This window comes from Streptomyces sp. NPDC058231 (assembly GCF_042882275.1).
GTDB lineage: Bacteria > Actinomycetota > Actinomycetes > Streptomycetales > Streptomycetaceae > Streptomyces.
In genome coordinates, this window is record NZ_JBHVWN010000022.1 from 1 (window position 1) to 57671 (window position 57671).

Below are 57671 nucleotides of genomic sequence, written 5' to 3' on the forward strand. Positions count from 1 at the left end.
ATCGTGCAGGTCGCTCTCGACCTGCTGGCCTGGATGCCGATGCTCGCCCTGACCGGCAAGGCCCGTCTCTGGGAGCCCCGCCGACTACGGCTCCGTCTGTTCACCGCGGCCGGACAGCTCGTGACCACCGGCCGTCGGCGAATCCTCCGCCTGGCCCGGCACTGGCCCTGGACCGGTCACATCACCGCAGCCCTCGACCGGCTCACTCAACTGCCCGACCCTGGCTGACCAGCGGATTCCCCGTCCCTACGACAGCACCTCAACACCCGGAGCAGTGGAACCCGGCGCCACCCCGAGGCGACACTCGGGCCCTCAGCCTGCACAGCCTCAGCCCACGGCACGAAAACGGTCCACCGACTCCGTCGGCGGACCGTCACGAAATTTCGAGGCTAGACCGCCGCGCGGACTCCTTTTACTTCACGGACACGTCGTGTCATAGGGGCGGAGGGTGCGTGCGGTGGGGTTGCCACCCTCCTGCTCGAATTCCTCGGCGACGCCAAAACGTATGTCGGTCGGATCATTCATCTGCCGGTGGCAGAGAACCGGTGGCAGAGAAGCTGTGAGGCACTGTGACGCGATGGCAGATTGGGTGGCTATGCCTGCGGAATTTATGGACGCCAAGACGACGGCGGAGTACCTGAACATATCGATCTCCTGGGTGTACCGCGACGCCCCCGCCCTCGGGCTCGTTCCATACAAGTTTGGGCGTGGCCGCAACGCCAAGATCCAGTTCAAGGTTTCCGAGGTAACGGCCTGGGTTCGGCAGCAGAAGCTGCAGTGATCAGGGGGAGGTTCTGAGGCGATGGCTGCCGTTCGCGCGTCGGCTTCGCGTGCGGAGTTGGTCCGTTGGCTCTGCTGTGACCGGGCAAGGTGAAGTGATACTGGGCCATTGGCTCAAAGGATTGGTCCTCAGTTGAACCATCAGCCCCCTTGATGCTGAGATGGGTCTGTCAATGGCGCTGCGGGTCCCCTCGGGATCTCTGCGGCGCCTTTCTCATGTCTGCGCTGGTCTATGTGCGAAAGGGGCGGGGCAACTTGCTGAAGAGCGCGTTCGTCGCACACGATCCGGGGCGAATCCGGCTGCGGTTCGCGTCCCGGGCTGTGCTCGGCATTGGGCTCGCCGTCGCGCTGTGCGGGGCGGCCGGGTACTCGCTGGCGGCGGCCATTGCTGGTGGCCTGGCCGCGCTGCTTGCGCTGTTCACGGTGACCGACCCGACGGTGCGTGGGCAGGCGATTACGACCGCGTTTCTCCCCGTCGTCGGTCTCCCGGTACTCACGCTCGCCGCCGTGCTGCACGATGTGCCCGTCGCGCGCGACCTGGCGTTCCTTGCCGTCGTGGGGGCGGGGGTGTACGCGCGGCGGTGGGGGCCTCGCGGGCACTCACTGGGCGTGTTCGGCTTTATGGCCTATTTCTCTGCCCAGTTCCTGCACACCGTGCCCGGCCGGCTGCCCGAGCTGTATGTGGCCGTGCTGCTGTCGCTCATTGCGTCGTCGGTGGTGCGGTTCGCGGTGTGGTGCTATGAGCGGCGGCTCGCGGCACCGGTAGCAGTCGCCCTCACTACCGGGGCGGCGGGGCTTGGGCGGATTACGACGCGGCAGGCCGTGCAAGCGACGTTTGGGGCGGGGTTCGCGCTCGCGGTGGGGCAGGTGCTCTCCGATCAGCGTTGGTACTGGGCGGTCGGCGCCACCTGGTGGGTGTTCGTGGCCACAACCTCGCGAGGCGAGACCGTCGTGCGCGGGTTCAGGCGATTCTTGGGGACGGTGCTCGGGATCGGGCTGGGCTTCGCCGTGGCTGTGCCGCTGCACCATGAGCCGGTCGTGGCCGCCGTGGTCGTGGCGATGAGCGTGTTCGGGATCTTCTACACCGCTGCTGTCTCCTACACCTGGATGATGCTGGCCGTGACCGTGATGGCGAGCATGCTGTACGGGCTGCTCGGCGTGCTAGACGCTGGTCTGCTCATACTGCGGGTGGCTGAGACGGCGGCCGGGGCGTTCGGCGCTGTATTGGCGGTGCTGTTCGTGCTGCCGGTAACCACGCACTCCGTGACCGAGGCGTGGGTGGAGCGGGCACTGCGGTGCGTGCAGACGTGCACGGCGGAGGCCGCCGCCCGGCTAGCCGGGAGCGAGGACGCTGCCCCAGCCCAGCGCATTGTCGAACTGGAGGCGATCCTCGGCCGGGTGCGCTTGTCGCTTGCGCCGCTGGTGCATCCGCTCAACCCGATGAAGGCGCGCAAGCGACGGGCGCGGCATGTGCTCGCGCTGCTCGATGACTGCGCACGCGAGGTGCGCGGCCTGGCCTCCGTTGCTGCCGACCCGGAGGCCTCGCACGACATCCGGCTCGCCGCAGCCTGCTGGCGGGTGGAGGCCGCCGTCGAGGCCCTCACTGACGCGCCGACCGTCGGAGGGCCCCTCCGACTCGGCAACGCGACGGCCACGGAGCCGACGGGCGCCGAACCAGTGCTCGCCCACCTCCATGCGCTGGAGCGGGCCCTGCTCGAACTTGCCGTGCCCCTGCGGAGGGCCAGCCAGATTCCGGCCGGCGCCTGAGCCTGCGCGCGCGATGAGGTTGTCGAGCATCACCCCGACCCAGCGCTCCTCCTCGGCCTCCGACACCCGGGTCAGGATCAGCATGATGGTGCGATCGCTCGCGCGGTACGGAGACCGGTCTGCTTCGCCGTGCCTGAAGACTTCGACCGCGCCGTACACGACGTTGTCGCACGCGCGAAACTCTTCGCCACCCGGCTCCTGCGCGGCAGTGCAGCGCGTGGATCAGATACCCGTGTCGAACAGCTTCGAGGCCCTGCCGATGGAGGACGGCATGAGATGGCGGTAGCTGCGATAGGTCACCTCGATGGACTTGTGGCCCATCCACTCCGCAACATCCGTGATCGGACATGGCCAGGCAATTGGAAGCGAAGAAGTGGCGCAGGCTGTACATGGTGTAGCCCGCAGTTATGCCAGCGGCACGCAAAACCTTTTGCCATTTGTGGTGGAACGCATTTCCGCTGTAGTACGGGCTGTCGCCGACATTGGCCATTCCGTAGACCGCAGCCCGACATCATCTCCATGACAAGGAGCAGGTCTTCGTCGTGTGCGTGGTGCCGGATGAGGTTGAGCTCCTCCAGCGTCGGGATCACGATGTCCTTGCGCTGATGGTCCGGTGGCATAGCGTCCATGAACGGGTCCAGCGTCAGGGCGCCGGCGCCTGGTGCTACGAGCGCCGTTTGCCCGCGACGGCCGTCCCCGTACTTCGCGGTGGCCGCGGTCTGGCCCGCGCGACGACGCGTCAGGCGGTCCAGGCGACGGCTGCCGGCGCCTTCGCGCTCGGTGTCGGCCAGCTGCTGTCCGCGGACCGCTGGTACTGGGCCGTCGGAACCGTCTGGTGGGTCTTCGTGAACACCGCCTCGCGCGGCGAGACGCTGGTCCGCGGCTTCCGCCGGATTCTCGGCACCGTGGCGCGGGCATCGCCGTCGGGCTGCTGGTCGCCGTGCCGCTGCACGGTGGCACGGCCCTCACCGCGGCCCCTCGTCGCCGTCTGCGTCTTCGGGATCTTCTATACCGCCGCCGTCTCGTACAGCTGGATGGTGTTCTTCGTGACCGTGATGGCCGGCCTGCTGTACGGGCTGCTCGGCGTCCTGAATCCGCAACTGCTCGTGCTGCGCCTCACGGAGACCGGGACGGGAGCTTTCGGCGCCGCGCTCGCCGTCGTCCTCGTGCTGCCTGTCACCCTCCACGCGACCACCGATGCCTGGATCCAGCGGGCGCTGCGCTGCGTGCACACCTGCACCGCCGAGGCCACCGCCCGCCTCGCGGGCTCCCCGGACGCCGACCCCGGCCCGCGCGTCGCCGAACTGGAAGCACTGCTCGGCCGGGTCAGGCTCTCGCTCGCCCCGCTGGTACACCCGCTCAACCCGCTACGGGCCCGCAAGGCGCGCGCCCGTCAGGTCCTCGGCCTGCTCGACCTGTGCGCCCGCGAGGTGCGGGGCCTCGCCACCGTCGCCGCCGACCCGGACGCCTCGCACGATGCCCGGCTCAGGGCCGCCTGCCGCCGCGTCGAATTCGCCGTACTGGCTCTCGCGCAGCAGGCACCGGGCGGTACGGAGCCGCTCGCCGCTCCCGCGCACACCCCGGACCACCACCCCGGCGCCGAGGCCGCGCTGGCGCATGTGCACGCCCTGGAGCGGGCCCTGGCGGAACTCGCCGCACCTCTGCGGACCTCGCCGCGCGCCCCGCTCGTCACCGCCTGACCAGCGGCCCGGGGGCAGGTGTGCGGCCGGCCGTCCTGGTCCAGACCACACCGGGCCCACTGCTACCGTCGCCCCGGGAAGGATCAGGACGGCCCGAACCGTCATGATCAGTCGGCGGAGAGGGGCAGCAGCGGTGAGCAGCAACCAGGCCGGGCGGGCATTCATAGGGTCGTTCACATCGGCGGGCGGGCAGGGTGTCACCGTCGCCGCGGTGGACCGGGAGACCGGGAAGCTGACCGTCATCGGCTCGACGGAGGCCGTGCCCGACCCCTCCTTCCTCGTCCTCGGTCCCGGCGCGGACGCCCTCTACGCGGTCAGTGAGGTCGCGGACGGGGCGGCCGCCGCATTCGACGTCACCGGTGATCTGCCGCAGCCGCTCGGCGGCACCCGGGCGGTGGGCGGCAGCAGCCCCACCCACCTGGCACTCGCCGACGGGTATCTGATCACCGCCAACTACGGCTCCGGCAGCGTCACCGCCCTCCCCGTGCGGGCCGATGGATCGCTGGGAGCAGCCACCTCCGTACTCCGGCACGAGGGCAGTGGACCGCACACCGCCCGTCAGCACGCCCCGCACGCCCATCAGGTGCTTCCCGACCCGTCGGGGAGCTGGGTGCTGAGCGTGGACCTCGGCACCGATTCCGTACGGATCTGCGCCCTCGACGCGAGCACCGGCACACTGCGGCTCCACGGCGAGACCGCGCTGCGGCCGGGAACCGGACCGCGCCACCTGGCGTTCCACCCGTCGGGCACCCACGCGTACGTCCTGAACGAACTCGAACCGACCGTCACCGTCTGCCGCTGGGACGCGGTGGCCGGCGTCCTGGAACCGGTCGGCGAGACGCTGGTCGTGCCCGAGGAGGTGGCTGCCGACCTGACGGCCGCCGTCTACCCGTCGGAAGTGGTCGTCTCGCGCGACGGAAGGTTCCTCTGGGCCGCCAGCCGGGGGCACGACAGCATCGCCGTCATCGCCCTCGACGGAACGGGCGAGAAGGCGTCCCTGGTCACGACGGTGAGCTGCGGTGGCCACTGGCCGCGCGATCTCACCCTCGACCCCACCGGGCGGTGGCTGTACGCGGCCAACGAGCGGTCCGGGAACGTCAGCTGGTTCGCCGTCGACCCCACGACCGGCATACCCCGCCACGAGGGCTCCCTGGACGTTCCTGCCGTCTCCTGCGTGATCTTCGGCTGACGCGCCGTCCCGCCGGGCCGCCGACGGCCGGGCGCACCGAAGACAGCGGGGCCCGTACCGGATCGTCCGACCGGTACGGGCCCCGCGCTGTTCCGTGCCGCCGGGTCAGTGGGCCTGGGCCCCCTGCGGCGCGGCGGGGGCGATGCCCAGCGAGGTCATGTACATCGACAGCACGAGCTTGCCGATCGCCGGGTACGCGCCGAGCGGCTCGGCCGCTGCGCAGCCCGCCTCCTTCACCGCGGCGTCCAGCAGCCCCTCGGTCACCTCGGGCCCCACCAGGTACGGCGCCACGGCCAGCTGCACCGAACCGGAGCCCTTCAGCTGATCGGCGATCGATGCGACCGAACCCTCGACATCGAGGGCGGCGGCCATCACCGGCACGGCGAGCCGGGCAGCCAGCAGCATGCCGGTGATCCCGGCGGCCTGTACCGCTTCCTCGCCGCCCACGGTGGCGAGCACGATGCCGTCCGCGGCGGTGGCCACGGTGAAGAGCCTGGCGCGGTCGGCGCGGGCCAGACCGGCCTCGGAGAGACGTACGTGCAGGGCCTCGGCGAGCAGCGGGTGCGGACCCAGCACATCGGTCAGCTCGGCCGGTGCACGGCTGTCCATGACCGCCTGGCGTATCCGCCGGATCAGGGCGCTGTCGGGCCCCGCGAGCAGCGGGACCACGACCGCGGCCGGGCCGTCGGGCGCCACGGCCTCGCGGCCGGCGGCCAATGCCTGCTCGAAGCGCGCGATGCGTTCGGCGGCGCAGTCCGCGAGTACGGAGGCCAGTGCCGGGTACTCGTCACCGTCACCGTCGACGTAACCGATCCGGGCATGGAGGCCGGGCAGCTCGGAACGGGCAATGCTGATCACCTCTTCGGCCAGGCTGCGCGTGGCCGAGGAAGGGGTACCGGGAACGGCAAGAACGAGCGCGGCAGCGCCCTCGGGCGCGACCACGGGCTCCGGGCGGCGGTGCCGTCCGGACTGGCGAGGTCTCGGCATTCGTACAGGCAGGCCGGAAGCGGGCCCAGTGGGGGTGCTCATGGCGCCGCATGCTACTGGTTTTGGGTACCCCACTGTTCAGGGAGGGCCCAGTCGGGCGTTATCTGTCCGCTTTTATCCGATGAATTGGCTTACTGGTCAACTGCCCCGCTCTGTCTGCCTCTACGGTCGCCCCTGGCCCGGCCGGTACGCGGGTACGCACAGCAGTGTCGGGTGGAGCGGCAGTCGCAGATCACCGGTGGCCAGCGCCTCGGCGATACGCAGCGAACCGGTCAGCGGATCACCCGAACCGGGGACCGTCCGGGCCTGCGGCAGTTGCCGGGCCAGCTCTTGGCGCAGCGGTACGAGGAGCGGATCGCCCATCCGGAACAAGCCACCCGTCAGGGCCACTTCGCACGGTTCGTCGTCCGTCCCCGGCGACGGGCACACCGCCGAGGCCGCCTCCGCGATATGTCCGGCGGCGTCCCGCAGAATGCCCGCGGCAACCGGATCGTCACCGGCGCACGCGGCGACCTCGGGCGCGAACGACGCCAGCAGCGCGGGACGGTCGGTGCGCGGGTAGAGCAGTCCGGGCAGGTCGGCCGGCGGACCGAACACCGCCTGCAGCCGGGCCAGCAGCGCGGCGGACCCGCCGCGCCGTCCGTCATGGGCGCGCATCGCCGCATCGAGGCCGGCCCGGCCGATCCAGGCGCCGCCGCCGCTGTCGCCCAGCAGGTGGCCCCAGCCGTCGGCCCGGCGCCAGCTCGTCAGATCCGTCCCCATCGCGATCATGCCGGTGCCGCCGGCGACGACCGCTCCCGGCCGCTGCCCGACCGCTCCCGCGTACGCGGTCACCGCATCCGCGGCCAGCGCCAGCAGCCGTACCCCCAGTGCCCTCTCCAGGGCCGCGGGCAGTTCCGCGCGCAGCTGTCCTCCGAGCGTCGCCATTCCGGCGGCGCCGATCGCCACGGCGGCAAGGGTGGCGCCGTCCGCCGCGCCCTCCCGCTCCCCGGCCTGCGCCAGCAAGTCGTCGACGGCGGGAAGCAGCTGCTCAAGGAGGTGCCCGGCGTCGATCCCGGCCGGACCGGTACGCACCGGCTCGGGGCAGACCGCCGTGGCCGTCGGCTTCTCGGCGCCGACGGCGCCGAGCGCCACCCGCAGCCCGGAACCTCCGGAGTCCACGCCGAGGACGTACCGTCCCGCGGCGGCCGTCACGGCAGCTGCCAGTCGACGGGCTGGGCTCCCTGGCGGGCCAGCAGTTCATTGGTCCGGCTGAAGGGGCGCGAGCCGAAGAAGCCGCGGTCCGCGGACATGGGGGAGGGGTGCGAGGATTCGATCGCCGGGAGCTCGCCCAGCAGCGGCCGCAGATTGCGGGCGTCGCGCCCCCACAGGACGGAGACCAGCGGTGTTCCCCGCGCCACCAGTGCGCGGATCGCCTGCTCGGTCACTTCCTCCCAGCCCTTGCCGCGATGCGCCGCGGGCCGGCGGGGAGCCGTGGTCAGCGCCCTGTTGAGCAGCAGCACTCCCTGCCGGGTCCAGGGCGTCAGGTCCCCGTTGGACGGCCGGGGCAGTCCCAGGTCCGTGTGCAGCTCCCGGTAGATGTTCTCCAGGCTGCCCGGCAGCGGGCGGACCTCGGGTGCGACCGCGAAACTCAGCCCCACCGCATGCCCTGGCGTGGGATAAGGGTCCTGACCGACGATCAGGACCCGTACCTCGTCGAACGGCTGCTGGAACGCCCGCAGCACATTCTGCCCCGCGGGCAGGTACGTGCGCCCCGCGGCGATCTCCGCGCGGAGGAAGTCGCCCATCGCGGCGACGCGTTCGGCCACGGGTTCCAGGGCCTGGGCCCATCCCGACTCGATGATCTCTTTCAATGGTCTTGCTGCCACGGGCCGCACTCTACTGCTGATACGACCGGTGAGATCAACTGCCGACGACCGCCGCCCGTACGCAGAGCACGTCCGGCAGGTGCGAGGCCAGCTGCTGCCAGCTGTCCCCGTCGTCCCCGCTCGCGTACACCTCGCCGTTGCGATTACCGAAGTAGACCCCGGCCGGATCCGCGTCGTCCGTACAGAGCGCGTCGCGCAGCACCGTGCCGTAATGCGTCTCCTCGGGGAGTCCGGCGGTCAGTGGTTCCCAGGTGCGGCCCGCGTCGCCGGTGCGGAACACCCGGCAGCGGTGCCCGGCCGGCACGCGGTCGGCATCCGCGTTGATCGGGAAGACGTACGCCGTGCCGGTCCGGTGCGGGTGCGTGGCCGCGGCGAAGCCGAAGTCCGAGGGCAGTCCCTCACCGATGTCCGTCCAGTTGTCCCCGGAGTCGTCGCTGTGGAAGACGCCCCAGTGGTTCTGCAGATAGAGCTGGTCGGGATCGACCGCGTCCCGGGCCACCTTGTGGACGCACTGGCCGAACTCCGGGTCCGGGTCCGGCAGGAAGACCGCCGACACCCCCTTGTTCGACGGGGCCCAGCTCGCACCGCCGTCCTTGCTGCGGAACACCCCGGCCGTGGAGACCGCGACGGTGATCGCCTGTGCGTCCCTCGGGTCGGTCAGGACCGTGTGCAGCCCCTCGCCGCCACCGCCCGGAACCCACTTCGAACGGGTGGGATGCTCCCACAGGGGGCGGACCAGCTCGAACGACTCCCCGCGGTCGTCCGAACGGAACAGCGCGGCAGGCTCCGTCCCCGCGTACACGACGTCGGGCGCCTCGGCCCCGGCCGGATGCAGCTGCCAGACCCGCTCCAGCGACGCATCGGTGAACTGCGGGAACTTCACGGCCGGTTGCTTCGGCTCGACCCACGTCCTGCCCAGGTCGTCGGAGTGGAAGACCGAGGGGCCCCAGTGCGCGCTGTCCCCGCCGGCCAGCAGCCGGGGGACGGGCCCGCGGGTGTCGATCGCGACCGAATAGATCGCCTGCGCGTTGAAATGCGGACCGCCGAACTCCCACGTACCGCCACGTCTGCGGCCGATGAAGAGTCCCTTGCGGGTTCCCACGGTGAGCAGTACGTCGGTCATCGCTGATACCTCCCGAAACGCCCTTGTCGCGGATGTGGGCCAGTCTGCACCAGGCCACTGACAGTGGCGCGCAGAGTCGGCGTCAGTGCAGGTCGGACGGCGACGGCAGACGACGGGACGGGTTCCGGGGCAGGGCCCCGATTCCCTTCGGGCCGCCTTGACCGCTGTCCGAAGGGGGCCGTAGCGTGCGTGGAAAGCGCTTGCGCGACCATCCATCCGGACGAGGAGCACCCGTGCCGGACCCACGCGTGCCGGGCCCCGGAGTTGCCGCGGCGACCTTCGACGGGCTGCCCGGTGCCGTCGCCGTGTCCCACCTCCGGGTCTACGAGTGGCCCGCCGAGGACGGGCTGCGCGGCGGCACACCCCACCTCCATCTCGCCTGTTCCGAGGGGTATGCGGTGGTCGGAGGGACCGGCTCGGTGCAGACCCTCACCACCTCCGGTTTCCGGCAGACGCCCCTGGTGGCCGGTTCGCTGGTCCGGTTCACCCCGGGGACGATCCACCGACTCGTCAACGACGACGCGCTCCGCATCGTGGTCCTCATGCAGAACAGCGGACTGCCGGAGGCCGGCGACGCCGTACTCACGCTGCCGCCGCGCTTCCTGGCGGACGCCGATCTCTATCGGGCGAGGGCCGCCCTCCCCGTCGACGTCCCCGAGCCGGAGCTGGAGGACGCCGCCCGCGCCCGCCGTGATCTCGCCGTCGAGGGTTTCCTCGCGCTGCGCCATGCCACGGAAGCCGGTGATCCCGAGCCGCTCGCCGCCTTCCAGCGGGCGGCCGTCGCACTCGTACGCCGTCGGACCCGGGAGTGGCGCAGGCGCTGGGAGAAGGGCGCAGCCGCGGCGTCCGCGGCAACCGGTGAACAGCTGGAACTCCTGGCGAAAGGAGACGGTGGCCATCTCGCCGAGGCCCGGGTGTACACCGAACAGCCTTCGGCGTACGGAAAGTTCGGGATGTGCGGCCGTCTCGACGTCTACAACGGCTGAGCGTTTGCGACCGCGGGCGGGTCCGGGACCGTGTCCCGGTCGTCCCGCACTCAGAGCCTCAGGGCGTCGTAGGGCCACTCGATTGCCGGCGCCCCGTTTCGGCCGGGCGTCTGTTCGGACCAGATGACCTTGCCCTCGGCGGTGTAGCGGGTGCCCCAGCGGTCGGCGAACTGGGAGACGAGGTACAGCCCGCGGCCGCCCTCGTCCGTCGTCGACGCATAGCGCAGATGGGGTGCGGTGCTGCCGGCGTCGGACACCTCGCAGATCAGAGTGCGGTCGTGCAGCATCCGGACCCGGATGGGGGCGCCGCCGTAGCGGATCGCGTTGGTGACCAGCTCGCTGAGGATCAGTTCGGTGGCGAAGGTCTCCTCCTCCAGCCCCCTGTCGAGGAGCCACTGGGAGACGTCCTTGCGGACCCCGGCGACGGCCGACGGGTCGGACTCGACGTCCCACTCCCCGACACGGGAGGGGGCGAGGATGCGTGTGGTGGCCACCAGGACGGCGGCGTCGTCACCCGGAGGGGCCGGCAGGAGAGCCGTGATCAGGTCGTCGCAGGTCTCCTCCGATGTCCGGTGCCGCCCGGCCAGTGTCTCGCGCATCATGCGGAGTCCGGTGTCGAAGTCCCGCTCGCGCGAGTGGACGAGACCGTCGGTGTAGAGCACCAGGCGGCTGCCCTCCGGCAGCGGCAACTCCACCGCTTCGAACGGCAGACCGCCGATGCCCAGCGGCAGGCCGGCGGGGACGGCGGGGAAGCGCACCGAGCCGTCGGGCAGCACCAGGGCGGGCCCGGGGTGGCCGGCCCGGGCGGCGGTGCAGGTGCCGTCCACCGGGTCGTAGACGGCGTACAGGCAGGTGGCTCCCGTGATCCCGGCAGGCCCGCCGTCGGTGTTCTCCTCCTGGGCGATGCGCGCCACCAGTTCGTCGATGCGAGCGAGGAGTTCGTCGGCCGGCAGATCCAGCGTGGAGAAATTGTGGACCGCGGTGCGCAGCCGGCCCATCGTCGCGGCCGCGTGCAGACCGTGCCCGACGACGTCACCGACGACCAGTGCGACGCGGGCGCCGGACAACGGAATGACATCGAACCAGTCTCCGCCCACTCCCGCCTGCGCCGGCAGATAGCGGTGAGCGACGTCGAGAGCGTCCTGCTCGGGCAGGCCGCGGGGGAGCAGGCTGCGCTGCAGCGCCACCGCCATCTCGTGCTCGCGGGTGTAACGCCGGGCGTTGTCGACACAGACAGCCGCCCGGGCCACGAGCTCCTCGGCGAAGGTCAGATCGTCCTCGTCGAAGGGGGCCCGATCGTCCGAGCGCCAGAAGTTCGCCATGCCCAGGACCACACCGCGGGCGTGCAGCGGAACGGAGATCAGCGAGTGCACGCCGTAGGCGAGGATCCGCTCCGCCCGTACCGGGTCGGTAGCGCGCCAGCCAGGCTCGGCGGACAGGTCCGGTACGAGCATGGTGTGTCCGTTGATCAGGCCCAGGGCCCCGGGGCTGGTGGGCACGAACCCGACGACCCCTCCGACCGGGTAGAAGGGGGGCTCGCCGCGCACGCCTGCCGCAGCGGTGCGCCGCATGTCCAGCACGGTGCCGAGCGGCACCGACGGTTCCTCGCCGCGCAGCACGGGCTGGGCGAGGTCGACCGAGGAGAAGTCGGCGAAACGGGGGACCACCACGTTCGCCAGCTCCTCCGCGGTCCGCGTCACATCGAGGGTCGAACCGATACGCGCGCCGGCCGCGTGCAGCAGCATCATCCGCTCCCGTACCTTCGTGGCCCGGCCGGCCAGGGCGGCGAGTTCCGTCGTGTCCCGCAGGGTCGCGACCGTTCCGGCGGGTCCGCCGTGCGCGTCGATGGGCCGCAGATTGACGGCCAGCAGCCGGTCGTCGGCCATGCTCACCTCGTCGGAGGCGATGCGGCCGGAGGTGAGCAGATCCGCGAGGGGGCCAGGCAGACCGACGTCTGCCAGCGGCCGCCCCTCGGCCCCGGCGGGCAGGCTCAGCAGCCGCCGGGCCTCGTCGTTGGCCAACAGCAGCCGCCCGTCGCCGTCGATGATGAGCACGCCTTCGCGTACGGAGTGCAGGACCGCGGCGTGGTGCTCGTACAGTCGCGTCATCTCGGCGGGGCCGAGGCCGTGCGTCTGCCGCCGCAGACGCCGGCTGATCAGCGCCGCGCCCCCGGAGGTCAGGGCGAACGCGGTCACCGCGGCGCCGATCAGCAACGGCAGGTTGCGGTCGGCCAGTTTGTTCACGTTCGTGACCGTGATGCCCACCGACACCAGGCCGGCGGTGGAGCCGTCGGCCCTCGGTACGGGCAGCACCGAGTTCACGGCGGGCCCCCGGCTCCCGGTGAAGGTCCGGGTGAAGCCCTTCCCGAGGACCGCCTGCTTGTACGGGCCGAGGATGTGCTTCCCGATCAGCGCGGGATCGGGATGGGTGTAACGGACACCGCTCGTGTTGGACACGACGACGTAGTCGACATGGGTGGCCTTCCGGACGTCCTCCGCCAGAGGCTGCAGCACTGCGGTGGGATTCCGGCTGTCCAGCGCCTGCACGATGCCCGGTGAGTGGGCGAACGCATCGGCGACCGCGTACGAACGGCTGCGGGCCTCCATGACGGCGGCGCGCCGGCCCTGCACCACGAGTGAGACCACCGCCGCGACGACGAGCAGCACCACGAGCGCCAGCTCCAGCAGCAGCACCTGCCCGGCCACGGAGCGTACGCCGAACAGGGTGCGGGACCGTCCAGGGTTCGATGGCCGGAGCCTTGCCATAGATCTGCCAAAGCCGCCCATAGGTCCTTTTTATCAGCAATGTCAGACAAAAAATCGAATGAGATATGAGCTGGTACGGATCACGGATCTGGTTCCCGGGACGGAGCCGTCACCGCGTCCCTCCGGCGGGCGACGGACCCGATGTCCCCCGTGCGCACCGGCGACCGACGACGGTGAGCGCGCCGCGACCGCGGGCCGGTCGGCGGTCGCCCCGCCGGCCCCGTCCGGGAGGCCGGCTGTGCCGTCGGCGGCCGGCTGCCCGCCCCGGACGGGCGGTCACCCGGCCGCGGCCGCTCCGGGGGCCGGTCGCAGGCCGGAAGGGAGGTCAGCGGCAGGGGCCGGCGGTGCTGCTGCGCACCACCAGGTTGGTCGCTAGATCGACCCGGGTGGTCGCGGGTTCCTGGCCCCGGCTGAGATCGAGGACCAGCCGGGCCGCCGTCTCGGCCATCTCGATGAGCGGCTGTCGCACCGTGGTGAGCGGCGGCCCGATCCATCGGGTGAGCGGCAGATCGTCGAAGCCGACGACACTGAGATCCTCCGGGATGCGCAGGCCCAGTTCGCGGGCGGCCTCGTAGACGCCGAGTGCCTGTAGGTCGTTGCCGGCGAAGATGGCGGTGGGCGGCTCGGGCAGCCGCAGGAGCTCCAGCCCCGCGGTGTAGCCGTCCTCGTGCGAGAACTCGCCCTCCCGGACCAGATCGGCATCGATGGGCAGACCCGCGGTCTCCATCGCGGCCCGGTAGCCGTCGACACGGGCGCGGCTGCACATCATGCGGGACGGTCCGCTGATGACACCGATCCGCCGGTGCCCCAGACCGGTCAGATGACGGGTGGCGGCCAGTCCCCCCTGCCAGTTCGTCGTCCCGACCGACGGCACGTCGTCACCCGGGTCACCTGCCGGGTCGACCACCGTGAACGGAATGTTGCGACTGGTGAGCTGGGCGCGCTGGGCCGCGGTCAGGTCCGAGAGCACCAGGATGACGCCGACCGGACGGCGGGCCAGCACGCCGTCCACCCAGGTCTGGCCAGGGCTCAGCCGGCCTGCGCTCTCCGAGAGCACCAGGCTCAGCCCCTCCTCCCGGGCGACGTTCTCGACGCCCCGGACGACCTCCATGGCCCAGCCGCTGTCGAGCTCGTGGAAGACCAGATCGATCAGCTGCGACTGCGCCGTCGAACCCCGCCTGCGGCGGTAGCCGTGGAGCAGCAGCAACTCCTCCACCTTGGTGCGCGTACCGGGGGCGACATCGGCTCGGCCGTTCAGCACTTTCGAAACTGTCGGAGCCGAGACTCCGGCCGCGCGAGCGATCTCCGCCAACGTGGCGGTGCTCTGCGACGGCACGTCGGCAGACGCCTTCTCCTGTGGGGACTGGACCTTTGCAGGGCTCATGCAGGGAATCGTAGCTTCAAGTCCGCTGGATCGGGGAAGGGGGCAGGGTTCGGAAAATCCTTCCCGCACCCTCTTGACGAGGCCGAAACACGACCGTACGGTTCCGGCAACATTCGAAAACGATGCCGAAACATTCGACAGAGGTGCGGTCATGCGGTCGGGCATTTTTACTCAGGGCACACGTACAGCCAGATGGACCGCGGCAGGCGCTGCCATGGTCATGGCCGGTCTGCTGGCCGGCTGCGGGTCCGACGGGGGCAGCGGCAGCGACGGCGGAACCATCACGGCATATGTCTACGGTGATGACGCGGTCAAGGTCCAGCAAGCTGCGGTAACGGAGTTCAACAAGACCTCCAAGGTCAAGGTCAAGCTGGTCTCCGTCCCCGGTACCGACTACGTGAACAAGCTCCGCAGCGCGATGGGCTCGCCGAGCGCCCCGGACGTCTTCTTCAACTGGGGCGGCGGTTCGATCAAGCCCTACGTCGACGCCAAGCAGCTGGTCGACCTCACGTCGACGGTCAACAGCACCCCTGAGCTCAAGGACGGATTCCTCCCGTCGATCATGACGGCGGGCGGTCTCGACGGAAAGATCTACGGGGTGCCCATGCGCGGCATGCAGCCCGTGATGCTCTTCTACAACAAGACCCTCTTCGCCGAGAACAAGCTGGAGGCCCCCAAGACCTGGGAGGACCTTCAGAAGGCCATCACCACCTTCAAGGCCAAGGGCATCACGCCCTTCGCGCTCGGCGGTGCCGACAAGTGGCCCGAGCTGATGTGGATGGAGTACCTGCTCGACCGGGTCGGCGGCCCCGAGGTCTTCAAGAAGATCCAGAACGGCGACAGCTCCGGCTGGGGCGACCCGGCGGTGCTCAAGGCGGCCCAGACCGTCAAGGAGCTCATCGACCAGGGCGCGTTCGGCAAGAACTTCAACTCCGTCGACTACGGCAACGGCGGTGCGCCCACGCTCCTCAACAAGGGCAAGGCCGCCATGCACCTCATGGGTTCGTGGGAGTACTCGACCCAGCTGGGCAAGGCCCCGGATTTCGCCAAGAAGGACCTTGGCTGGACCGCCTTCCCGACCGTGGCCGGCGGCGTCGGTGACGCGGCGGACGTGGTGGGCAACCCCACCAACTACTGGTCCATCAACGCGCGTACCAAGCACAAGGACGCTGCGATCGCCTTCCTGAAGACGATGGCCTCGCAGAAGTACGCCAAGGCCCTGGTCGACAACGGGGACATCCCCACCACCTCCAACGCGGCCACGATGCTCAGCACGTCGCCCAACCCGCAGTTCGCCAAGGACCAGTACACCCTGGTCCAGAAGGCGCCCAGCTTCACGCTCTCGTGGGACCAGGCACTGGAGTCCCAGTACGCCACCCCGCTGCTCACCGAGATCAGCAAGCTGTTCGCCGGCAAGTCCACCCCCGAGCAGTTCGTCGCAGCAATGAAGGCCGTAAAGTAAGAATGTCAGTACACACTCCGCATCTGAAGACGCGCGGAGGCAGGAAGACGGCCGTCGGAGACGTCGGCCGTCCACCCGTCAGCTGGGCCCTGCCCGGCCTCCTCTTCTTCGCCGTCTTCGCGATCGTCCCGCTGGCGATCGCCGTCTATCTCTCCTTCTGCCACTGGGACGGGCTCAACTCCCCGACCGTGACCGGCCTGGACAACTGGACCCGGCTCTTCAAGGACCCGGAATTCCGCCAGGCCGCCTGGCTGAGCCTGCTGCTGACCGCCATCAGCTGGGCCTTCCAGACCCCCGTGGCGCTGCTGCTCGGCGTCTGGGCGGCAGGCCGTCAGCGCAACAGGGCCGTGCTCTCCGCGATCTTCTTCATCCCGCTGTTGCTCTCCACCACCGCCATCGCGATGCTCTTCCACGCCCTGCTGGACCCGAACTTCGGCGTGATCAAGGAGATCGGTCCCTGGTTCGGTATCGACCCGAACGTCATGGGGTCGTCGACCGGCGCCCTGCTCACCGTGGCGTTCGTCGGCGGCTGGCAGTTCATGCCGTTCCACACCCTGATCTACCAGGGCGGTGCCCGGCAGGTCCCCGAGGTGCTCTACCAGGCCGCCGAGATGGACGGCGCCGGCATGTTCCGGCAGTTCTTCCACATCACGCTGCCGCAGCTGCGCCACACCATCACGACCTCGTCGGTCCTGATGATCGTCGGCTCGCTGACGTACTTCGACACCGTGCTGATCATGACCAAGGGCGGCCCCGGCACGGACACCACGGTTCTTCCGTACCTGATGTACCGGACCGGCTTCCAGACCTACGACCTCGGCTACGCCGCCGCGATCGCCACGGCCCTCGTCGTGGTGGCCACCGCCCTGTCACTGATCCTGGTCCGCTTCAGCGGCTTCGGGGACATGCGGTCAACCCGGGAAGGTATGTGACGAGATGTCAATCGACACCCGCCCCGCGGCGCCCACCGTGTCGCCCGTGCTCCGGAACCCTGCGACGGCATCCCGCCGCCGCAAGCGATGGGGCAACCCACTGGCCGGTCTGGGCTCCCTGATCTGGCTCGTCCTCGTGGTCGTACCGCTCTACACGCTGATCTCCTCGTCGTTGATGCATCAGGACGAGGCGCTCAACGGCGACCCGCTGGCCTTCCCGACCCACCCGACGCTCGACAACTACAACACCGTGCTGCACAGCGGCTTCGGCACGATGCTCGGCAACACGGCGATCGTCGCCGCGTCCACCGTCGCCATCGTGCTGGTGCTCGCGGTGCCCGTCGCCTATGTGGCGGTGCGCACCCGCAGCCGGCTCTCCTCGCTCGCCTTCAGGACCTTCCTGCTCGGCGTGGCGATCCCGGCGCAGGCGGTGATCGTGCCGCTGTACCTGCTCATCGGCAAGATGGGGCTCTACGACACCCTGCCCGCGATCATCCTGCCGACCGCCGCCTTCGCGATGCCGGTGGCGGTGCTGGTGCTCAGCGGCACCATGCGTGATGTCTCCGAGGAGATGTACGAGGCGATGTCGCTCGACGGAGCCTCGCCGCTGCGGATGCTCTGGCAGCTCGCCGTCCCCATGTCCAAGGCCGGCATCAGCACCGTGGCGATCTACACGGCGCTCCAGGCATGGAACGGCTTCCTCTTCCCGCTGATCCTGACGCAGTCGGAGGAGAACCGGGTACTGACCCTCGGCCTCTTCAACTTCATGACTCAGTTCGGAGTCAACATCCCGGCCGTCCTGGCCGCGATCGTCCTCTCCGTCGTACCGATCTTCGCCGTGTACCTCGTTGCACGGAAGGCACTGATCAACGGACTGATGGGGGTGGGCGGCAAGTAGTTCACCCACGCCGCCCCGCGCCACCGCACTCATGAGAGGAACTCCTGCCCCCATGGCAATCCACCCTGTCCCGCACGCACTCCGAGCCGGTCCGGTCCCCGCCGTCGACGGCCCATGGCGCGACCCGTCCCTCACCCCGGAGGTGCGGGTGGCCGACCTCGTCGCCCGGATGACCCTGGAGGAGAAGGCCGCGCAGCTGTACGGAGTCTGGGTGGGCGCCGACGCCGATGGCGACGGGGTCGCACCGCACCAGAACGACATGGTCGACCCGGTCGACTGGGACGAGCTCACCACCCGCGGACTCGGCCAGCTGACCCGGCCGTTCGGTACCGCCCCCGTCGACCCGGGTGTCGGAGCGGTCTCGCTGGCCCGCGCCCAGACCCGGATCGTCGAGGCCGGCCGGTTCGGCATTCCGGCACTCGCACACGAGGAGTGCCTGGCGGGCTTCACCGCATGGGGCGCCACCGCCTACCCCGTGCCGCTGTCCTGGGGAGCAGCCTGGAACCCGGATCTGGTGACCGAGATGGCTCACCGGATCGGCCGCGACATGCGGTCGGTCGGCGTCCACCAGGGACTGGCGCCCGTCCTCGACGTGGTGCGCGACCTGCGCTGGGGCCGTGTCGAGGAGACCATTGGTGAGGACCCCTACCTCGTGGGCACCATCGCCACCGCGTACGTCCGTGGCCTGGAGTCCGCCGGAATCGTCGCCACCCTCAAGCACTTCGCCGGGTACGCCGCGTCGGCGGGGGCCCGTAACCTCGCACCGGTCAGGGCCGGCGCGCGGGAGATGGCGGACGTGACCCTCCCGCCGTTCGAGATGGCGGTACGGGAAGGGGGTGCCCGTTCGGTCATGCACTCGTACGCCGAGATCGACGGTGTGCCCGCGGCCGCCGACCCCACCCTGCTCACCGAACTGCTCCGGGACACCTGGGGCTTCACCGGCACCGTCGTCGCCGACTACTTCGGCATCGGCTTCCTGGAGACCCTGCACAAGGTCGCCGCCGACCGTGCCGACGCCGCCCGCCTTGCGCTGGCGGCCGGGGTCGACGTGGAACTGCCGACCGTCCGCAGTTACGGCGACGTGCTCGTCGGCGCGGTCCGCGACGGCATCGTGGCCGAGGAGCTGGTCGACAGGGCGCTGCACCGGGTGCTGCTGCAGAAGTGCGAACTCGGACTCCTCGACCCCGAGTGGTCGCCGCTGCCGGCCGTGCTCACCGGGACGGATCCCGACCAGGCACGTGCCACGGTGAACCTCGACCCGCCGGAGAACCGGGCACTCGCCCGGCAGCTGGCGGAGCAGGCCGTCGTGCTGCTCGCCAACTCCGACGGGGCACTGCCCCTCGGCGGCGCCGGCCGGATCGCCGTCGTCGGGCCGCGCGCCGACGACGCGCTGGCGATGCTCGGCTGCTACTCCTTCCCCAGTCACGTCGGCGTCTCGCACCCCGAGGTGCCGATGGGGGTCGACATCCCGACCGTCCTCGAATCGCTGCGCGCGGAGTTCCCGGACGCGGACATCAGCTCCGCGGCCGGCTGCGACGTGGACGGCACGGACACCTCCGGCATCGCGGCGGCGGCCGAGATCGCAGGCCACGCCGATGTGTGCGTCGCCGTGCTCGGCGACCGGGCCGGACTGTTCGGGCGCGGCACATCCGGTGAGGGCTGCGACGCCGCGGACCTCTCCCTGCCCGGTGTCCAGGGCGAGCTGCTCGACGCACTGCTGGCCACCGGAACTCCGGTGGTCCTGGTGCTGCTGACGGGCCGTCCGTACGCGCTGGGCCGCTGGGCTAACCGGACGGCCGCCACCGTGCAGGCGTTCTTCCCCGGCGAGGAGGGCGGTCCGGCACTGGCCGGTGTGCTCTCCGGCCGGGTGAACCCCTCCGGCCGGCTCCCGATCGGTGTGCCGCAGGGCCCCGGCGGCCAGCCATGGACGTATCTGCAGCCGCCGCTGGGACTTGCGAACGGGGTCAGCAACCTGGACCCGACGCCGCTCCACCCGTTCGGACACGGTCTGTCGTACACCTCCTTCGCGTGGGAGTCCGGAGACCCGGTCCCGGCCGAACTCCCCACCGACGGCTCCGTCGACATCGAACTCACCGTCCGCAACACCGGCGACCGCGCCGGCGCCGAGGTGGTGCAGCTGTACGTGCACGACCCGGTCGCCCAGACCACCCGCCCCGACGTACGGCTGATCGGGTACGCCCGGGTGGAGCTCGCCGCAGGAGAGGCCAGGCGGGTCCGGTTCGGCTTCCACGCCGACCTGGTGTCGTTCACCGGCATCGGCGGCCGCCGGATCGTCGAGCCCGGCGATCTGGAGCTGCGGCTCGCGGCATCCAGCGCGCCCGCGGACATCCGGCAGACCGTACGGCTCCGGCTCACCGGACCCGAGCGCAGGGTCGATCACCGGCGCAGGCTCGTCTGCGACACGACGGTCGAACCGGCCTGACCCTGCCCGAGGAACGGGAGCGGTCCCACCCGGCCCTGATCGCTCCCGTTCCCCGGCCCCCTGTACCTGAACGTCGTCTCCGCTCCTGAATCTCTCTGTTCCGAAGCTCGGCCTCCCCGGCACATGTGCGGGGAGGGTTCCGAAACTTTCGATTCCGCCAACTGAGAAGGATCTGTCATGCGCAAGGCAACTCAGGCCACCGTGATCGGCACCGCCGCCGCGGCCCTCCTGGTCTCCACGTTCACTCTCTCCGCCAACGCCTCGCCCGAGCACAACGGCCACCACGCCAAGCCGAAGAGCGAGTTCGCCGCCAACAGCCTCGCCGGTCTCGGCGAGCGCGCCGGCGTGCGGATCGGTACGGCGGTCGACATGGCGGCACTCGCCGCCGACGCGCCCTACCGGGCCAAGGCCGCAGGCGAGTTCTCCTCCGTCACCCCGGAGAACGTCATGAAGTGGGAGGTCGTCGAGCCGCAGCGCGGCACGTACGACTGGGCCGCCGCGGACGACCTCGTCGACTTCGCCAAGGACAACGGACAGCTGGTCCGCGGGCACACCCTGGTCTGGCACAACCAGCTGCCCTCCTGGCTCACCGGCGGTGACTTCACGGCCGCTCAGCTGCGGGAGATCCTGCACAAGCACATCACCGACGAGGTCACCCACTTCAAGGGAAAGATCTGGCAGTGGGACGTCGTCAACGAGGCGTTCAACGACGACGGCACGATGCGGGACAGCATCTGGCTGCAGAAGCTCGGCCCCGGTTACATCGCCGACGCCTTCCGCTGGGCCCACGAGGCCGACCCCAAGGCCAAGCTCTTCATCAACGACTACAACATCGAGGGCGTCAACGCGAAGAGCACCGCGCTCTACAACCTCGTCACCCAGCTTCGCAAGGAGCACGTGCCGGTCCACGGTGTGGGTATCCAGGGCCACTTGGACGTCCAGTACAACGCCCCGCACGACATCGCCGACAACATGAAGCGCTTCGACGACCTCGGTCTGGAGACCGCGATCACCGAGGCCGACGTCCGCATCCCGATGCCGGTCGACAGCACCAAGCTGGAGGCGCAGGCCGAGGCCTACGACGTGCTGCTGCGCGGCTGCCTGCTCACCGAGCACTGCACCGACTTCACGGTGTGGGGCTTCACCGACAAGTACTCCTGGGTTCCCACCACCTTCACCGGTGAGGGCGCTGCGAACATCCTCGACGAGAACTACAAGGTCAAGTCCGCCTACAAGGCCATGAGCCAGGACCTCGCGCTCGCCGCGGGCCGGAACTGAACCGTACCCATGGCAACCGGCACGGAGGCGGTACCGGAATGACGAACAGCCTCCGGATCCACGCTGTGAGGATCACCCCGGTCGCCTTCCGTGACCCGGCGCTGCTCAACGCGGTGGGTGTGCACGAACCGTACGCACTGCGCGCGATCGTCGAGGTCGACACCGGTGAAGGACTCGTCGGCCTCGGCGAGTCCTACGCGGACGAGGGGCATCTGCGACGGCTGCGGGCGGCCGCGGACGCGATCACCGGTATGGACGTGTACGCGCTCGGTGCCATGCACCGCAGAGTGGCCGAAGTCCTGGCCGGTGACAGCGGAACCGGCGGCTCGGGGCTGACGGGGATGATCACCACCAGCAGCGCCGTGGACCGGGTGTTCTCCCCGTTCGAGGTGGCCTGCCTCGACCTGCAGGGCAAGGCGGCGGGCCGGCCGGTGAGCGACCTGCTCGGGGGCGCGGTACGGGACTCCGTACCGTTCAGTGCCTACCTCTTCTACAAGTGGGCGGCGCATCCCGGGCAGGAGCCGGACGGCTGGGGCACGGCACTGGATCCGGAGTCGATCGTCGCGCAGGCCCGCCGCATGATCTCCGAGTACGGCTTCACCGCGATCAAGCTCAAGGGCGGCGTCCGGTCGCCCGCGGAGGAGATCGATGCGGTGCTGGCCCTGCGTGACGCCTTCCCCGGCGTTCCGCTGCGGCTCGACCCCAACGCGGCTTGGAGCGTCGGGACCTCGATCGAGGTGGCCCGACGGCTGGAGGGTGTCCTCGAGTACCTGGAGGACCCGACCCCGGAGCTGGACGGCATGGCGCAGGTCGCCAGGGAGACGCCGATCCCCCTGGCCACCAATATGTGCGTCGTCGCCTTCGAGCACCTGGCTCCCGCTGTCGAGCAGGGCTCGGTACAGGTGGTGCTCTCCGATCACCACTACTGGGGCGGTCTGCACCGTTCCAGGCTGCTGTCGGGGATCTGCGACAACTTCTCCATGGGGCTGTCCATGCACTCCAACTCGCACCTGGGCATCAGTCTGGCCGCGATGACCCATCTGGCGGCCGCGACGCCCAACCTCACCTACGCCTGTGACACCCACTGGCCGTGGAAGACCGAGGAGGTCGTGGAGCCGGGTGCGCTCACCTTCGCCGACGGTGCCGTGCGCGTTCCGCGGGGTCCGGGGCTCGGGGTCGAACTCGACCGCGACGCCCTCGCCCGCCTGCACGAGCAGTACCTCACGTGCGGACTGCGCAACAGGGACGACACCGGTTACATGCAGCGGATCGATCCGTCCTACGTGAAGAAGACGCCCCGCTGGTGATGTGTGGCGGCCGGCAGCCTCCCGCTGTCGTCCGCCACACGCCCCGGAGCCGTCCCCGGCCCCGGTCCCCCTCTGCGCAGTAAGGCAATTCAAGGCACATCAAGGAGCTTTCATGGCTTGGCTCGACTGGGTCGCCCTCGGCGGCTACTTCCTGGTGATGCTTCTCATCGGTCTCTGGTCGCACGGACGCGTCGGCGATGTGAGCGACTACTTCACCGGTGGCGGCCGGATGCCCTGGTGGCTCTCCGGCATCTCCCACCACATGTCCGGGTACAGCGCCGCGGTGTTCGTCGCCTACGCGGCCATCGCGTACAGCTACGGCATCACCGTCTACGTCTGGGCGTTCCTGCCGCTCGCCCTGGGCACCGCCGTGGGCGCCTGGCTGTTCGCCCCGCGCTGGAACCGGCTGAGGCAGCGTTACGCGGTCGCCTCACCGCTCGAATACCTCGCCAAGCGTTACAACGTGCCGACCCAGCAGGCGCTCGCCTGGAGCGGGGCCCTGCTCAAGGTGTTCGACGTGGCCGCCAAATGGGCTTCGGTCGCCGTACTCCTCAACGTGTTCACCGGCATGACGATGACGGCCGGCATTCTGATCACCGGCGTCGTCACCCTGCTGTACTGCACCGTCGGCGGGCTGTGGGCCGACGCGCTCACGGACTTCGGCCAGTTCGTCATCCAGGGCGTCGCGGCGCTCGCCATGGTCTGGGTGGTCCTGGACCGCCTCGGCGACGGAATCTCCGGCCTCGGCACTCTCTGGCACAGGCTCCCCGAGGGACACGGCCACCCGCTGGTCGGCTCCTACACCGCCACCTTCCTCGGGGCGTACGCCGTCGTGAAGCTCTTCGAGTACAACGGCGGCATGTGGAACCTGGCCCAGCGTTACATGGCCACGGACACCCCGAAGGCCGCCCGCCGTTCGGCCGGGCTCTCCGCCGCCCTGTACGTGGTGTGGCCGGCAGTGCTGCTGTTCCCGCCCGTCGCCGCGGCCGTCCTGCTGCCGGACATCGCCGACCCGCAGAAGGTCTATGCGCTGATGGCGGAGTCGTACCTGCCCGCGGGGCTGGTCGGGCTGACGCTCGCCGGCATGTTCTCGCACACCATGGCCATGGCCTCGTCGGACGCCAACGCGGTCTCCGCGGTCGTCACCCGGGACATCATCCCGGCGGTGGTGCGCCGCGCCAAGGACCTGCCGCCGGCGACCGGACTGCTCATCGCCCGGGTGTGCACCGTCTCCTTCATCACCATCAGCATGGTCGTCGCCATCGAGGCGGATCACTTCGGCGGTGTGCTGGGCATCATCGTCGGTCTGGTCGCGGCCGTGATGGGTCCGATCTCCATACCGATGCTGCTGGGGCTGCTGCCCGCCTTCCGGAAGTGCGGCCCCCGCGCCGCCCTGTCCTCCTGGGCGCTCGGACTGCTGGGCTACGTCCTGGTGAAGTTCGTGCTCGACAGCACGGACCAGACCGTTGTGATCGTGACGCCGCTGGTGACCTCACTGGTGGTGTACGTCGCGGTCGGCCTGCTGGGTCCGGAGCCCGACGCGACGGCCGACGCGATCGTCGCCGCTGTGTCGCCCTCGCCCGACGGTGACGACCTGGTGGGCGCCGCACTGCCGCAGCCCGCCTCCGTGTCCGTAACCACTGACTGACGCGGGCTCGCCCCGCGTCCGAACCAACCCGTCCTCGCCAATTCGCCAAGGTTCACACCCTCCGATTTGTCATGAGTGTAAACAAAAATGGGAGAGCAGTATGGAAAGGCACTTCCCGCAACACGCCAGCCGCAGAACTGTTCTGGGGCTCGGACTGGGGCTCACCGCCCTGACGGCAACACCTCTCGGCTCACTGCTGGGGATCTCCGGGGAGGCATCGGCGGCGACGCCGGGCGTGTCCGGCCTGCCGACGGACTCCGGCGCGTACATCTCCTTCACCCCCCGGTCGGGCAGCTTCCCGCTGGTCAGGGCGGGGCAGGCGGCGCCGGTCGTGGTCAGCGACAGCGACTACGACGGTGTCGTCCGGGTGGCCGGTGACCTCCAGACCGACATCGAGCGCGTCACCGGCGTCCGCCCCGTTCTCTCACGGGGCGCGGTACCGAAGGCCCGCGAGATCGTCATCGTCGGCACCATCGGCCGCAGCCCGCTGATCGACGGACTGATCGCCGCGCGCAAGCTGAACGTCTCCGGCATCACGGGCAAGTGGGAGACCAGCCTCCAGACCGTGGTGGAGAAGCCGCTGCCCGGCGTCGACCGGGCCTTCGTGATCGCGGGCAGCGACCAGCGCGGCACGATCTTCGGTGCGTACGACGTGTCCCGGGGGATCGGCGTCTCGCCCTGGTACTGGTGGGACGACGTCACCCCCGTACACCGGGACGGGCTGTACGTGCTGCCCGGCCGGCACACCCAGGGCACCCCGGCCGTGAAGTACCGCGGGTTCTTCATCAACGACGAGAACCCGGCGCTCGGCACCTGGGCTCCGGCGTTCTTCGGTCCCGGCAAGGCGCCCGGCTTCGAGAACGGCTTCAACGCCGATTTCTACGCCAAGATCTTCGAAGTGATGCTGCGGCTCAAGGCCAACTACCTCTGGCCGGCCGTCTGGGGACGCGCGTTCGCCGAGGACGACCCGAAGAACCACGCCACCGCGAAGGCGTACGGAGTCGTCATGGGCACCTCGCACGAGGCGCCCATGATGCGCGGCATCGAGGAGTGGAACCGGCACGCGGTCGCCGCTGTGCGCGACAGTGCGGGCAACATCACCACCCCTGGTCACGACCCCTTCGGCGGCACCGGCGAGTGGTCCTTCCGCCACAACGCCGAAGCGCTCAAGGCGTACTGGACCGAGGGCATCCGCCGGATGAAGGACGAGGACTTCGAGGGCGTCGTCACCCTCGGCATGCGCGGGAACGGCGATGTCAGCCTGCCCGACGGCGACGGCATCGAGCTGATGACCGAGATCATCGCCACCCAGCGGCAGATCCTGGCCGAGGTCTCCGGCAAGGACGTCACCACGATTCCGCAGGTGTGGACGCTCTACAAGGAGGTCCAGCGGTACTGGGACCGCGGTCTGCGGGTGCCCGACGACGTCACCGTCGTCCTCACCGACGACAACTGGGCCAACATCCGCAAGGTCCCCGACCTCAAGAGCGATGCCCGCGAAGGCGGTTACGGCCTCTACTACCACTTCGACTACGTCGGGGCCGGCCGCAACTACAAGTGGGTGGACACCACTTCGCTGCCGAACATGTGGGACCAGCTCCACCAGTCCGTCGCCTACGGGAACCACGGCCTCTGGATCACCAACGTCGGTGACCTCAAGGGCAACGAACTGCCGACGCAGTTCTTCCTGGAGTACGCCTGGAACCCCGACCGCTGGACCCTGGACCGGCTCCCGGAGTGGGAGGAGCAGTACGCCCGGCAGAACTTCGGCGAGCAGCAGGCCGAGGAGGTGGCCGAGGTGCTCCGTACCTATGCCCGGCTGCAGTCCCGCCGCAAGCCGGAGCTGCTCAACCGGAAGATCACCCTCGACCCGGCCAAGGACCCCGCCAAGGACGCGTCGGCGATCGTCTACGACGACCAGGCGTCCCCGTTCAGCCTCACCGACTACCGGGAGCTGGAGCGCGTCACCGAGGAGTGGCGGAAGCTGGGGGCCGACGCCGAGCGGATCAGCCGCAAGCTCCCCGCCTCCGTTCAGGACGCCTGGTACGAACTGGTCGGCTACGAGGTGCAGGCCACCGCCAACCTGTACGCACTGCGCGAGGCCGAGTTCACCAACCTGCACTACGCGGCGCAGGGCCGGGCCCTCACCAACGACCTGGCGGCTGCCGCGGAGGCCAGGCTCGCCGACGACCTGGCGCTGTCCGACCGCTTCAGCACGAAGATCGCCGGAGGTAAGTGGCAGGGGTTCCAGACCCAGCCGCACATCGACTACGGCGACGTCGACCGCTACGGGCCGAACGCCCCCTGGCAGCAGCCCGAGCTCAACAACGTCGCCCTCAAGGACGTGCTGTTCCCCGCGGTCAAGCGCATCGACCTGCCGGCCGGCGCAGAGATGGGCGTGGCCGTCGACGGCTCGGACCAGTGGTGGCCCGAAGCGAGTGCCGCGGCCGTGCTGCCGACGTTCAGCCCGTACCAGAGCCAGGCCGCGCAGTACATCGAGGTGTTCAACCGGGGCGCCGCCCCCTTCGACTACCGGATCAGGACGGGTGCCTCCTGGCTCGTCGCCGACCGCGTCAGAGGGCGGGTCGACAAGCAGGACCGGGTCACCTTCCGTGTCGACTGGTCGCGGGCGCCCAAGGGCGTCACGAAGGTCCCCGTCACGGTCAGCGGTCCGGGCGGACGTGACGTGGTCGTCCAGGCGGTCGTCGACCACCCGGACGTTCCGCGCTCGCACCTCGAAGGATTCGTCGAGGCCAACGGATACGTCTCCATCGAGGCCGACCACTACTCGCGCTCCGTCGGCGGCAACGGGATCACCTGGCAGCGCATCCCCGGCATCGGTCGCACCGGGGCCGGCATGGAACCCTTCCCGGTCACCTCCGCCCGCCAGAAGCCGGGCGGCAGCGGTCCGCGGCTGGAGTATCAGGTCACCCTGTTCACCACGGGACCGGTCACCGTGCACGCCTATCTGTCGCCGCGCAACAACGCCCTGGCGTCCGACGGCCTCACGTACGCGGTGTCCTTCGACGACGACGCGCCGCAGAGTGTGAACATCACGGCGGTGACAGGTTCGGACGACGGCACCATGAACGTCCAGTGGGCGCGCAACACCTCCGACAACGTCAACCTCACCAGTACGGTGCACCACATCGGCCGGTCCGGCGTGCATGTGCTGAAATTCTGGATGGTCGACCCCACGGTGGTGCTGCAGAACCTGGTGGTCGACACCGGCGGCCTCAAGCCCAGCTACCTGGGCCCGCCGGAGAGCCTCCGGCTGAAGTGAGCCGTGGGACGGGCAAGGGGAGCAGAGCGATGAACAGTGGGACCGAGGACGCCGGCGCACCCGGTGCGATCCTGGGCGTGACCCCCGTCGGGGCAGGGGTCGAGCTCCGGGTGGCGGGCCCGTCGGGGGAGTTCTCGCTGCTCTGCACCCCTGCCCGGGCCCGGGAACTGGCCGGGGCTCTCGCCCGTGCGGCGGACGAGGCGGAGAGCGCGCTGTCGGCGGAGCCCGTGACCGTCAGGGCGCAGGAACTGCGCCGAGGTGATGTGCGCGACGGCGCCGGGGCCATGACGGTGGAATCCGTCAGGGTCGACGGGACCACCGCGCAAATCACCTGGAAGTCGGGCGCCGGGCGCACCTGGACCCAGGGGTACGACGCGGACGCGGAGATCACGCTGCGGCGCCGCGCCTGAGTCGTGACCGGCCCGTGGTCGAGGCTCTTCCCGGGGAACCGGGGAGAGCCTCGACCACGTTGTACGAGTGGTTTCGTAATTTGACGGGCGTCGTACTACGGAAGGTATCGTACAAGCGATCCTGTCGTCCCGGCGAAACGGAGTCCGCCGTGAGTGTCCTTTTCGAGCCCCGCACCCTGAGGTCGCTCGTCATACCCAACCGGGTGTGGATGGCCCCCATGTGCCAGTACAGCGCGGACGCGGTGGGGCCGGACACGGGCGTCGCGACCGACTGGCACTTCGCCCACCTGGCGGCACGCGCCATCGGCGGAACCGGTCTCATCCTCACCGAGGCGACGGCCGTCAGCCCCGAAGGCCGGATCAGCCCCGCGGACCTCGGGATCTGGAACGACACCCAGGTGGCCGCCCTCCGCCGGATCACCGACTTCGTCAGGAGCCAGGGCTCGGCCGTCGGCATCCAGCTGGCCCATGCAGGCCGGAAGGCCTCGACGGCCGCGCCCTGGCTGGGCGGCGGTCCCGTCGGGGCCGACGAACACGGCTGGCAGCCCGTCGCGCCCAGTCCCGTTCCGTTCGACGCCGGATACCCCGTACCCCACGAGCTGAGCGTGGACGAGATCCACGCCGTCGTCGAGCAGTTCCGTGAGGCCGCTCGCCGCGCCCTCGCCGCGGGATTCCAGGTCGTCGAGGTGCACGGCGCGCACGGGTACCTGGTCGGGCAGTTCCTCTCCCCGCACAGCAACCGGCGTGACGACGAGTATGGCGGCAGCTTCGAGAACCGTGCCAGGTTCGCCCTCCAGGTCGTCGACGCCGTGCGCGAGGTCTGGCCCGATGAGCTCCCCGTGTTCTTCCGGATCTCGGCGACGGACTGGCTCACGGAGAACGACGAGGACGAGCGGGACGGCTGGACCGTCGACGAGACGGTACGGCTGGCCGCGGAGCTCCAGGCCCACGGTGTGGATCTGCTGGACGTCTCCAGCGGTGGCAACGCACCGAACGCCCACATCGCGACGGGGCCCGGATACCAGGTCCCGTTCGCGGCCCGGGTGCGGGCGGAGACCTCGCTGCCCGTCGCCGCCGTGGGGCTGATCACCGAGCCGCAGCAGGCGGAGAAGATCGTGGCCGACGGGCAGGCGGACGCGGTGCTCCTCGGCCGGGAACTGCTGCGGAACCCGTCGTGGGCCCAGCACGCGGCGCGCGAGCTGAGCGGCGAGGTGCACAAGCCTGACCAGTACCTTCGCGCCGTCTGACCCGAAAGGGCCCTGCCGTCGGCGAATTCGAGGGGCCTTTCGCGTCTGACGGCCGCAGCGAGGAGCTGCGCGTCAACGCTGCCGTGCGCGGTACAGGTCGCGGAGCAGAGCGATCTCGGCCCCGTGGTGCAGCAGTTCCTGATTGACCCACCAGACCGTCTCGATGAACGGGTCCTCCGGGTCGCTGCCGTACGGGTACGCGCTGTGTCCCACGGTGTCGAGCGCCGCGTCGTCGGCATCGAGCAGCGCCTTCCGCCAGGCTGTGGCGCCGGAGTCGAAGACCGCGATCGCCCCGGCGGCGTCCCCGGGGACCAGGTGGTCGTCCCGGGTCAGGGTACGGCTGCCGTTCGTGTGGTCGGCGCGCAGCGCGAGCAATTCGCTGAGGTGACTCAGCCGCCATGCCAGGGTGGTGAACGGCGGCGGCGTGGGGTGCGGCGGAGGTGTCGCGTCGCGGCCCCAGTCACCCGCGCCGACCAGCACGGTCGCTCCGGGCCCGGGTCCCTCCGCGTGCCGCCGGACCGACCAGCAGTCCGGCACCGGCTCCCAGAGGTACTCCTCGTCGGTCATGGGCGGGACTGCGATGTCCGTACCGTTGCCGCTGTCCATGACCGGACCGGTCAGCCGGGCGGTAAGGCGCTCCCGTGCGAAGTCGAACTGCCGCATCAGGGGAATCAGGCGCGGTGGAGTCGCCACGGGACACTCCTGTGGTGGGCTGGTGGGCTGGTGGGCTGGTGGGTTCGTGGGTTCGTGGAGGAGAGGGTCATCCGCTCGACCGGACCCTGTCACAGCGTGACCGGATCCGCGCACGAATTACTCCGGGCGGTGCCCATCCGGGGCGTGCTACCGCAAGGTGCCCTTCCGTCGGGGCACTTCGGTCGGAAGCGCGGAACGGCCCCGGGCCGCGCGGCACCGAAACGGCCCGAACCGCCGGCGCGGGCGCGGTCGTTCAGCGCCCGGTGAGCCGGCGCGTACATCCACGACCGACTCGGTGACGGCGCTCGCCATCGGGTGGGCACAGGCGGGAGGTACCGTCGTACATCTCGGTACTCATCGACCGGCCGGGGTGCAACTGCCGCTGTCGGGGCCGTATGTGGACATCGGCCGGCAATGCGGCCGGCCGTCGCCTCCGTTCACCGCCCGTTCACCGGACATGCCGTTCCCGGCATTCCCTCGCGCGCCCGCGGCATCTACGCTCGGCGGCGAATCGATCACCGTCTTACCGGCCGGTTCCCGACTCCTGACAACGTTGTCCACATGTGGAAGGTGCTGCGACATGCCCCCCAGACCGTTGCCCGCGGCGAGGCGCTTCGGCGCGCGAACGGCCGCCGTGATCCTGACCGGCGCGCTCGCCGCCGCGGTCATGCCGCCGGCCGCCGAAGCGGCCTCCGGCCTCGTCCCGCACCCCGTCGCCTACGTCGATCCGCTGATCGGCTCCGCGAACGGCGGCAATACCTACCCGGGCGCCACGCTCCCGTACGGAATGATCGGCTGGTCTCCGACGAGCACCCGTGGGGACCAGACCAGCACCGGTGCCGCCAACGGCTACGAGTACGGTGCCACCCGGCTGCGCGGGCTGAGCCTGACCCATGTCAACGGCGCGGGGTGCAACCCGGGCGCCGCCGGTGACGTGCCGATCATGCCGTTCGTCGGTGACGTCACCTCCTCGCCGTCCGCCGATACGAAGGACGCCGTTTACGCCGCGAACTTCTCGCACGACGACGAGCGCGCGGTGCCGGGCCGCTACTCGGTCGGGCTCGACAACGGTGCCACGGCCGACCTCGCGGTCAGCCGGCGCGCGGGCGTGGCCGACTTCACCTTCCCGGCCGGCAAGCCGGCCAATCTGCTCTTCCGCGTCTCCAACTCCCTCAACGGCAGCGAGGACGCACAGGTCGACATCGACCCCGTGCACCACAAGGTGACCGGATCGGTGCTCACCGGCGCGTTCTGCGGACGGCGGGCCAACGGCGGTACCAACAACCGCAAGAGCTACTACCGGCTCTACTTCAGCGCCTCCTTCGACCGGGGCTTCTCCTCGACCGGTACATGGCAGGACGGGACGATCGCCCCGGGCGCGACCACGGCCGCCGGCGGCGAGGGGTACGCCACCGGCGCGGACCGGGCCGGCCGGGGATCCGGTGGCTGGGTCGGGTTCGACACCGGCGCCGACAGCGACGTGCACATGCGGATCGGCATCTCGTACGTCAGCCTCGCCGGAGCGGAAGCCAATCTGAAGGCGGAGGTGGCGCCGCACGCCGGGGTCGACGACGTCGCGGCCGCGGCCGGCCGCACCTGGGACCGGGAACTGCGGTCCGTACGCATCGGGGGTGGCAGCACCGCACAGCGCACCACCTTCTACACCGCGCTGTACCACTCCCTCATGCAGCCCAATCTGATCAGCGACACCGACGGCCGCTATCCCGGCATGGACGGCGCGCCGCACCGGGTACGGCGCGGGCAGGGGGCGCAGTACAGCAACTTCTCCGGGTGGGACCAGTACCGGGCCCAGATCCAGCTGCTCGCCCTGCTCAAGCCGGAGATCGCCGGCGACTTCGCCCAGTCGCTGTACAACTTCGCGCAGCAGAACGGCGGCGTGTGGGACCGCTGGGTGCACATCAACGGCGCCACGCACGTCATGACCGGCGACCCGACCGCGGCCACCCTGGCCACCTTCTACGCGATGGGTGTGCGGAACTTCGACTACGAGGGTGCCTTCGAATCGCTGGCCCGCCAGGCGACCGTCCCGGTCGACGGCGGACTCTCGGACGCGGGATGCCCCGGCCAGTGCACCGGGCAGCGGCCCAATCTCGCGCAGTACCTGACGTCGCACTACGCGGCCCAGGACGTGTGCCACTGCTGGGGCGGCGCGGCGGAGACGCTGGAGGACGCGGTCGCCGACGCGGCGCTGGGCCGCTGGGCCGAACTGCTCGGCCGTGACGAGGAGGCCAAGTCCTTCAAGGAGCGGGGCGGCTGGTGGCGCAACGTGTTCAACTCCGCGGCCACCGACGGCGCGGGGACCACCGGCTACGTCCAGGCACGCAATCTCGACGGCTCCTGGGTGACCCCGTTCAGCCCGGGCAGCGACCTGGGCTTCGCGCAGGGCACCAGCGCCACGTACACCTGGATGGTTCCGCAGGACGTTCAGGGGCTGGCCGAGGCCATGGGCGGGCGGGAACTGGCCGCCCAGCGGCTGGACGGCTTCTTCCACAAGGCCGACGGGACCTGGTCGGTGAAGGGCGGAGACGCCCTGCGCTACGACCCGACCAACGAGCCGGGCATTCACGCACCGTGGCTGTACAACGCGCTGGGGCAGCCGTGGAAGACGCAGGCGACGGTGCGCGAGATCCTGAACACCGTGTACGGTACGGGCCCCGGCGGACTGCCCGGCAACGACGACCTGGGCACCATGTCGGCCTGGTACGTCTTCTCGGCGCTGGGCCTGTACCCGCAGACACCGGGCAGCGCCACCATGCTGCTGGGTGCCCCGCTCTTCCCGGACGCGGTGATCGACCGGGCACGCGGCAAGGACATCACGGTCAGCGCCCCGGACGCCGATGCCACACATCCGTACATCGACGCGGTGCGGGTCGACGGGCGTGCCGACAGCCGGTCCTGGACGGACGCGAGTCTCGTCACCCGAGGCGGCACCATTGCCCACCGATTGGCCGAAGTTCCCAACTTCACCTGGGGGACGGCGACTTCAGGACTCCCGCACTAGCGGGGCAACCGATCGCTCCCGGTTCCCGGCGAGCGGGCCGCACGGTCGGCTCGCCGGGTTGCCCGGCGTCTCTTTCTATCGTTGAAAATTCTCCGTGCACGACCGTTGTGATGCGTTTGATGTTGTGGCTCAATGTTCGATTGTGTGCGTGCCTCGTTGTGTGCGAGGCACTCCAGCTCTCGACGAGGACGACGCCTTGAGACGACAACTGACCCGCCCCAGAGTTCTGTTCAGAACGATGGCCTGTACGGCCGCGCTGCTGATTCCGCTCGGCGCCACTCTGGTTCCCGCCGCTGCCGCCGTCCCCGCTGCCGCCGCCCCCGCGGGCGCGACCGCCACGGCGAAGGCGTTCGCCCACGACGACCCGACCGCCGATGTGCACGGACTCAAGGGCGAGTACTTCCGGATGTCCGCTCCGGGTGCACGCGACTTCGCCGAGCTCGGCGGAGTCGCCCTCGACCCGCAGATCAACTTCCCCGGTCTGACCGGGGCATTCGAGTCGACCACCGGGGAGACGGAGAACACCACCGCCCGCTGGACCGGCAGCATCACGGCCCCCGAGACGGGTGACTACACCTTCTCCGCCAGCGGCGACAACGGCTTCCGGCTCTTCATCGACGGAAACGTCGTCATCGACCACTGGCTGCCGGACTGGGACAACGAGCAGACCGGCAAGCCGGTCACCCTGACCGCGGGCGTGCCGCACCAGTTCCGCCTGGAGATGTTCCAGGACACCGGCGGCGCCAACATGTTCCTGCGCTGGTCCAGCGCGAAGCTCAAGAAGCAGATCGTCCCCGAGTCCGCCTTCACACCCCCGGCCGACTTCGAGGTCTACCCGGTCGCGCTGACCGTCGCCGACGACGGGCAGCGCCTCCAGGCGACCTTCAAGGACGAGGTCAAGAACCTCGGCGAGCTCAAGGACCACCTTGCCGTCGAGGCCGACACCTCGCCCATACCGGTGAAGTCCGTGGCCAAGGCGTCCAACAACTCCCACGCCCTGCTGGTCGACCTGACGGCGCCCGTCCAGAAGGGCCAGCAGGTCCGGGTGGCGTACGACGGGAAGGGCGGGCTCCAGGCCGGCGGCGAGACGGTTCCCCAGATCAGCCGCACGGCGAAGAACCTCTCCACGCACCGGCTGACCACGACGTGGGGCGACAAGCTCGACCGCAACCACCCGCTGCCCGAGTACCCCCGCCCGCAGCAGGTGCGCGACCAGTGGCAGAACCTCAACGGCCCGTGGGAGTTCGCCGGCGCCACCGCCGACGAGCAGCCGGTTTTCGGCAAGAAGCTCGGCGAGCGCATCACCGTGCCTTTCCCGGTCGAGTCGCAGCTCTCCGGTCTCGAACGCCATGAAGACCACATGTTCTACCGCAAGCTCGTCACGGTGCCCAGGAGCTGGTCCGTCGGCAAGGACGGCAAGGGCAAGGACGGCAAGCGCCTGAAGCTCAACTTCGGCGCCGTCGACTACCAGTCCGTGGTCTGGGTCAACGGCAGGAAGGTCGCCGAACACACCGGCGGCTACACCTCCTTCAGCGCCGACATCACCGACGCGATCAAGGGCAGCGGCCCGCAGGAGATCGTCGTCGCCGTCACCGACACCACCGGCCCCGACCAGCCGAAGGGGAAGCAGTCCAGCAACCCGGGCGGCATCGTCTACACCCCGTCCTCCGGGATCTGGCAGACGGTGTGGATGGAGCCGGTCGCCGCGGCCTCCGTGGACTCGCTGACCACGACGCCCGACATCGACAGGAGCACCCTCGCGGTGACGGTCAACTCCGCCGCCGCCTCGTCCGGCGCCCGTGTCACGGCGGTCGCCCGCGACAAGAAGGGCCGGGTCGTCGGCACGGTCAGCGGCCGGGCCAACGCCCCGCTGAGCCTGCCCGTCGGCAAGGAACACCTCTGGACCCCCGACGACCCGTACCTCTACGACCTGGACGTCACCCTGACGGACGGCCGCTCCAAGGACACCGTCGGCAGCTACTTCGGGATGCGCTCCATCGGGATCGCGAAGGTGGGCGGCTACCAGAAGCTGGTGCTCAACGGGAAGCCGTTCTACTCGCTCGCCATGCTGGACCAGGGCTTCTGGCCCGACGGTCTCTACACGCAGCCCAGTGACGCCGCGCTCACCTTCGACCTCAAGGCGCAGAAGGACCTCGGCTTCAACGCCGTGCGCAAGCACATCAAGGTGGAGTCCGCCCGCTGGTACTACCACGCCGACCAGCTCGGCCTGCTGGTCTGGCAGGACTTCGTCTCCAGCGACATCACCGGTGAGAAGGGCCGGCAGGCCTTCCTCACCCAGGGCGAGCAGATGATGCAGCAGTTGCACAACTCGCCGTCCATCGGCGGCTGGATCGTCTTCAACGAGGGCTGGGGCGAGTGGGACCGCACCGAGACCGGGAAGATCGCCGAGTCCGTGAAGGCGGCCGACCCGTCCCGCGTCGTCAATGCCCACAGCGGTGTCAACTGCTGCTCGTCGAAGGGTGACTCGGGCAAGGGCGACATCATCGACCACCACGACTACCTCAACCGAGAGGCGCCTTTCCCGGACGACCGTGCGGCGATGGACGGTGAGCACGGCGGCTTCACGCTCCGTACCCCCGGACACATGTGGCCCGGGGCGCCGGCCGCGATCTACAGCGGTGTGGCGGACAAGGACGCCCTGACCGCGAAGTACGTCGACAACACTCGCACGTACTACCTCGCGGCGGCCAACGCCGAACTGTCCGGCTCGGTCTACACCCAGGTCACCGACCTGGAGAACGAGCTGAACGGACTCTGGACCTACGACCGGCGCGAGATCAAGGTCGACCCCGAGAAGGTCCGGGAGATCAACCAGCAGGTCATCGCCGCCGGTGCGGCAGCCGGTCACCGCGACGAGGTGAAGGGCGGCGCCAGCTGGCCGCTCGACGAGGGCAAGGGCACCACCGCCGCCGACCTCGGTCCCAACCACAGCGGCCTCACGCTGAGCGAGGGCACGTCGTGGACGACCGGTGTGCACGGTTCCGCACTGAAGTTCAACGGCCAGGGCCAGTACGCGCAGACCAGCGGTCCCGCCGTCGACACCACCGGGAACTACACGGTCTCGGCCTGGGTGACGCTCGACTCGCTCCCGGCCAACTACGCGACCGCCGTGAGCCAGGACGGCAGGCGGACGGAGAATCCGTTCTACCTCCAGTACGGGCAGGGCGCCTTCGCGTTCAGCACCCCGGGCGGCAACCGGGCGCGGCTGGAGATGAAGCCGGAACTCGGCGCCTGGTACCACCTCGTGGGTGTACGCGACGGTGATGAGGTCAAGCTCTACCTCGACGGGAAGCTCGTCTCGACCGCCGCGGCCGGTCCCGCCGACGTCAGCACCGGGCCGCTCTCCGTGGGGCGCGCCCAGTACGCGGCGGAGAAGGGCGACTTCTGGAACGGTTCCATCGACCAGGTGAGCGTCTTCGACAAGGCACTCACCGCCGACGAGGTGAGCGCGCTCCACGACAGCGAGCAGCCGTAGGGCTCCGGCCGGACCGGCGGCTCCCGGCGGCGCGGGTCGGAGCCCGCGCCGCCGGGAGCGGTCCCCCGACCGGGTGCGCCGCCCGTGTACGTGGAGCGGCCCGGCAGCGGCGGTGGTGCTGTCGCTGCCGGGCCGTCCTGCGACCTGTGCGCGGACGGGGCGTCCGGGGTCAGGGCGCCCAGGGGGCCTCCACGGCCCACGTGGTGTCCTCGGTGAACGTTGCCGGGTTGTCCCAGGTGTGGCCACCGCCCGGAGTGGCAAGCCACACCTCGGAGTCGATGTGGCGCAGATAGCTGCCCGGCAGGTTGGCGCTGGTCAGCCTCACCCCGCCGGTGCCGGCCACGGCGCACCAGGTGGCGTCCGCCCGGAACAGCGCCGACCCGTCGTCCGCCTCGCGCCTGACCCGGAAGTCGCGGTGACGGACGAACTCGCCGGGATAGTTGCGGGACTCGAACGAATAGCAGTTGCTGTTGGCGAGGCCGGCGACGATCTTCCACGTCGCGTCGTTCCTGAGGAGCGGGTCACTGCCGCCGTTCACCACCGCGGTGAACGCCAGACCGTCGTAGTGACGCAGATACTTGTCGGTGTACCCGGGCGTGGTGACGCGCAGCGACCTGTACCCGGTGGGCAGCGTGACCGGCGGTGTCGTGGTGCGGGAGGCGTTGATGAGGGCCTGGTTGGCGGCCTTCACCCGGGCGGCGTCCACCTTGACCACCTGGCGGTCGTAGGTGAGCAGCCCGTTCGCCTCGTTCTCGACGTCCGTGATCTCCGTGTAGACGGAGGCGGAGAGCCCTGCGGGCATCTGCCCGACGCGGATGCCGTCGAGCAGTCCGACGAACCGGTTGTTCAGCGCGGCGGTGCTCGCCTGGTCCTCGTAGCTGAATCCACCGCCCGGATACCACTCGTGGCCCTGCACCTTGTACCCCAGCCCGCCGAACTCGCCCAGCACCGCGGCCCGGGTCGCGGTGGGCGCGGTGTTGCCGGGGCCGACGTAGTTGTGGTTGTCGACCACGTCGCCGTTGCCGCCGTCGACGGACCCGCAGCAGTTGACGCCGCTCATGTTGTCGACCAGGCGGGACGGGTCGTACGCCTTCACCTCGTCGGCGATGCGGGCCTGGTCGTACTGGCCCCAGCCCTCGTTCTCGTCCACCCACATGACGAGCGACGGTGAGCTGCGGTGCTGGTCGATGACCGCGTGGTACTCGGCCTCCCACTGGGTGCGGGCGGCGCTGTCGGGGGACTTGCCGGTGTCCATCGCCGGCATGTCCTGCCAGACCAGGAGACCCAGCTTGTCCGCCCAGTAGAACCAGCGCTGCGGTTCGACCTTGATGTGCTTGCGCACCATGTTGAACCCGAGGTCCTTGTGCGCCTGCAGATCGGACTTGAGCGCCGCGTCGGTGGGAGCGGTGTAGATGCCGTCGGGCCAGTAGCCCTGATCCAGGGTGCCGCTCTGGAAGACGAACGCGCCGTTGAGGACGGGGCGCAGAATGTTGCCGATCTTGGCGACGGCGATGGAACGCATACCGGTGTAGCTGCCGACGGAGTCGACGGTGGCTGACCCGTCGAGCAGGTCGGCCCTCACGTCGTACAGGAACGGGTCGTCAGGGTCCCACAGATGCGGATTCGGAACGGGGACTGAGATCTCGGAGCCGACCGCCCCGGTGGCTGTGCCGACGACGTTTCCTCCGGTGGAGACCGTGACCCGGGCGCTGCGGCCGCCCGCGGCGGCGCCCTGCACCTTCACCCGCAGTGTGCTGTCGGTCAGGTTCGGGGTCATGTCCAGCCGGGCGATGTGCGCGGTGGCGACCGGTTCGAGCCAGACGGACTGCCAGATCCCGGAGGCCGCGGTGTAGAAGATGCCGCCGCCGGAGTGCGGCGTGACGTCGTTGATGCGCTGCTTGCCGACGGCCTGGCCGCCGGTCTGGGTCGGGTCGTGGACGGAGACGACGACGGTGTTCGTACCACCGTTCAGCTGCGGCGTGATGTCGTACGAGAACGAGTCGTAGCCGCCCTTGTGGGCGCCGACCTGGGTGTCGTTGACCCAGACGGTGGTCTGCCAGTCCGAGGCACCGAAGTTCAGCTGCACCCGGCGGCCGTTCCAGCCGGCCGGCACGGTGAACGACCGCTTGTACCAGAGCTTGTCGTTCTCGGTGATCTTCCGTTGGATTCCGGAGAGTGCCGATTCGGCCACGAACGGGACGCGGATGCTGTCCGGGAACGTCGCGGGCCGGCCCGCGACGCGGCCGGTCACCGCGAAGTCCCAGATGCCGTTGAGATTGGCCCAGTCGGGACGGGTGAGCTGCGGGCGAGGATACTCGGGCAGCGGGTTGTCCACCGGGACCTGGGCGGTCCAGGGTGTGGTCATCGGGGCCGGCTTCGGTGACCAGGAGGCGGCGTCGGCCGGTGTCGCGCCGACTCCGGCCAGCGCGGTGGCCACCAGGGCCAGCAGCCCGGTGCCGATCGTGAAGCGCCTGGATAACTCTCTCCACCACGGCCGTCTGCCGGGTGCGTGCGCACGGGTCATGGGTTCTGCTCCTTCTCTGGTGACGGGTACGCGCCCCGCGCCGGACCGGCGCGGGGCGCGGGAGGGAACGCCTGGGCAGCTCAGAGCAGCTGCCAGAGGTGGTCGTCGGTGCCGTTGTCGTCGAACTGGACGACGTGTGCGCTGTTGTCCGTGGACATGTTGTCCACGCCGAGGACCTTGCCGGAGTGGCGGTTGCGGATCCGGTACCAGCCGTCTCCTTCGGGGACGAGCTGCCAGAGGTGGTCGTCGGTGCCGTTGTCGTCGAACTGGACGACGTGTGCGCTGTTGTCCGTGGACATGTTGTCCACACCCAGCAGCTTGCCGGAATGGCGGTTGCGGATCCGGTACCAGCCGTCCGAGAGCCACGCCGCGGCGTTCGGATCGACCGTCGGGAAGGAGGTGATCCGCAGCCGGGCCGCGCCCATGGGTACGAGCACGACCTCCTCCACCGGCTCCGTGCTCCGTGCCGGACTGGCCTGCAACGGAGCCACCACGTGCTCACTGTCGGCGGTCCACTCCGGAATTCGCCGGGCCTGCGCGGTCAGGCTGAGCGGTGTGCCGTCGAGGGTGAACGGATTGCCCTCCGCCGCCCTGCCGTTCCGGCGGGTACGGATCGACGAGGCGGGCTTCGCCCGGTCCAGTACGAGACCGTAGTTCCAGGCGCCCGTCGCGTGCACCGCGTACTCGGGGAACGTGTCCGTGCCGCCGATCCGCTCGTAGCTCTCCCCGATGCGCAGGGAGTACGTCAGCGGCCCCCGGTCGACGCTCACCGCGTCGTGGTTCTCCGGCCAGGTGCGGACGGTGGTCTGCTGCGGGAAGCGCAGCGTCACCTTGTCGCCGTCCGCCCAGGTCCGGTCGACCCGGGTGAAGGCGGGGCCCGCGGGTGCGTCGACGCGACGCCCGTTTACCTCGATCTCCGGTGCGGCGCACCAGGCTGGAACCCGCAGCACCAGGGGGAAGCGCAGGTGCTTGGGCGTCCGTACGGTCAGCGACACCGTGTCCGTGAAGGGATAGCCGGTCTCCTCGACGACGGTGACCTCGGTGCCGTCGGCGACCTTCGCCGTGACCTCGCAGGCCGCGTACATGGCGGCGGCCAGACCGCCGTCCGGGGTGGCCAGCCACAGCTCCTCGACGAAGTAGGGCCAGCCCATGCCGTAGTTGTGCGGGCAGCAGCGGTACTGGTCGACACCCGGCAGGTAGGCTTGCATGGCGAAGCCGTTCTGGAACTGCCGTGCGCCCTTGGGGACGTTGTCCAGATCGACGCTGTTCGCGCTGGTGATGTAGTGGATCGCTCTGCCGGACGGATCCAGCGAGGCGGGCAGCGAGTTGAAGGCCAGCTCCTCGCAGCGATCGGCCCACAGCGGGTCGCCCGTGATCCGGGTGAGCAGCTGATGACTCGCCATGAACTCGACGATGCCGCAGGTCTCGAAGCCCTGCCGCGGGTCGCCGTGACCGGGGCGCGCGTTCTCGTCCCCCGCTATGCCTCCGCCGGGGAACTGCCCGTACTGATCCATCGCCTTGCCGTACGTCCCGTAGGTGGCCCGGGTGTCCGCGGCCGATCCGCTGCGCAGCGCGTACTGGGCGGGCTCGCGGAATCCCTGTGCGATGTTGACGTTGTGCAGGTTGACCAGGTTGTCGCCCCAGTCCGCGCCGTTGGCGTGGATCTTGTCGGCGAGGTCGAGCAGGAAGGTGTCGCCGGTGCGGTTGAACAGCCAGAAGACGCTGTCCAGTCCGTCGCCCCAGCGCAGTGAGATCCAGCTGGTGTTGAAGGCGCCCGGTCCCTGGGTGTTCATGTAGCGGAAGAATTTGCTCAGGAACGGGATGACACGGGTGTCGCCGCTGTACTCCTGCCAAGAGCGCAGCGCCTGGACGAGGGGGAGGAAGGGCCAGAAGTCCGGGCCGCCGTTCAGCGACGTGCGCAGCGCCTTGGGGCCGAAGAAGCCGTCGGACTGCTGGGTGGTGAGGATCGCGTCGAACCAGCGGCGCACGGCCGCCAGGGCCTTGGCGTCCCCGGTGACGATCGCCAGGTCGGTGTAGCCGCGCAGCCAGTACGGCACCTCCTCCCAGCCGCCGAGGTCGGGCCGGACCCAGCCGGTGGCGGTGAAATCGAGGAAGTGCGAGAACTCCTCGTAACGGCCGCACAGTCCGTCCAGCTGGAGCCGGAGCTGTCCGGCCAGCCAGCCTCGCGCGGTGACCCGCCCGGGCGGCAGCTTCAGGAACGCCGTGGGGTGCAGGGGCGCTGCATTGGGGGAGTAGTGGCCGCCGCGGGCGGCCCTCACCCGGTTCTCGGAAGCGGTGGCGGTGGTGGCCCAGCGGCTGGACAGGGCGGTGGCGGCCGCGGTGGTGGCCAGTGCGCTTGCCATGAGCTGTCTGCGGTTCAGGGGCATGCGGGGGAGCTCCTGCTCTGCCGGCGGTGCGAGAAGTCCGGCTCAGGTGGGGGAACATGAGACGCACGTGCGGCCGAGGCGAGCCGGACCGGATCGGCCGCTGTTTCCGCGCAGCGCAGAGGCTGCCGTCGCGCCGGGCGGGTGCCCGTACGGCAACTGCATTGCAACGTTGGAAACTTGGCGTCCGGGCGTATGACAGCACGTGGCCGGTCGGCTGTCCAGGGGCGCCGCAGTGCCGGTTTCCCGTCACGCGGCACAGGACGTGCCGTCGCCCGTGCGGCGCGCCGACACATTTTGGAAACGCATCGACAACTCTCTTGCCGCCTGCGCCGCACCGCCTATATAACGTTGTAAACCGAGCCGCCGACAGGCCGCGCAAGCTCTCACGACCACCGGTTCAGCAGCACGTGTGCAGATGTCTGTGCTGCTCGAAGCGGGGTTGTGAGAACTGCACCGACATCAGCCGCCGAGCGGCTGATGCATCGTCCCGCCATGCCCGACCGCATGCCTCCCGGCGTGCCGTCAACCCGCCAAGGAGCGTCCCGCGCATGATGATCCAGCGTCGATCCCGTACCCTCGCCGCGGCCTGCCTGCTTGCCGCCACCGCCGCGCTGGCCGTTTCCGGCTGCTCCAAGTCGGAGACCTCGAACAACGCCGGCGGCGACAGCAGCCAAGGCGCCCAGGCGGCCAAGACCCCCGAGGCGAGCTCCGGTTCCGGCTGCTCGCTGCAGACCTACGGCGCGCCGAAGCTGGACCTGAAGAACGCGGTGGTCGGCTTCTCGCAGTCGGAGAAGGAAGCCAACCCGTTCCGTATCGCCGAGACTCAGTCCATCAAGGACGAGGCCGCCAAGCTGGGCGTGAAGAAGCTGCTCACCACCAACGCCCAGTCGCAGCTCCCCAAGCAGATCAGCGACATCCAGGACATGCTGTCCCAGGGGGCTCAGTTCCTCATCGTCGCCCCGCTGAACTCCGACGGTCTGGAGCCGGCGCTGAAGGCCGCCGCGGCGAAGAAGGTCCCCGTCCTGACCATCGACCGCAAGCTCAACTCCACCGCCTGCAAGGACTATGTGGCCTTCCTCGGCTCCGACTTCGTGGAGCAGGGCAAGCGCGCGGCGGACGCCATGATCAAGACGACCGGGGGCAAGGGCAAGGTCGCCATCCTGCTCGGCGCGTCGGGCAACAACGTCACCACCGACCGCACCAAGGGCTTCGTCGACCGGCTCAAGGAGAAGGCGCCCGGCCTGAAGATCGTTGCCCAGCAGACCGGCGAGTTCGCCCGGGACAAGGGGCAGCAGGTCATGGAGCAGCTCATCCAGTCCAAGCCCGACATCACCGCCGTCTACGCGGAGAACGACGAGATGGGACTCGGCGCCGTCACCGCGCTGAAGGCGGCCGGCAAGAAGCCGGGCAAGGACGTCAAGATCGTCTCGGTCGACGGCACCCGTAACGCGGTGCAGGCGCTGGTCAACGGCGAGTACAACGCCGTCATCGAGTCGAACCCGCGCTTCGGCCCGCTGGCCTTCGCCACGGCGCAGAAGTTCTACGGCGGCGAGGGAATCCCGGAGAACGTGATCATCTCCGACCGCGCGTACGACGAGACGAACGCGAAGGCGTCGCTCGGCGGAGCGTTCTGAGCCCTCGTGGCTCCGGGAGGGTGTCCCGGCTCCGGTTCCGAGCCGGGCACCGCTCCGTGCGTGGCCCCACCGGACCGGACGTACTGACTCGTACCGGTCCGGTACGCAGCCGGTACGGCTCCGGATCGAAGCGCAGCCGTGACCGGGGCGCCCCGACCGCCCCGCCCCGACCGCCCCGGGCCGTACAGCGCCGTACCGCCTCCTCCGTACCCCGACTCCTCCGGTTCACCGCCGCCGCGACGCCCGCACCCGTCGCGGCGGCCCCGGGCCCACACCCCTGGAACACGCGGAAGGCCAAGACCCATGGCACCACCCGAAGCAGTACCTCAGGCCCCGGAGGCGAGCGCCCCGGCCGGGGCCGGCACCGTTCTCGAAGCCCGTTCGGTGAGCAAGCGCTTCCCGGGCGTCATCGCACTCGACGGTGTGTCCTTCTCCCTGCGCGCGGGGGAGACCCACGCGCTGGTGGGCGAGAACGGAGCCGGCAAGTCCACCCTGATCAAGGTACTGACCGGCGTGTACCGGCCCGACGAGGGCGAACTGCGGATGTCCGGCCAACAGGTCAGGTTCGCCCGTCCGTTCGAGTCCCAGCAGGCCGGGATCTCCACCATCTACCAGGAAGTGAACCTCGTCCCGCTGATGAGCGTGGCGCGCAACATCTTCCTGGGACGGGAACCGAAGAACCGCTTCGGCCTCATCGACTTCGGCCGGATGCATCGTGAAGCGGCCGAGCTGCTCGACGGCTTCGGTGTGAGCGTCGACCCCCGGCGCCCCCTGCACACGCTGGGCATAGGTACCCAGCAGATGGTCGCGCTGGCCCGCGCCGTCTCGGTCAACGCCCAGGTCGTCATCATGGACGAGCCCACCTCGTCCCTCGAACCGCGCGAGGTCGAGACCCTGTTCCGGGTCATCGGGAACCTGCGCGGCCAGGGCATCGCCGTGCTCTACGTCAGCCACCGCATGGACGAGCTCTACCGGATCTGCGACCGCGTCACCGTGCTCCGCGACGGCCGCCACATCCACACCGGCGACCTCGCCGACCTCGACCGGATGCAGCTGGTCTCGATGATGCTCGGCCGTGACCTGGCCGAGGTCCGCCGGAACGGCACCACCAGCTTCGCCGCCGAGGGACACGACGCGGCACGCACCCCCGTACTCACCGCGAGCGGTCTCTCCCGCGACCACCAGCTCCACGACATATCCCTGTCGTTGTACGCCGGCGAGGTACTCGGCCTCGGAGGCCTCCTCGGCTCCGGGCGCAGCGAGACGGCAAAGGCCCTGGCCGGCGCGCTCAGCCTCGACGCGGGTGAACTCACGATCGGCGGCAGCCGGTTGCGCAAGCTCACCCCGGCGGGCGCCATCCGCGCCGGCATCAGCCTGCTGCCCGAGGACCGCAAGGCCGAGGGGATCGTCCCCGGTCTGTCCGTGCGCGAGAACATCGTGCTCGCCGCCATGCCCCGGCTCTCCCGGGCAGGCGTCGTCTCCCGCAGCAAGCAGGACCGCATCGTCGACATCTTCATGAAGCGGCTGCGGATCAAGGCGGCGAGCCCCGAGCAGAAGGTCGGCGAGCTGTCGGGCGGCAACCAGCAGAAGGTCCTGCTGGCCCGCTGGCTCTGCCTGGAGCCCAAGGTGCTCCTGCTCGACGAGCCGACACGCGGCATCGACGTCGGCGCCAAGGCCGAGGTCCAGAGCCTCATCGACGACCTCGCCCGCGAAGGGCTGGCCGTCCTGCTCATCTCCTCCGACATCGAGGAACTCATCGAGGGCGCCGACCGCATCGTCGTCCTGCGCGGCGGAGCCGTCGCGGGCGAACTGGCGGGCGACGACGTCGGCGAGAGCCGGCTGCTCGAAGTGCTCGCCGACCACTCACCGGCGCCGGAAGGGAACGGCCCGGCCGCTCAGGAGGACCCGCGATGACTGCCCAGGCCACACTCCCCTCACCCGCACGCCCGCTGGCGTGGCTGCGCAACCCCGCCTGGTACCAGGAGTACGGCGTGTACGCGGCCGTGGCCGTGCTGCTGGTCTTCAACGCCCTGTTCACCGAGCACTTCATGACCGCCGACAATCTGCGCACCCAGCTGGTCCAGGTCGCCCCCATCGTCATCGTCGCGCTGGGCATGGCCCTGGTCATCGGTACCGAGGGCGTCGACCTCTCCGTCGGCTCGACCATGGCACTCGCCACCGCCCTTCTCCCGCTCTACCTGGGCTACGGGCTGGTGCCCGCGCTCCTCGTCGCGCTCCTCGCCGGGGCTGTCGTCGGAGCCGTCAACGGCACGCTCGTCTCACTGGTCGGGCTCCAGCCCATCGTCGCCACGCTCGCCCTGTTCGTCGGCGGCCGTGGCCTGGCCCTGGTGATGGCCGACGGCCAGCTCAAGCAGATCGTCAACCCCGACCTGCTGTCGCTCGGTACCGGGTCCTTCCTCGGCATCCCGCTGGTCGTGCTGATCGCCGCGCTGCTCGCCGTCGCCGTCGCCTTCCTGGTGCAGCGCACCACCTTCGGCCGCCAGATCGTCGCCGTCGGAGGCAACCGGTCCGCCGCCGCCCTCGCCGGGCTGCCCGTGCGCCGCGTCCTCATCGGTGTGTACGTGCTCTGCGGGGTGATGGCCGCCCTCGCCGGCATCCTCGCCACCGCCAGGCTCACCGCCAGCGACCCCTCCTCGCTCGGCACCCTCATGGAACTCTCCGCCATCACGGCGGTCGTCGTCGGCGGCACGCCCCTGAACGGCGGCTCCATCCGCGTGCTCGGCACCGTCGCAGGCGCCCTGCTGATGCAGTTGCTGCGGGCCACCCTCGTCAAGCACGACCTGCCCGACTCCACCGCACAGATCGCCCAGGCGGCCATCATCATCGCCGCCGTCTACGTCGCCCGGGAGCGTCGGTCCCGATGAACGAAACCACCTCAGCCCCCGCATCCCCGGCGCAGGCGCCGCGGAAGACCTCCACCTCGGACGGCCGCGGCACGCCCCGCCCGCCGTCCGGCGCCGAGCCGACCGTCAAGCAGCGGCTCGCCGGACTCCTCCAGCGCCAGGGCGTGCTCGCCGTCCTGCTCACGGTCGTGATCGTCGCCTCGTTCATCTACCCGACGTTCGCCACCCTGGACAACGCCCGCGGCGTCACCGTGCAGGCGTCCTTCCTCGCCGTGGTCGCCCTCGGCATGACCATGGTCATCATCACCGGCGGCATCGACCTGTCCGTCGGATCCGTCTTCGCACTCGGCGGCGTGCTCGCCGCCTGGGCCTCCCAGTGGGGCCTCCTGCCCGCACTGCTCGTACCGCTCGTGGCCTGCGCCGGGATCGGCCTGCTCAACGGGTTCCTGATCGCCCGCGCCGGGATGGCACCGTTCATCGTCACCCTCGCCACACTGCTCGCCGCCCGGGGCATCCTGCTCGCCTTCACCGACGAGGGCGCGACCACCTACCTGGTGCCCAAGGGTTCCGCCTTCGCCGAGCTCGGACAGGGCAGCGTCTGGGGATTCGGCTACCCGATCCTGATCGCCCTGCTCCTCTTCGGGGGCGGCGGGCTGCTCCTGCAGCGCACCTCGTTCGGACAGACGCTCTTCGCCGTCGGCGGCAGCAGCGACGCGGCCACCCTGATGGGCCTCCCCGTCGCCCGTACGAAGATCCTCGTGTACACGCTGAGCGGCCTGCTGGCCGGACTCGCCGGTGCGCTCAACGCGGCGCGGCTCTCCTCCGGTGTCACCATCATCGGCGTGGGCATGGAGCTCGACGCGATCTCCGCAGTCGTCATCGGCGGCACCCTCCTCATCGGCGGGGCCGGATCGATCAGCGGCACGCTCTGGGGCGTCCTGCTGCTCGCCGTCATCCAGAATCTGATCAACCAGATCGGCTCGCTCAACTCCTCGTACCAGTCCGTGGTCAGCGGTGGGTTCCTTATCGTTGTCGTCGTGGCCCAGCGTTATCTGGCGCGCAGTCGTAGATCCACCTGAACCGTGCCGGGGCCGGCTCAGCCGGTCCCGGCCCAGTACCACCCGAGCCAATGCGCGACACCGCGCGCCGAGTCGAGTCAGGGAGTGCCGTGGGCGTCAGTCTCAAAGACGTTGCGCAACGGGCGGGCGTGTCCATCAAGACCGTGTCGAACGTGGTGAACAACTACCAGCACGTCACACCCAAGATGCGCGCCAAGGTCCAGCAGGCGATCGACGAGCTCGGCTACCGGCCGAACCTCACCGCACGCCATCTGCGCAAGGGACGCACCGGCATCATCGCGCTCGCCGTCCCGGAGTTCGGCAACCCGTACTTCGCCGAGCTGGCCGGCGCGGTCGTCGACGCGGCGGCGCGGCACGACTACACCGTGCTGGTCGACCACACCGGCGGCCTCCGGGAGAAGGAGCTGCTGGTCAGCCAGGGTTTCCGGTCCCATGTCATCGACGGCCTCATCCTCAGCCCCATCCATCTGGAGACCGAGGACCTGATGGCGCGCACCGAGACCGCGCCGCTGGTGCTGCTCGGCGAGCGCGAGTACGAGGCCCCGTACGACCACATCGCCATCGACAACGTGGCGGCCTCCCGCGACGCCGTACGCCACCTCATCGACCTCGGACACCGCCGGATCGCCTTCCTCGGCTCCCGGACCGGACGTGAGCGCCAGCCCGCCCATCTTCGGCTCCGGGGCTGGCGCGAGGAGCTGGCCGCCGCGGGCATCACGCCCGACGAATCCCTGGTGGTCGTCACCGACGGGTACGGACGCGAGGACGGGGCCGTCGCCATGGCCGCCCTGCTCGACCGCGGTGAACGGCCCGACGCCGTGTTCGCGTACAACGATCTCATCGCCATCGGCGCGATGCGTACCCTCTCCGAACGCGGGCTCAAGATCCCCGATGACGTCGCGGTCGTCGGCTTCGACGACATCGAGGAGAGCCTGTACGGGGCCATCACACTCACCACCATCGCTCCGGACAAGGAAGCCATCGCCCGGCTCGCCGTCGACAGCCTCGTCGAGCGGCTCTCCGGCAGTCCGGTGTCAGAACCCCGACGACCTCGGCCCGGCTACCGGCTGGTCGTCCGCGAATCGACCCTGCCCCGGCCGGCCGCCGAGCAGTCCGGAACCTAGGAGGATGCCGAATATCCCGGCCGGGCTCCCGGCCAGGTACCTTCGGCACCCCTGGGACGAGTCCCGCACACGTCCTGTCCGGCCGCCACACATCTGTCCCAAGGATCTCCGATGCCTCGCCCCACCGTGCACCACCAACCGTTCGGCGCCCACACCCGTACCGATGTCGATGTCTGGACACTCGACTCCGGTACCGGGGTCCGGGCCGAGATCCTCACCTACGGCGGCATCCTGCACAGCCTCACCGTGCCGGACACCGCGGGATCGACCGGACCGGTCGTCCGGTCCCTGGCCGCCCTCGACGACTACACGGGGAAGAACCCCTTCTTCGGCGCCCTCATCGGGCGCTTCGCCAACCGCATCGCCCACGGCCGCTTCACCCTCGACGGGACCGAGCACCACGTGCCCGCCACCGACCGCGGCCACGCCCTGCACGGTGGCCCCGACGGTTTCCACACCAGGATCTGGCAGGCCACCGGGCAGGCCACCGACGACGCCGCGGTCCTCCGGCTCACCCTGCACAGCCCCGACGGCGACATGGGGTTCCCCGGGGAACTCGACACCACTGTGACGTACACCCTCGCCACCGACGGCACACTCGCCCTCGACTACGCGGCGACCACCGACCGGCCCACGGTCGTCAACCTCACCAACCACGCCTATTTCAATCTCACCGAGGACGACGACATCCTCGGCCACACCCTCCAGGTGGACGCCGACCGCTACCTGCCGGTCGACGAGGACGGCATTCCGCACGGCCCCGCGGCCGACGTGCGCGGCACCCCGTTCGACCTCACCGCTCCGTGCACCCCGGGCGAGCGGATCGCACTGCCGGACGAGCAGCTGCGCATGGCGGGCGGGTTCGACCACTGCTGGCTGGTCCGCGATGCCGGGCCCTCGGAACCCCTGCGGCGGGCCGCTCGGCTGACCGCGCCCGGCGCGGCCCGGATCATGGAGGTCTGGACCACCGAACCGGGCATTCAGGTCTACACCGCCAACCAGCTCGACGGCTCTCTCACCGGCCCCACCGGGCGGCGTCACGACCGGTACAGCGCGGTCTGCCTGGAGACCCAGCACCTGCCCGACTCACCCAACCGCCCCGACTACCCGAGCACCGAGGTCCGGCCCGGCGAAGCCGTGGTCAGCCGGACCGAGTTCAGGTTCCCGCACCTCGCACCGTCCCCGCGCTGAGCCACGCCGCGCGCACCGGACGGCCCACATGAACGGGCCCGGTCCACGGATGTCGGACTCTCCGCGGATCGGGCCTCGCCCCATGGTGCGCGCAGCGCCACCCGAACCCTGGGCATGTGCCCGCACCATGCCGGACACGGCCGGGCGACGGGGCGGCCCGGGCGGCCGTTCCGGGAGTGACGGGCACGCTCCGGGCGCGTCTACTTCAGGTAGGGGCCGTCGGTCCCCACCTTGCCCGGCGCCGCGTTCCTGCCGCCGAGGTCGAGGACGTACACCCGCAGATTCCCCTTGCCCGGCGCCGGGACAGCGAGCGTGCCGTCCGTCACCACCCGGGTGTCCCCGGTGACGGCGTCCCGGTAGGTGCCGTTCGGGATCCCGGCGTACGTGGCCGCTCCCGTGACGGTCACCAGGGCGAAGCTGTCGACTCCGCTCGCGGCGTCCGTGTAGCGGCGCTTGTACGCCATCGAGCCGGTGATGCCCTGGGTGGAGTACTGGCCCATCTGCAGGGCCGGCACCGTCCGCCGGATCTCGTTCAGCCGCTGCAGATGCTTGACCAGCGGTTCGGCGAGCGTGTCGGCCACCTCGCCGGTGGCCGAGGAGACCTTGCCGAAGTCGGACGCCTCGACCGTGCCGGCCAGATGGTCGCCGTAGTACGCCCGGCCGGTGGTCGCCAGCGGGCAGCTGGGCCCGCAGTCGATCTTCTTGCCGGCCTGGAACTCGATCTCGGACCCGTAGTAGAGGGTGGGGATGCCGCGGAACGTCCACATCAGCGACATGTTCTCGGCCCAGGCGTCGGTCCCGCCGGCGTAGCGCTCGCTGCTCTTGTTGGGACCGTAGTCATGACTGTCGACGTACACGACGTTGTACGTGGCGTCGTTGTAACTGTCGTCGGAGTCCTTGCCGTTGCTGTAGGCGTTGGCGGCGTCACCGAAGTTCATGTGCATCCGCATGTCGATGACGTTCATGCCGGAGAACTGGCTGTGGTCCGGGGTGTGGTACGTGTTTCCGTCGAGGAAGGCGTTGGTGGAGACCGGCTGCGAGCCGGTGCCCAGCTTCTCCTCGTAGTCGTACATCTCCAGCGCCGCCTTCGCGTCGTCGGCGTCGTACTCCTTGCGCTCCTTCCAGGTGTAGAACTGCGCCGAGTGGTTGACCGAGCCGCGGTTCCACTTGTCGTTGACGAAGGCGCCGACCTCGCCGAATACGAAGAAGTTCTTCGCGGCCTCGGCGCCGAACCGTGAGGTGACCCGCTCCTGGACGGCGGGCAGGAAACGGCGGTTCCAGGTGGTGCGGGGGATGTGCACGGCGGTGTCGATGCGGAAGCCGTCGACCCCCATGTCGATGTATTTGTCGTAGGCGCCGATCAGATAGTTCTGGACAGGGGCGCTCTCGGTGTTGAAGTCGGCGAGGTCCTCGTGCAGCCAGCAGCTGCGGGAGTCCTCACCCTCCCAGTTCCCGATCCAGCAGCTGTGGTAGTAGATCTTCGGGAACATTCCGGAAGTCGGGCTCGGCCACTGGCAGTTGTAGACCTTGTAGCCCTCGGCCGAGGTGGCTCCGGTGGGCTTCCCCCAGTCGACACAGGTGTTTCCGGAGGGTTCCGCGGTCGACCACAGGTCGCCGTTGTAGTACGACTTCCCGGACTTCGTCTCGACGCTCAGACCGTCGTACTCGAAGCCCTCGTTCCTCTCGTCGTAGTACCAGCTCCACTGGTCGTCCCGGACCCCGTAGACCGTCGGGGTGAACAGGCCCTTGGCGCCCCAGCGCGAGGAGTGGTTGTAGACCACGTCCTGGTAGATCTTCATGCCCTTGGCGTGGGCGGCGTTGATCAGGTCCTGGTAGGAGGCGCCCGATGACTCCAGCCGGGCATCGACCTTGTAGAAGTCGTAGCCGTGATACCCGTGGTAGTCGTAGTCGGACCGGTTCAGCACCACCGGAGTGATCCAGACGGCGGAGAACCCGAGGCCCTTGATGTAGTCGAGCTTGTTGACCAGACCCTTGAAGTCACCGCGGAACATGGGGTCGTCGTTGGCCGCGTTGCCGGACTTCACGTCCTGGCTGCCGCCCCGGTTGTTGGAGCTGTCGCCGTCGTCGAACCGCGCCGTGAGGACGAAGTAGATGGGGTCCTTGCGCGGGTCGGTGCCCAGTGGGGTACCGGCCGCCGGTGCGGCCGGCTTCGTCCCGGTGGTGGCGGCGGCGGCCGACGGAGCCGATACGTTGCCGGCCGCGTCCACGGCCCTGACGGTGTAGCTGTAGGCAGTCCTCTCCTCCAGGCCGGCGTCGGAGAAGACGGTGGAGCCGACGTCCGTCACCATGGCGCCCTTGGTGCCACCGGTCCGGGTCACCTGGTACTTCGTGACCCCCCGGTCGTCGGAGGACGGCGTCCACGACAGGACGATCGACACGCCGTCGGCGTCGGCGGTCACCTCCGTGGGCGACGTCGGGGCCTCGGTGTCCGCGGGCTCGCCGGTGCACGGGTCCCCGGCGCCGGTGGTGACCTTCTTGTTCTCGACCCTGGAAACGCCTTCGGGGATCGTGTAGTTGCTGCCGTTGTTGTTGTCCCAGACTCCGTTCCCGTTGTTGAACGCGGCCTGCATCGTGGTGGCGTCGGCCAGATCGACGGACCGCTTCATCCACCCCGTGCACGCCACCTCCATGCCCACCCCGGGTACGGCGGTCCATGCACCGCCGGCGGGTTGGTAGTGCAGGTTGGTGGTGGTCCATCCGACGGTCGCGGTGGAGTAGTAGACGGAGGCGGTGTGCGTTCCGCCCGGGGTGGGGGAGGGGTCGGTGCCGGAGTCGGCGCACGGGTCGCTGTGGGCCACCACCCCGTCCTTGACGGTGATGGTGCCCGTGCCCAGGGCGTAGTTGTTGCCCGCGTTGTTGTCCCAGACCCCCGACCCGTCGTTGAACGTGGCGGCCAGCCCGGACGCACTGCCCAGGCTCACCGTCTTCTTCACCCAGTCCGTGCAGGCGGCCTCCATCCGCACACCGGGCACGGTGGTCCAGGGTCCGCCGTCCGGTGCGTAATGCAGGTTGTACGTCGGCCAGTTACGGGTCTTCGTGTAATAGAAGACGGTCGCCGTGTTCTCCGCGGACGCCGCGGGTACGGCGGTCGCGGGGGTGGCGGCAGGCGGTATCGCGGTGAGGAGTCCCAGAAGCCCGGCGGCTGCCGCGGCTGCCGCCAGCGGGCGCCTCGACAGCCGGTCGAGGGTGCGTCTCATTCGTGTCTCCAGGGGGAGTGCCACGGCACTCCGGCCGCGACAGCCAAGAACGCGGCCGCTCATCGAGCGGCCGTGGTCCCGCCGGAGAACCCTGACGCGCCTCGGGGTTCGGGCGAGCAGTACATCCCGCCAGCAAGAGCTGTCAGAATTTTGCTGCAATGTCTTGCGCAGGTTTTGCGATCAGGAAGTTACCCGTGCATGACAGGTACGTAAAGGGCTGCGACATGGACGGCCGGAAGGCCGGGCCCCCTCCGCGAAGGAGGATGGGCCCGGCCTTCGGTACCGATCCGGTGGTGAACGGGAGACCGCGCAGGCGCAGTCGCGGTCCGCGGATCCGGCGTCCGGCGCGGCGGCCGGTCACTGTCCGGCGAACGCCTGCCCCGCGAGCACCTCCGCGGCGGCCTGTCCGCAGACGCGGGCGGCACCGTGGGTGTCGATGCGGACGGCGCCGCCCGGCCCGTGGTGCGGGACGCCGAGTTCCACCGTGACCGCGTCGGGGCGGCGGGCCAGCAGAGCACGCAGCCATTCCTGCACGGCGGGGCGCCGGTGTGCGTCACGGACGACGACGACCAGCGGCCGGCCGGCCGCATCGGTGAGGATCCGTTCGGCCTGCGCCGGGTCGTACGGGGCGAGCGAGGGCAGCGTGGTGCGGACGGTGCCGGGCATCAGTGCGCTGAGCGCGGGGCCGAGCCCCCACGGCACCCCGTCGCTCTGGACCTGAGTGCCGGGAACGCCGAACTCGACCAGCAGCGCGGGGGCCCGCAGCGGCAGGGCGGCCGGATCCTCGGCGGAGGTGCGCAGTGCACGGCGGGCGGCGGCAAGTCCCAGCGCCCGGTCCGGTACCGGCGCGGGGACCGTCTCGGCGAGCGCCCGCTGCCAGGCGGCGAACCCGGTGGTACGGGCCGCGGCCTCGGCCAGGCGTTCGGCGGGAAGTTCGCCGCGGGTCACCGCGTCCGCGACGGCGGTGCGCAGGGCGGCGTACTCGGTGTCGCCCGAGCCGTTGCCGAGGCAGATGAGGTCGACCCCGGCGGCGAGCGCGCGCACGGCCGCGCCGGCCAGTCCGTAGCGGGCACGGACGGCCTGCATCTCGACCGCGTCACTGACGACGAGCCCGTCGAACCCCAGCTCCTTGCGGAGCAGTTCGGTGATCACCCGGGGGCTGACGGTGGCGGGGCGGTCCGCGTCGTAGGCGGGGATGAGCAGGTGGGCGGTCATCACCGCGCGCGCACCGGCGGCGAGGGCGGCACGGAACGGCGGCAGCGCCAGTTCCGCGATGCGGTCGGCGTCCATCGTGACCGTGGGCAGGTCGAGATGGGAGTCCTTGTCGGTGTCGCCGTGGCCGGGGAAGTGCTTGGCGCAGGCGGCGACTCCCGCGTCGTGCATCCCGCGCACCCAAGCGGCTGTGTGCCGGGCGACCAGTCCGGGGTCGGCGCCGAAGGAACGGACCCCGATGACCGGGTTGTCCGGGTTGGAGTTGACGTCGGCGTCGGGGGCGTAGTCGAGGCCGATGCCGACGGCGCGCAGTTCGCCGCCGATGGAGTGGGCGACGGCGGCGGTCAGCTCGGGATCGTCGACGGCGCCCAGGGCGAGGTTGCCCGGGTACGAGGAACCGGTCGCGGTCTCCAGCCGGGTGATGTCGCCGCCCTCCTCGTCGACGGCTATCAGGACATCGGGATTCTCGGCGCGGAGGGCGTCGGTGAGCGCGGAGGTCTGCGCGCGGTCACGGATGTTGGGGCCGAAGAGGAGAACCGATCCGAGCCCGTCGGCGAGCCGGCGCCGGATCCAGTCGGGGGCGGTGGTGCCCTGGAATCCGGGCTGGAGCACCTGGTCGGCGAGGGCGAGAAGCTCGCCGTCGTGGCGGGCGGAGCGGGGAGAGCCGGCGAGCGGCATGGCGGGTCCTCTCGGGCGGTGCGGCGGTGGCTGGGTCCGGTCCGGTGGTCTTCGTGGATCGGCCCGGGGCGTCCGGTGCGGCGCTTCGTGGGGGAAGGGGCACCCTCGTACCGGACGAGACCCGGGCGGCTCCGGCGGCGCGGTGAGAAGGGGTGACGGGGTGTGCGGTCACGGAGGCCGCCGGGGCAGGAGCGGGGCGGGGGCTCCGGAGCGCCGCCCCGCCGGGGGTCAGATGTCCTTGCTGTACGTCCAGAAGACCCGGCCGAGCGTTGCGTCCACTCCACGGGCGTAGAAGTGGATGGGCGCGGTCCAGCCGATCTCCGCGGCGTCGAGTCCCGAAGCCCGCTGGTCGGCGAGGCAGCGGCGGAGCAGCACGGTGCCGACGCCGAGTCCGCGTTCGGACGATTCGGTACCCATCGGGCCGAACCAGGAGCTGCGGTTGACACCGTGGCACGCGAAGCCGACATACACCGGACCCTCGGCTCCTTCGCGGACGGCGACATGGCCGCGCGGCGGGTCGTAGGTGAGGGCGCGGGCGGCCTCCCCGTCCCAGGAGCCGCCCCACTGCGCCATCCAGGCGAGGAACGGCTTCTCGTCCGCGGGCTCGAGCCGGCGGACGCGCACCCCGGCAGCGGCCAGCCGTGCCTCGTCCTCGGCGGTTGCGAGCGGTGCGGTGCGCAGGTCGACGCTCATGTTGAGGCCCTCGGGGCCCCGGGTGTAGCCGCTGGATTCGGCGAGGCAGACGGCGCGGGTGTAGCGGATGTCGATGCCGGGCCAGGCGTAGTAGGGAGGCCTGCCGCGGATCATCAGCCGGTCGGCTCCGGCGGCCGCGAGGAGTTCCTCCGCGCGGGTGAGCAGAGCGCGGCCGATGCCGCGGCCCTGTGCCCCGGGGTGTACGGCGATCAGGTCGATGTGACCGGTGGCGGGGGTGCCGGCGGTGGCCGGGCGGAGTGCGGCGAGGGCGACACCGACCGGTTCCCCGTCGGCTTCGACGACGATCCGCAGCTGTGGGCCGTCCGCGGTCTGCGCCCACAGCAGATCGAAGACGTCCTCGGCGTCGCTGTCGTGAACAAGCGCCGTGCGGGCGAGGGTTCGCAGGGCGGGAACGTCGTGGTCGGTCGCGGTGCGTGCCGGAAGGATTTTCATGCCTGCTCACCTCGGGGATGACTCCGGAGACACCGGATCGTAAGTGAATGACATTGTGGCTCTGTATTGCGGTGGAAATTTACCAGCGGGATGATCGGGCTGTCAGCCCCCGCATCGCAACCCATCGGAAAGCAGGCCGTGATGACCGCACGCGAAGATCTGGCAGGCCCCCCCGATCCCGCAGACCTCGTCCGGACCGCGGTGGCGGAGGGCGTCGTCCCCGGCGCCGTGCTGATCACCGGGCGCGGGGCGCACGGCCCCGTCAGTACAGCCGCTTTCGGCACCACCGCCGAGGGACCGGCGGGACGCCCGGTCACCGCGGACACGGTCTTCGACCTGGCCTCACTCACCAAGGTGGTGGCCACCACCCCCGCCGTGCTGCGGCTCGCCGACACCGGGGCGCTGCGGCTCGACGACCCGGTCCGCCGCCATCTTCCGGGTTTCGCCGGGGCCGGCAAGAACGAGGTGACGGTCCGCCACCTGCTGTCGCACTCCTCCGGGCTGCCGCCGCACCGGGACTTCTGGCAGCTCCCCGGCGGCCCGGCCGACCGGCTCGCCGCCGTGCTCGCGGAGCCGCTCGAACAGCTGCCGGGCACCGTCGTGCGCTACTCGGACCTGGGATTCATCCTGCTCGGCGAGATCGTGGCCGCAGTGTCAGGACAGCCGCTCGACGCCGCCGTCCAGGAGCTCGTGCTCGACCCGCTGGGTCTTGGCGACACCCGGTATCTGCCGCCCGCCGACCGGCGCGCGGTCATCGCCGCGACCGAGGCGCCGCCCGGCGGTGAACCCAAACAGGGCGTGGTGCACGACGAGAACGCCGAGAGCCTGGGCGGCGTGGCCGGGCATGCCGGACTGTTCGGCACCGCGCCCGACCTCGCGCACTACCTGCGCGCCTGCTGGCTGTCCGAGGACTCGCCGCTGTCGCCCCGGTCGCGCTCCGAGGCGCTGACCCTGCAGACCGCGGGACTGGACGGCGCGCGAGGACTGGGCTGGACCCTCCCCGGCGACGTCTGGGACCACATGTCCCCGTCCTGGCCCACGACCGGTGCCGGGCACACCGGCTTCACCGGAACGAGCCTGGCGCTCGACCCGGTCAGCGGGATCTGGGTGGTGCTGCTGACCAACGCCGTGCACTACGGACGCGGCGCCCGGGCCAAGGAGTTGCGACGCGTCGTGCACGCGGCCGTGGCCCTGCGCGCCGAGACCGCGCACGCCTGATCACCCGATGGTTCATCTACGCCCCGTACCGTGCCTCTCCCCGGTATTCAACGACACGTATCCCGACGAACCCGTAGGATTCCCACATGGCTGCCCCACGTGACCGACAGCGCGGAGGCGGCGACGTCCCCCAGCGCTCCGCAGAGCGCGCCACGCCGTCACAGACGGTGCTGGTGCAGATCCGTGCCCTGTTGCCCTCCCTGCCACCGTCGGAACGGCGGGTGGCCGAAGCCGCGGTCGCCGATCCGGTCGGGGTGGCCGGGATGACCATCAGCGAACTCGCCGCGGAATGCAGCACTTCCGAGACCACCGTCGTCCGGTTCTGCCGGGCGGTGGGCCTCAAGGGCTACCCCGATCTGCGGATCAAACTGGCCTCGGCGGCCGGCAGCGAGGAGAACGGCGGACCCGCCTGGTCCAGCGCCGGGAGCGAGATCGGTCCCGGCGACTCGCTGGCCGACGTGGTCGGCAAACTGGGCTTCGCGGACGCCCGCGCGGTCGAGGACACCATCGCCCAACTCGACCTCGACACCCTCCAGCGGGTCATCGACGAGGTGGTCGGGGCGAGCGCGGTGGATCTGTACGGGGTCGGCGCGAGCGCGCTGATCGCGCTCGACTTCCAGCAGAAGCTGCACCGGATCGGGCGTCGGGTGACCGCCTGGCCCGACCCCGACGGCGCGCTCACTTCCGCGGCCCTGCTCGGACGGGGCGACCTGGCGATCGGCATTTCG

General features: G+C 70.2%; 38 protein-coding genes (1 of these 38 running past the window's edge). 26 read left to right on the top strand and 12 right to left on the bottom strand.

Annotated features, from left to right (window positions below):
• The 5 genes from ACFVXE_RS17220 to ACFVXE_RS17240 form a co-directional block, all read left to right on the top strand.
• A partial coding sequence (locus tag ACFVXE_RS17220; protein ID WP_389671960.1) for a transposase occupies positions 1-228 on the top strand: 228 nt, incomplete at its 5' end.
• 349 nt (positions 229-577) lie between these two features.
• Positions 578-781 carry a helix-turn-helix transcriptional regulator gene (locus ACFVXE_RS17225; RefSeq protein WP_389671961.1) on the top strand — a complete coding sequence of 68 codons (204 nt, stop codon included), beginning with the start codon at positions 578-580 and terminating at the stop codon, positions 779-781.
• Positions 782-996: 215 nt separating this feature from the next.
• Positions 997-2547, top strand: coding sequence for an FUSC family protein (locus ACFVXE_RS17230; RefSeq protein WP_389671962.1), 1551 nt, complete (start codon positions 997-999; stop codon positions 2545-2547).
• Positions 2548-3152: 605 nt separating this feature from the next.
• A complete protein-coding gene (locus ACFVXE_RS17235; protein ID WP_389671963.1) occupies positions 3153-4247 on the top strand; it encodes an FUSC family protein in 1095 nt (364 codons plus the stop codon).
• A gap of 103 nt (positions 4248-4350) precedes the next feature.
• Positions 4351-5436, top strand: a complete 1086-nt coding sequence (locus ACFVXE_RS17240) for a lactonase family protein (protein ID WP_389671964.1) — start codon at positions 4351-4353, stop codon at positions 5434-5436.
• A 105-nt stretch (positions 5437-5541) separates the two neighbouring features.
• Here the strand turns inward: ACFVXE_RS17240 and ACFVXE_RS17245 are convergent, their stop codons facing one another.
• The 4 genes from ACFVXE_RS17245 to ACFVXE_RS17260 form a co-directional block, all read right to left on the bottom strand.
• Positions 5542-6465 carry a sirohydrochlorin chelatase gene (locus ACFVXE_RS17245; RefSeq protein WP_389671965.1) on the bottom strand — a complete coding sequence of 308 codons (924 nt, stop codon included), beginning with the start codon at positions 6463-6465 and terminating at the stop codon, positions 5542-5544.
• A 120-nt stretch (positions 6466-6585) separates the two neighbouring features.
• Positions 6586-7629, bottom strand: coding sequence for an N-acetylglucosamine kinase (locus tag ACFVXE_RS17250; RefSeq protein ID WP_389672039.1), 1044 nt, complete (start codon positions 7627-7629; stop codon positions 6586-6588).
• Positions 7614-8291, bottom strand: coding sequence for a uracil-DNA glycosylase (locus ACFVXE_RS17255; protein ID WP_389671966.1), 678 nt, complete (start codon positions 8289-8291; stop codon positions 7614-7616). Before ACFVXE_RS17255 ends, ACFVXE_RS17250 begins: the two co-directional genes overlap by 16 nt.
• A gap of 34 nt (positions 8292-8325) precedes the next feature.
• Complete coding sequence (locus ACFVXE_RS17260) at positions 8326-9414, bottom strand: WD40/YVTN/BNR-like repeat-containing protein (protein ID WP_389671967.1); 1089 nt, start codon at positions 9412-9414, stop codon at positions 8326-8328.
• Between the two features lie 233 nt (positions 9415-9647).
• Between ACFVXE_RS17260 and ACFVXE_RS17265 the strand changes: the two genes are divergently transcribed.
• The gene (locus tag ACFVXE_RS17265; RefSeq protein ID WP_389671968.1) at positions 9648-10400 is read left to right on the top strand and encodes a cupin domain-containing protein; all 753 of its coding nucleotides are present in this window, start codon (positions 9648-9650) and stop codon (positions 10398-10400) included.
• A 50-nt stretch (positions 10401-10450) separates the two neighbouring features.
• Here the strand turns inward: ACFVXE_RS17265 and ACFVXE_RS17270 are convergent, their stop codons facing one another.
• Both ACFVXE_RS17270 and ACFVXE_RS17275 read right to left on the bottom strand, forming a co-directional pair.
• On the bottom strand, positions 10451-13165 hold the full coding sequence (locus tag ACFVXE_RS17270; RefSeq protein WP_389671969.1) for a SpoIIE family protein phosphatase: 2715 nt from the start codon (positions 13163-13165) through the stop codon (positions 10451-10453).
• Positions 13166-13490: 325 nt separating this feature from the next.
• Positions 13491-14549 (bottom strand): LacI family DNA-binding transcriptional regulator, encoded by a 1059-nt coding sequence (locus tag ACFVXE_RS17275; protein WP_389671970.1) that lies wholly within the window; start codon positions 14547-14549, stop codon positions 13491-13493.
• Positions 14550-14763: 214 nt separating this feature from the next.
• Here ACFVXE_RS17275 and ACFVXE_RS17280 point away from each other — a divergent pair, with 214 nt between their 5' ends.
• The 10 genes from ACFVXE_RS17280 to ACFVXE_RS17325 all read left to right on the top strand — a co-directional run bounded on the left by ACFVXE_RS17280 (position 14764) and on the right by ACFVXE_RS17325 (position 29457).
• On the top strand, positions 14764-16011 hold the full coding sequence (locus ACFVXE_RS17280; protein WP_389671971.1) for an extracellular solute-binding protein: 1248 nt from the start codon (positions 14764-14766) through the stop codon (positions 16009-16011).
• A 2-nt stretch (positions 16012-16013) separates the two neighbouring features.
• Positions 16014-16943 (top strand): carbohydrate ABC transporter permease, encoded by a 930-nt coding sequence (locus tag ACFVXE_RS17285; protein WP_389671972.1) that lies wholly within the window; start codon positions 16014-16016, stop codon positions 16941-16943.
• Between the two features lie 4 nt (positions 16944-16947).
• A complete protein-coding gene (locus tag ACFVXE_RS17290; protein WP_389671973.1) occupies positions 16948-17841 on the top strand; it encodes a carbohydrate ABC transporter permease in 894 nt (297 codons plus the stop codon).
• Positions 17842-17893: 52 nt separating this feature from the next.
• Positions 17894-20284, top strand: coding sequence for a glycoside hydrolase family 3 N-terminal domain-containing protein (locus tag ACFVXE_RS17295; protein WP_389671974.1), 2391 nt, complete (start codon positions 17894-17896; stop codon positions 20282-20284).
• 177 nt (positions 20285-20461) lie between these two features.
• Positions 20462-21562 (top strand): endo-1,4-beta-xylanase, encoded by a 1101-nt coding sequence (locus tag ACFVXE_RS17300; protein ID WP_389671975.1) that lies wholly within the window; start codon positions 20462-20464, stop codon positions 21560-21562.
• Positions 21563-21600: 38 nt separating this feature from the next.
• Positions 21601-22869 carry a glucarate dehydratase family protein gene (locus tag ACFVXE_RS17305; RefSeq protein WP_389671976.1) on the top strand — a complete coding sequence of 423 codons (1269 nt, stop codon included), beginning with the start codon at positions 21601-21603 and terminating at the stop codon, positions 22867-22869.
• Positions 22870-22981: 112 nt separating this feature from the next.
• Positions 22982-24517, top strand: coding sequence for a sodium:solute symporter family protein (locus ACFVXE_RS17310; protein WP_389671977.1), 1536 nt, complete (start codon positions 22982-22984; stop codon positions 24515-24517).
• A gap of 100 nt (positions 24518-24617) precedes the next feature.
• Positions 24618-27800 carry a glycosyl hydrolase 115 family protein gene (locus tag ACFVXE_RS17315; protein WP_389671978.1) on the top strand — a complete coding sequence of 1061 codons (3183 nt, stop codon included), beginning with the start codon at positions 24618-24620 and terminating at the stop codon, positions 27798-27800.
• A 29-nt stretch (positions 27801-27829) separates the two neighbouring features.
• The gene (locus ACFVXE_RS17320; RefSeq protein ID WP_389671979.1) at positions 27830-28210 is read left to right on the top strand and encodes a hypothetical protein; all 381 of its coding nucleotides are present in this window, start codon (positions 27830-27832) and stop codon (positions 28208-28210) included.
• A 149-nt stretch (positions 28211-28359) separates the two neighbouring features.
• On the top strand, positions 28360-29457 hold the full coding sequence (locus ACFVXE_RS17325) for an NADH:flavin oxidoreductase/NADH oxidase (RefSeq protein WP_389671980.1): 1098 nt from the start codon (positions 28360-28362) through the stop codon (positions 29455-29457).
• A 72-nt stretch (positions 29458-29529) separates the two neighbouring features.
• Here ACFVXE_RS17325 and ACFVXE_RS17330 read toward each other — a convergent pair whose 3' ends face one another.
• Positions 29530-30150 (bottom strand): DinB family protein, encoded by a 621-nt coding sequence (locus ACFVXE_RS17330; RefSeq protein WP_389671981.1) that lies wholly within the window; start codon positions 30148-30150, stop codon positions 29530-29532.
• Between the two features lie 580 nt (positions 30151-30730).
• On the opposite strand from ACFVXE_RS17330, the gene ACFVXE_RS17335 reads away from it, so the two are divergent.
• Both ACFVXE_RS17335 and ACFVXE_RS17340 read left to right on the top strand, forming a co-directional pair.
• Positions 30731-33172, top strand: a complete 2442-nt coding sequence (locus ACFVXE_RS17335; RefSeq protein ID WP_389671982.1) for a GH92 family glycosyl hydrolase — start codon at positions 30731-30733, stop codon at positions 33170-33172.
• 196 nt (positions 33173-33368) lie between these two features.
• Complete coding sequence (locus tag ACFVXE_RS17340; protein ID WP_389671983.1) at positions 33369-36668, top strand: LamG-like jellyroll fold domain-containing protein; 3300 nt, start codon at positions 33369-33371, stop codon at positions 36666-36668.
• Between the two features lie 169 nt (positions 36669-36837).
• On the opposite strand, the gene ACFVXE_RS17345 is transcribed toward ACFVXE_RS17340, so the two are convergent.
• Together ACFVXE_RS17345 and ACFVXE_RS17350 are read right to left on the bottom strand one after the other, a co-directional pair.
• Positions 36838-39192, bottom strand: a complete 2355-nt coding sequence (locus tag ACFVXE_RS17345; RefSeq protein ID WP_389671984.1) for an AbfB domain-containing protein — start codon at positions 39190-39192, stop codon at positions 36838-36840.
• An 80-nt stretch (positions 39193-39272) separates the two neighbouring features.
• Positions 39273-41579, bottom strand: coding sequence for a beta-L-arabinofuranosidase domain-containing protein (locus tag ACFVXE_RS17350; protein WP_389671985.1), 2307 nt, complete (start codon positions 41577-41579; stop codon positions 39273-39275).
• 548 nt (positions 41580-42127) lie between these two features.
• Here ACFVXE_RS17350 and ACFVXE_RS17355 point away from each other — a divergent pair.
• The 6 genes from ACFVXE_RS17355 (at position 42128) to ACFVXE_RS17380 (ending at position 49471) form a co-directional block, all read left to right on the top strand.
• The gene (locus ACFVXE_RS17355) at positions 42128-43213 is read left to right on the top strand and encodes an ABC transporter substrate-binding protein (RefSeq protein ID WP_389671986.1); all 1086 of its coding nucleotides are present in this window, start codon (positions 42128-42130) and stop codon (positions 43211-43213) included.
• Positions 43214-43516: 303 nt separating this feature from the next.
• Positions 43517-45127, top strand: a complete 1611-nt coding sequence (locus tag ACFVXE_RS17360) for a sugar ABC transporter ATP-binding protein (RefSeq protein ID WP_389671987.1) — start codon at positions 43517-43519, stop codon at positions 45125-45127.
• Positions 45124-46098: an ABC transporter permease gene (locus ACFVXE_RS17365; protein ID WP_389671988.1), complete on the top strand. Its 975-nt coding sequence runs from the start codon at positions 45124-45126 to the stop codon at positions 46096-46098. Before ACFVXE_RS17360 ends, ACFVXE_RS17365 begins: the two co-directional genes overlap by 4 nt.
• Positions 46095-47156, top strand: coding sequence for an ABC transporter permease (locus ACFVXE_RS17370; RefSeq protein WP_389671989.1), 1062 nt, complete (start codon positions 46095-46097; stop codon positions 47154-47156). The genes ACFVXE_RS17365 and ACFVXE_RS17370 overlap by 4 nt, the downstream gene beginning before the upstream one ends.
• An 89-nt stretch (positions 47157-47245) precedes the next feature.
• The gene (locus tag ACFVXE_RS17375) at positions 47246-48280 is read left to right on the top strand and encodes a LacI family DNA-binding transcriptional regulator (RefSeq protein ID WP_389671990.1); all 1035 of its coding nucleotides are present in this window, start codon (positions 47246-47248) and stop codon (positions 48278-48280) included.
• A gap of 111 nt (positions 48281-48391) precedes the next feature.
• Positions 48392-49471 carry an aldose epimerase family protein gene (locus tag ACFVXE_RS17380; protein WP_389671991.1) on the top strand — a complete coding sequence of 360 codons (1080 nt, stop codon included), beginning with the start codon at positions 48392-48394 and terminating at the stop codon, positions 49469-49471.
• Between the two features lie 200 nt (positions 49472-49671).
• Here the strand turns inward: ACFVXE_RS17380 and ACFVXE_RS17385 are convergent, their stop codons facing one another.
• From ACFVXE_RS17385 to ACFVXE_RS17395, 3 genes are all read right to left on the bottom strand, one after another.
• A complete protein-coding gene (locus ACFVXE_RS17385) occupies positions 49672-52689 on the bottom strand; it encodes a carbohydrate binding domain-containing protein (RefSeq protein WP_389671992.1) in 3018 nt (1005 codons plus the stop codon).
• Positions 52690-53046: 357 nt separating this feature from the next.
• Positions 53047-54579 carry a glycoside hydrolase family 3 N-terminal domain-containing protein gene (locus ACFVXE_RS17390; RefSeq protein WP_389671993.1) on the bottom strand — a complete coding sequence of 511 codons (1533 nt, stop codon included), beginning with the start codon at positions 54577-54579 and terminating at the stop codon, positions 53047-53049.
• Between the two features lie 228 nt (positions 54580-54807).
• A complete protein-coding gene (locus ACFVXE_RS17395) occupies positions 54808-55725 on the bottom strand; it encodes a GNAT family N-acetyltransferase (protein ID WP_389671994.1) in 918 nt (305 codons plus the stop codon).
• 141 nt (positions 55726-55866) lie between these two features.
• On the opposite strand from ACFVXE_RS17395, the gene ACFVXE_RS17400 reads away from it, so the two are divergent.
• Together ACFVXE_RS17400 and ACFVXE_RS17405 are read left to right on the top strand one after the other, a co-directional pair.
• The gene (locus ACFVXE_RS17400) at positions 55867-56943 is read left to right on the top strand and encodes a serine hydrolase domain-containing protein (protein WP_389671995.1); all 1077 of its coding nucleotides are present in this window, start codon (positions 55867-55869) and stop codon (positions 56941-56943) included.
• Between the two features lie 86 nt (positions 56944-57029).
• Positions 57030-57671, top strand: partial view of a MurR/RpiR family transcriptional regulator gene (locus tag ACFVXE_RS17405; protein WP_389671996.1) — the 5' portion only. 297 nt of this gene lie beyond the right edge of the window; 642 of the gene's 939 nt are visible here — the first part of the coding sequence; the start codon lies at positions 57030-57032; the stop codon falls past the right edge of the window.

Bases quoted from the DNA above. Each gene is read 5' to 3' on its own strand.
- ACFVXE_RS17225 (WP_389671961.1), top strand. From the start codon at position 578: ATGGCAGATTGGGTGGCTATGCCTGCGGAATTTATGGACGCCAAGACG.
- ACFVXE_RS17230 (WP_389671962.1), top strand. From the start codon at position 997: ATGTCTGCGCTGGTCTATGTGCGAAAGGGGCGGGGCAACTTGCTGAAG.
- ACFVXE_RS17235 (WP_389671963.1), top strand. From the start codon at position 3,153: ATGGTCCGGTGGCATAGCGTCCATGAACGGGTCCAGCGTCAGGGCGCC.
- ACFVXE_RS17240 (WP_389671964.1), top strand. From the start codon at position 4,351: ATGATCAGTCGGCGGAGAGGGGCAGCAGCGGTGAGCAGCAACCAGGCC.
- ACFVXE_RS17245 (WP_389671965.1), bottom strand. From the start codon at position 6,465: ATGAGCACCCCCACTGGGCCCGCTTCCGGCCTGCCTGTACGAATGCCG.
- ACFVXE_RS17260 (WP_389671967.1), bottom strand. From the start codon at position 9,414: ATGACCGACGTACTGCTCACCGTGGGAACCCGCAAGGGACTCTTCATC.
- ACFVXE_RS17270 (WP_389671969.1), bottom strand. From the start codon at position 13,165: ATGGCAAGGCTCCGGCCATCGAACCCTGGACGGTCCCGCACCCTGTTC.
- ACFVXE_RS17275 (WP_389671970.1), bottom strand. From the start codon at position 14,549: ATGAGCCCTGCAAAGGTCCAGTCCCCACAGGAGAAGGCGTCTGCCGAC.
- ACFVXE_RS17280 (WP_389671971.1), top strand. From the start codon at position 14,764: ATGGTCATGGCCGGTCTGCTGGCCGGCTGCGGGTCCGACGGGGGCAGC.
- ACFVXE_RS17285 (WP_389671972.1), top strand. From the start codon at position 16,014: ATGTCAGTACACACTCCGCATCTGAAGACGCGCGGAGGCAGGAAGACG.
- ACFVXE_RS17290 (WP_389671973.1), top strand. From the start codon at position 16,948: ATGTCAATCGACACCCGCCCCGCGGCGCCCACCGTGTCGCCCGTGCTC.
- ACFVXE_RS17295 (WP_389671974.1), top strand. From the start codon at position 17,894: ATGGCAATCCACCCTGTCCCGCACGCACTCCGAGCCGGTCCGGTCCCC.
- ACFVXE_RS17300 (WP_389671975.1), top strand. From the start codon at position 20,462: ATGCGCAAGGCAACTCAGGCCACCGTGATCGGCACCGCCGCCGCGGCC.
- ACFVXE_RS17305 (WP_389671976.1), top strand. From the start codon at position 21,601: ATGACGAACAGCCTCCGGATCCACGCTGTGAGGATCACCCCGGTCGCC.
- ACFVXE_RS17310 (WP_389671977.1), top strand. From the start codon at position 22,982: ATGGCTTGGCTCGACTGGGTCGCCCTCGGCGGCTACTTCCTGGTGATG.
- ACFVXE_RS17315 (WP_389671978.1), top strand. From the start codon at position 24,618: ATGGAAAGGCACTTCCCGCAACACGCCAGCCGCAGAACTGTTCTGGGG.
- ACFVXE_RS17320 (WP_389671979.1), top strand. From the start codon at position 27,830: ATGAACAGTGGGACCGAGGACGCCGGCGCACCCGGTGCGATCCTGGGC.
- ACFVXE_RS17335 (WP_389671982.1), top strand. From the start codon at position 30,731: ATGCCCCCCAGACCGTTGCCCGCGGCGAGGCGCTTCGGCGCGCGAACG.
- ACFVXE_RS17345 (WP_389671984.1), bottom strand. From the start codon at position 39,192: ATGACCCGTGCGCACGCACCCGGCAGACGGCCGTGGTGGAGAGAGTTA.
- ACFVXE_RS17350 (WP_389671985.1), bottom strand. From the start codon at position 41,579: ATGCCCCTGAACCGCAGACAGCTCATGGCAAGCGCACTGGCCACCACC.
- ACFVXE_RS17355 (WP_389671986.1), top strand. From the start codon at position 42,128: ATGATGATCCAGCGTCGATCCCGTACCCTCGCCGCGGCCTGCCTGCTT.
- ACFVXE_RS17360 (WP_389671987.1), top strand. From the start codon at position 43,517: ATGGCACCACCCGAAGCAGTACCTCAGGCCCCGGAGGCGAGCGCCCCG.
- ACFVXE_RS17365 (WP_389671988.1), top strand. From the start codon at position 45,124: ATGACTGCCCAGGCCACACTCCCCTCACCCGCACGCCCGCTGGCGTGG.
- ACFVXE_RS17370 (WP_389671989.1), top strand. From the start codon at position 46,095: ATGAACGAAACCACCTCAGCCCCCGCATCCCCGGCGCAGGCGCCGCGG.
- ACFVXE_RS17380 (WP_389671991.1), top strand. From the start codon at position 48,392: ATGCCTCGCCCCACCGTGCACCACCAACCGTTCGGCGCCCACACCCGT.
- ACFVXE_RS17385 (WP_389671992.1), bottom strand. From the start codon at position 52,689: ATGAGACGCACCCTCGACCGGCTGTCGAGGCGCCCGCTGGCGGCAGCC.
- ACFVXE_RS17390 (WP_389671993.1), bottom strand. From the start codon at position 54,579: ATGCCGCTCGCCGGCTCTCCCCGCTCCGCCCGCCACGACGGCGAGCTT.
- ACFVXE_RS17395 (WP_389671994.1), bottom strand. From the start codon at position 55,725: ATGAAAATCCTTCCGGCACGCACCGCGACCGACCACGACGTTCCCGCC.
- ACFVXE_RS17400 (WP_389671995.1), top strand. From the start codon at position 55,867: ATGACCGCACGCGAAGATCTGGCAGGCCCCCCCGATCCCGCAGACCTC.